The sequence below is a fragment of the Methylobacterium sp. J-078 genome (assembly GCF_022829285.1).
GTDB lineage: Bacteria > Pseudomonadota > Alphaproteobacteria > Rhizobiales > Beijerinckiaceae > Methylobacterium.
The window spans coordinates 1-56,587 of the sequence record NZ_JAKSYI010000055.1 but is presented as its reverse complement, the minus strand read 5'-3'; the positions used below and the strand labels follow the sequence as shown (position 1 = coordinate 56,587).

Genomic DNA, 56,587 nt, shown 5'->3' with positions numbered 1-56,587 from the left:
CAGGCAAACCGGCCGGGGAACGCACGAGTCCGGTCGCCCCGGCCCGCGCGTCGGCCCCTCAGGTGCGCCAGGGATGGGCCGGCAGTTCAGTGGCTCCGATGGAGCTGGCGCCTGCCAGGGCCACGGCGTGGTCGTTCTCCACGGTGGAGCCGCTGACGCCGATGGCGCCGGACATCTCGCCGTCCTTGTCCACGATCGGGATGCCGCCCGGGAAGGTGATGAGCCCGTCGTTCGAATGCTCGATGCCGTAGAGCGGGCCGCCGGGCTGCGAGAGCTGGCCGATCTGCCCCGTGGTCATCCCGAAGAAGACGGAGGTCTTCGCCTTCTTGTGCGCGATGTCGATGGAGCCGACCCAGGCGCCGTCCATCCGGTAGAAGGCCTTGAGGTTGCCGCCGGAATCCACGACGGCGATGCACATCTGCGTGTCGAGTTCCACGGCCTTGGCGCGGGCGGCCTCGATGGCCTTGTGTGCGTCTTCGATGGTCACGTGCATGGTGGCTCTCCCTGGATACCCGGTGGGGTCTCGTGTCGTGCGGCCGGTTTCCGGCGATGCCGCCGGGGGCCGTTCGGCGGACGGTTCGTGGCGTGACCCGGTCTCGGGTTGCGCCGCGTGCCGCGCACCAAACAAAAGGGCCGCCCCCTCAGGGGCGGCCGAGTTACGGGTCCTGGCTAGGGGTCAGGCCGGCGATCGGCCGAACCCTCAGCTGGCGGACATCGCGTTGGCCTTCTCGATCAGCGCCTCGGCCATGCGGATCGAGGCGATGTCGATGAGGCGGCCGTCGAGGGAGACGGCGCCGCGGCCGGCCTTGGCGGCCTCTTCCATGGCCTCGAGGATGCGGCGGGCCTTGGTGACCTCGGCCTCGGAGGGGGTGAAGACCTCGTTGGCGAGATCGATCTGGCTCGGGTGGATCGCCCACTTGCCCTCGAAGCCCAGGGCCGCGCAGCGGCGGGCGGCGGAGGTGTAGCCGTCCGGATCGGAGAAGTCGCCGAAGGGGCCGTCGATCGGGCGCAGGCCGTAGGCGCGGCAGGCGATCAGCATGCGGTTCTGGGCGAACAGCCAGGGGTCCTGCCAATGGGTCTCGCGGTTGCCGGCCTCGTCCTTGTCGGTGAGCACCGAGAAGTCCTTGTTCACGCCGCCGATGACGGTGGAGCGGGCGCGGGTCGAGGCGGCGTAGTCGGCCACACCGAAGGACATGGCCTCCAGGCGCTTCGAGGAGGTGGCGATCGCCTCCACGTTGGCCATGCCCAGGGCCGTCTCGATCAGCACCTCGAATCCGATCTTCTTCTCGCGCTTCTTGGCCTGCTCGATCTGGGTGGTGAGCACGTCGATGGCGTAGACGTCGGCGGGCACGCCGACCTTGGGGATCAGGATCATGTCGAGGCGCGGGCAGGCCTCAACGATATCGACGACGTCGCGGTACATGTAGTGGGTGTCGAGACCGTTGATGCGGATCATCATGGTCTTGGTGCCCCAATCCAGGTCGTTGAGCGCCTGGATGATGTTCTTGCGTGCCTGCTCCTTGTCGTCCGGGGCCACCGCGTCCTCGAGGTCGAGGAAGATCACGTCGGCCTTGGAGCTGGCGGACTTCTCCATGAAGGTCGGGTTGGAGCCCGGGACGGCGAGTTCCGAACGGTGGAGGCGCGGGGTCGCCTGCTGGATCAGGGTGAAGCTCATTGGGTATCCTTCCTAAGGCAAGTGTTCTGGACGTTCATGAGACCCGAGAGTCGGGCCACCATATCGATGGAGGCGCCGGGGCGCGCCGGCCCATGGACCGCGACGCGCCTCCGACAACCTGACAAGTTCGTCATCCGGTCGCGCCGAAGCCGACCGCAATGCAGTTGATCGAGAGCAGCAGGGCGGATTTCACCGCCTCGCGCTGGTCCTCGTCCTGCTCGGAGCGGAAGCGGCGCAGCAGCTCCACCTGCTCGCGGCTGACCTGGTTGATGGTCGGGAGCCGTCCGTTCAGGCGGTCCCGGAACAGGGGGAAGCGCTCGGCGAGTTCGCTGCCGCCGCTGACCCGCAGGGCCATCTCGCGGGTCAGCGCATACTCGGCCTCGATCAGCGGGAAGATGCTGTTGCGGGCCCCCTCGTCGGGCACGAGACTCGCGTAATCGCGGGCGATCTCAAGATCGACCATGAGCAGCGTCTTCTCGACCTCGTCGAGGATCAGGCGGAAGGGCTTCGATTCGGAAAAGAGCCGCTTCAGCTGCGCCTCGCCCTGCGCGCCGCGGACGTCGAGGAAGCTCTTGAGGCCCGAACCGACGCCGTACCAGCCCGTGATGACGTGCCTGTTCTGGGACCAGGCGAAGACCCAGGGAATCGCCCGGAGGTCGGAGAGCGAGCGGGCGCCGAAGCGGCGGGCCGGGCGCGAGCCGATGTTGAGGAGGGCGATCTCGTCCAGCGGGCTCGCGGCGCCGAAATAGGTCACGAGATCGGGGTGCTGGATCAGGTTGACGTAGGCCGCCCGCGAGGCGCCGCTGAGCGCCTCCAGGCAATCGTCGAACTCGCTGCGGGGGGTACCGCCGGCCTCACGCTCCGACTTCAGGGCGTGCTGGAACACGGACGAGGCCAGGAGCTCCATCTGGTACGCGGCGGTGCCCCGGTTGGCGTACTTGAACGAGACGACCTCGCCCTGCTCCGTGGTGCGGAAGCGCCCGTTGATCGAGCCCGGCGGCTGGGCCGCGATGGCCCGGGCCGTGGGGGCGCCGCCACGGCTCACCGAGCCGCCGCGCCCGTGGAAGAAGGCGATCGGCACGCCGGCGGCCTTGCCGAGCTGGGTCAGCTTGTCCTGAGCCTTGTAGAGTTCCCAGTTCGAAGCGACGAAGCCGCCGTCCTTGTTCGAATCCGAGTAGCCGATCATCACCTCCTGGACGCCGCCCTGCCAGCGGGTGGAGCGGCGCACGACGGGGATCGAGAACAGCTCCTTCATGATGGCGGGGGCGGCGCGCAGATCGTCGATGGTCTCGAACAGCGGCACGATGGGCAGGCAGCAGATCTCGGTGCCGGTGGCATCGAGGAAGTTGCCGGCCTCCTTGGCGAGCAGGTAGGCGCCCAGGATGTCCTGCACGGAGCGGGTCATCGACAGAATAAAGGCGCCGAAGGCCTCGCGGTCGAGCTGCGCGCGCATCTCGCCGACCAGCGCGAAGGTCTCCAGGGTCTCGCGGGCGTCGTCGGGCAGGTTCTCGAAGCTGCGCTCGCCCTGGCGGGGCTTGGCCAGCTCGGCGAGCAGCCAAGCCTTCCACTCCGGCGAATCGATATCCGGCGGCGTCCGGTTCTGCCCGTTGGCCTGCTGCCACAGAGCCTGCAGGGTCTTGGTGGTGCGGGTGGTGTTTTCGCGAAGATCCAGCCGGACCGTGGAGAAGCGGAAGATCTCCGCCATGCGCCGCACCGGTCGCACGAGATCGACGGCGAGCGACGGGCACTTCGCGTCGGCCAGGCCCTGCTCCAGGGTGCGCAGATCGTTGATCAGGCCGTCGGCGCTCGGATAGTCCGGCCCCGTCGAGCGCTGGCCCTTGTTGCGCAGGATGGTCGCTTCGAGCTTGCGCAGGACGCAGGTGAGGAATTGGCGATAGGCCTCGCCGGGGTTGCGGCTGGCGATGGCGCGGCCGTCGCCGCTCTCGGCGAGCATCTGCGCCAGCGCGGCCTTGAAGGTTTCCGGCACCGGCAGCGAGCGCTCGGTCAGCGAGAGCGTGCGGCCGAGTGCGGTGACGCCGTCGCGGTAGCGCCGGAGGGAGGCGAGCGCGTTGCGCTGCAGGGTGGCGCGGGTGACCGAGGAGGTTACGTAGGGGTTGCCGTCGCGGTCGCCGCCGATCCACGAGCCGAACTGGAAGAATGGCGGCACCTCGAACTTCTCGTCCGGGTAGTATTGCGCCAAGCTCTCCTCCAGGGAGTAGAGCACCTCGGGCAGCATCTCGAACAGGGTCTCGTCGAAGAAGTGCAAGCCCCAGGCGACCTCGCGCTCGACGGTGGCCTTCTCCAGATGGAGTTCGCCCGTCATCCAGACGAGCTCGATCTGGTCGCGCAGCTCGTTCATCAGGCCGTTGCGCTCGCGCTCGGTCCAGCGCGGCAGTTCGAGTTCGCGCAGCACGAGATAGATGCGGCGGAACTTCTCCAGCACGGTGACGCGCTTGCCCTCGGTGGGGTGCGCGGTGATCGTCGGGCGGATGCGCAGGTCCTTGAGGAGCGCGTGGATCTCCGGGGCCTTGATGCCGCTCGCGGCCGCCTCGGACAGGACGGCGCTGAAGCTGCCGCCCAAGGCCTCGCGGCCCTTGGTACGCTCGACCTGACGGCGCCGGCGCATGGCCGCGTTCTGCTCGGCGATGGAGAGGAGCTGAAACCAGATGCCCTGCACCTGGAGGGCGCGCGCGAGGAGCTCGGGCGAGAATTCGGAGATGTTGGCGCGCCCGTGCAGCACGTCCTCGAGCTCGGGCTCGTGCCGGCGGGCCACGGCGAGCAGGGCGTGGAACAGGATGTCGAGGGCTTCCTTCGACGAGGTGCCCGTGATCACGGGCGGCGCGAAGGTGTGGTCGACGGCTCCGACCGGGGCGTGCAGGGTATCCGTCATGGGGCCACCTTGAGGAAAGTTCTTCGCCGACTGACCGCGACGGAAGCGGGCGATGGGAAGGCGGTGACGTGTGCGATCGAGTGTTGAGCGTTGGGCGCGTTCCCCCTCCCTTCTGCGGGAGAGGGTGGCGCGCGAAGCGGGTCGGGTGAGGGGGCGACCGGTCCGGAGGTGGCGCTCCCCTCTTGCGGGACGTCGTCTCGGCCCGCCTGCTCCGCAGGCACCCTCCCCCGCGAAGGGGGAAGGGTCCTGGAGGTCAGGCCGCCAGCTTGCGCATGACCTGAGCCACTGTCGTGCCGAACTCGCCGGGGCTCGGGGCCACGGTCAGCCCGTAGGAGCGCATGATCTCGGCCTTCTCGGCGGCCGAGTCGCCGGTTGCCGAGATGATCGCGCCGGCATGGCCCATGCGGCGCCCCTTCGGGGCGGTGAGGCCGGCGACGAAGCCGACCACGGGCTTCGTCATGTGCTCCTTGATCCAGGCGGAGGCCTCCGCCTCCTGGGGACCGCCGATCTCGCCGATCATCAGCACGGCCTTGGTGTCCGGGTCCTGCTCGAACAGGGCGAGGTGGTCGAGGAAGGAGGAGCCGTTGATCGGGTCGCCGCCGATGCCCACCGAGGTGGTGATGCCGATGCCTTCGGCCTTCATCTGCGCGGCGGCCTCGTAGCCCAGCGTGCCGGAGCGCGAGATCACGCCGACATTGCCCTGCAGGTAGATGTGGCCCGGCATGATGCCGAGCATCGACTTTCCGGGCGAGATGATGCCGGCGCAGTTCGGGCCCACCACCATGGTGCGCTTATCCTTGGGGTAGCGGCGCAGATACCGCTTCACCCGCATCATGTCCTGGGCCGGGATGCCGTCGGTGATCGAGCAGATCAGGCTGAGCCCCGCATCGGCCCCTTCCATGATCGCGTCGGCCGCGAAGGGCGGGGCCACGAAGGTGATGGAGGTGGTCGCACCCGTGGCCTCCACGGCCTCCTTGACGGTGTTGAACACCGGCACGCCGAGATGCGTCTTGCCGCCCTTGCCCGGGGTGACGCCGGCGACCACGTTGGAGCCGTACGCCATCATTTCCTGGGCGTGGAAGGTGCCCTTGTCGCCCGTGATGCCCTGGATCAGGATCGGGGTCTTCTCGTCGATCAGGATGCTCATCGCGTGTCCTCCCCGGTTCAGCGGTTACGTTTGGCGTCGTCGCAGGCCTTCACGGCCTTGGCGGCGGCATCCGACAGGCTGTCGGCGGTGATGAGGTCGAGGCCGCTCTCGGCCAGGATCTTCTGACCTGCCTCGACATTCGTGCCGGCGAGCCGGACGATGAGCGGCACGTCGATCTTCACCTCGCGCGCCGCCTGGATCACGCCCTGGGCGACCCAATCGCAGCGGTTGATGCCTGCGAAGATGTTGACGAGGATCGCCTTGACGTTGCGGTCCGAGAGCACGAGCCGGAAGGCCGTGGCCACCCGGTCCGGCGAGGCGCCGCCGCCGACATCCAGGAAGTTCGCGGGCTCGCCGCCGGCGTGCTTGATCATGTCCATGGTGGCCATGGCCAAGCCGGCGCCGTTGACGATGCAGCCGATCTCGCCTTCGAGGCCGATATAGGAGAGGTTGTGCTCGGCGGCCTGGGCCTCGCGCGGGTCGCCCTGCGAGGGGTCGTGCATGTCGGCGATGTTGCGGCGCCGGAACATGGCGTTGTCGTCGAAGGACATCTTGGCGTCGAGCGCCAGCACCCGGTCGTCCTTGGTGACGACGAGGGGGTTGATCTCCAGCATGGTGCCGTCGCAATCGCGGAACGCCCGGTAGGCGTTCATGATCGTCTTCACGGCGGCCGAGACCTGCTTGATGTTCAGGCCGAGCTGGAACGCGATCTCGCGGGCCTGGAACTGCTGCAGGCCCACCGCCGGCTCGACGACCACCTGGATCAGGGCCTCGGGCTCGTTGGCGGCGATCTCCTCAATGTCCATGCCGCCGCGCTGGGAGGCGATGACGCGGACCCGCTCGGCCTTCCGGTCGAGGACGTAGCCGAGGTAGAGTTCGCGCTCGAACGGGTCGGCGGTCTCGACGTAGATGCGCTGGACGGGCTTGCCCTCGGGTCCGGTCTGGACCGTCACCAGGCGCTTGCCGAGGAGCTCCTTGGCGGCGTCGCGGACCTCGTTGTAGGTCCGGCAGAGCTTGATTCCGCCGGCCTTGCCGCGGGCGCCCGCGTGGATCTGGGCCTTCACCGCCCAGAACGAGCCGCCGAGCTCGGTGGCGGCATAGACCGCCTGATCGGCACTGAAGGCGACGGCGCCCTTCGGAACGGCGACGCCGAAACCGGCAAGCAGCTCCTTGGCCTGGTACTCGTGCACGTCCATGCGCGTTCTCCTCGACGTTTCTTCCCTTGGAAGGACTCTCTCGTAAATTTCACTTCACGGAAAGTCCCTGAGCATTTATATTTTTTTACATTGTGTTTCACTCTGCCTTGAAGGCGGTGAAACTGTATTCAGTTTGTACAAGAGCTGCTCCGATGGCGTCGGAAGCAGCTCTTGGTATATCAGATCACGCGATTCGACCTCGTGCGACGTCGTCTTCGAGGCGAAGGCTCAGTTCACTTTGGCCTTCACCACCTCGTAGATGGATTCGTTGAGCGGTCCGGCCGAGCCCAACAGGGTCTCGAGTTCGCTCAGGCGCGCCTCCGCGAAGGCGCGATCGTCGAGGCCCTTGGCGTTGACGTAGACGTTCAGCGCCGCGCTACGCAGGCCCGCATGGGCGGAGAGCACCGCCACGCCGGCATCCGAGATGACGTTGAGATTGCCCTTGTCGGCGACGGTCTGAGCGAGATCAATGACCTTGCGGCAGGCCCGGCAGCAGGCGAGCGGCACGTCGGTGGCGACCTTCAGGGCCGCCTGGATCGTTTCGGCCCGCACGGCCTTCTCGTCGTCCGTGCCCTTGGGCAGCCCGTAGGCCCCCATCACGGCGTCGAAGGCCTCGACGTCGTCGGCGATCATGCCGGTGAGCTCGGCGCGCAGGGCCTCGGACTGCCCGAGGATCTCCTTCAGCTCCGCCTCGACCTCGACGTACTTCTTCTTCCCGATGGTGAGGTTGCACACCATGCTGAGGAGGGCGGCGCCCATGGCGCCCGAGATGGCGGCCGCCCCGCCCCCGCCGGGGGTGGGGGCCGAGCTCGCCAGACCGTCGAGGAAGGTCTGGATGGTCTCGTTCGCGGCGTTCTCTTTGGCAGCCATGGCGGTCAGGCCATCTTCTTGGCGAGGGCGTAGATGTTCTCCGCGTCCAGCACCTGCTCGGTGTTGTCGAAGAGCTGGCCCACGCAGGCCCGGTGCAGCTTGAGCTTCAGGCCGCCGATGCCGAGGGCGCCGAAGACCTTCTTGCCGTGCCGGTCCTTGCCCTTGTCCATGGCCTCGATGCCGCCGAAGCCGAGCGGCGGCTGGGCGTTGTAGTCGGCGACGAACTCGATGCTGGCCTCGTCCTTCCAGGCGTCCTCTGGCAGGAGTTCGAGGCCGATGGCGCCGGCCGAGAAGACGATGTTCTGGCCCTTGACGATCGCCGCGCGGGAGGCAGCGTCGGGCGTCTCGGCGGCCTTGATGCTCACCTTGAAGCGCTTGTTGATCTGGTCCGCCGCAGCCTGCGCCTTGTCGAGGGAGCGTCCGCAGAGCGTCACCTCGGCGCCTTCCTGCGCGAGGAGTGCCGCCGAGCGCATGCCGACCGGGCCGGTGCCGGCCAGGACCACGGCCTTCTTGCCGGTCAGCGACCCGGCCGCCTTCTGGACCAGGGCGACGCCGGCGGCGGCGGTGGTGTTCGAGCCGTTCGAATCGAGCATGATCGAGACGCGGAACGGGCCGAAGAAGCGCTTCTTGACCGCCTCGAACACCGCCTCACCGGCCGCCATGCTGCCGCCGCCCACGAAGATCGCCGTGGACTTCTTCTCGGAGCCACCGCGGGTGTAGATCGTGCCGTCGACCAGGGCCCCGACATTGTCCGGGGTGACGTTGCCGTAGCCGGTGATGTGGTCCGCGCCGCCATCGTAGCCCACGACCACGTCGAACACGCTCGGGACGGTGTCGGTGTCGAATTGGAACAGCAGTTTTTTCATTTTTATGATCCCTGTCGGTCCCGCGCTCGGCGCGGCTGGCGTTTGGTTTTGATCGCCGATCGGCGCCTCGCCAATTCGGCTGTGTTCAGGAACGCGGCCCCCCTCCCCCTTGTGGGGAAGGTCAGGGGCGATTGGGTGACCCTGCCGCTTCGGAGGCCGGCGGAACCACCCCCACCCTCGATCCCTCCCCGCGAGGGGGGAGGGAGGAAACTCACACCACGTTCTGCGGCTTACCGGCGACGAAGGCCTCGACGTTGTCGACGAGCTGGTCGGCCAGGATCTGCATGGCTTCCTTGCTGGCCCAGGCCACGTGCGGCGTGACGATGAGGTTGGGCAGGTCAAGCTCGCAGAGGATGTTGCCGTTCTTCGGGGGCTCGGTCATCACCACGTCGAAACCGGCGCCGCCGATGGTGCCGGCCTTGAGGGCCTCGGCCAGGGCCTCCTCGTCAACGAGGCCGCCGCGCGCGGTATTGATGAGGAGCGCGTGCTTCTTCATCTTCGCGAGCTGTTCACGCCCGATCATGTTGCGGGTCTCGGGCGTCAGCGGCGCGTGCAGCGTGATGACGTCGGATTCGCGCAGGATCGTCTCGAAGTCGACGAGGCCCTCCTGGGGGAAGACGTCGTAGGCGATGACCGTCATGCCGAGCGCTTCGGCGCGCTTCGCGATGGACTTGCCGAGTGCCCCGTAGCCGACGATGCCGAGCGTCGAGCCCGCGATGTCGTGGATCGGGTAGTCGAAGTAGCAGAACTGGGTCGACTTCGCCCAATCGCCCCGGCGCACCGAATTCGCGTACGGAACGATGGCCCGGCGCAGGGCGAACATCAGGCCGATCACGTGCTCCGGCACGGTGTTGAAGGCGTAGCCGCGAATGTTGACGACGGTGATGCCCTGCGCCTTGGCGGCCTCCTTGTCGACCACGTCGGTGCCGGTGGCGGCCACCGCGATCAGCTTGAGGTCGGGGAGCTGCTTCAGGGTCTCGGCCCGCATCGGGACCTTGTTGATCAGCGCGATCTCGGCGCCTTTCAGGCGCTCGACGATCTCCTCCGGCGTCCAGGTCGACTCGTACTCGACGTAGTCGTGCGGAAAGTTGAATTCACGGACCTTGGCGTCCAGGGACTCGCGGTCGAGGAACACGATCTTCTTCGTCATGGAATCCTCTGGCCGATCCGGCCGGGTCACGGGTAGGGTCGATGGCGTGATACCGGGGCGGGCGCCCCACCCCGGTATCACAGGACAGGATGGGTGCTGTCAGGCCTTGGCGAGCGGGTTCTCGCGCAGGTAGCTCGACGCGGCGGCGACGCCGGAGCCCGGCTGCACCTTCACACCGTGGTCGAGCATCGCCATCTCGGCGCCCGCGATGGCACCCAGCAGCGACAGCTCGTTCATGTCACCGACGTGACCGATGCGGAAGACCTTGCCGGCGACTTGGCTCAGGCCCGCGCCGAGCGCCAGATTGTAGCGCACGTAAGCGTGCTTGATGATCGCGGCGGCGTCGACACCCTCGGGCACCAGGATGGCCGTGACCGTGTCGGAGTTCCACTTGGGCTCCTTGGCGCAGGTCTTCAGGCCCCAGGCGGCCACGGCCTGGCGGGTCGCCTCGCCGAGCACGTGGTGGCGGTGGTAGACGTTCTCGAGGCCTTCCTCGTTGAGGCAGGCCAGGGCCTCGCGCAGGCCGTAGAGGAGCGGCAGCGGCGGGGTGTAGGGGAAGTAACCGGCCGGGTTCTGCTTCTGGTGGTCGGCCCAGTCGAAGTAGACATGCGCGAGGCGGTCGTTCTGGCCCGACGAGGTGTCGGCGGCCTTGAGGGCCTTCTGGCTCACGCAGATCACGCCGAGGCCGGCGGGGAGCATCAGGCCCTTCTGCGAGCCCGCGATGGCGCAATCGACCTTCCACTCGTCCATCTTGAAGGGCAGCGAGCCGATCGACGAGACGCCGTCCACGAACAGCAGGGCCGGGTGACCGGCCGCGTCGATGGCCTTGCGCACGGCGCCGACATCGCTGGTGACGCCGGTGGCGGTCTCGTTATGGACCACCATAACGGCCTTGATCTCGTGGTTCTTGTCGGCGCGCAGGGCCTCGCCGATCCGCTCCGGGTTGGCACCCGTGCCCCACTCCTCGTCCTGCACCACGACCTCGAGGCCGAGGCGCTGGGCCATGTCGATCCAGAGATGGCTAAACTGGCCGAAGCGGGCGGCCAGCACCTTGTCGCCGCGCGACAGGGTGTTCGACAGGGCGGATTCCCAGATGCCGGTGCCGGAGGCCGGGAACAGGAAGATGGTGCCCTCGGTCGAGCCGTAGACCGCCTTCGTGTCCTGGAACAGCGGCTTGGTCAGGGCGGGGAAGTCCACCGAACGGTGATCCTCGGACTGGACCGTCATCGCGCGCATCACGCGATCCGGGATATTCGTCGGGCCCGGAACGAACAGGTGGTTCCGGCCGGGACGTCGCGTTGCCGCCATGGTGTTTTCTCCGTTTCTCACGTTGCGCCCGCACGGGCTCGCCGTGCGGCGCCAAGGATGCGCCGATGGTTGATGCGGCCCCCGCGGGCGGCCCCGGATCGGTCCGGATGCCCCGCGTGGCCGCTCGTCAGGTGAATCGTGGGACGATCTCGTTCGCGCCGTCCGGTGTTCGGGCGGGGGCCGGACGGAAACCCGCCGACGCCGAAGGACAACCTTCGACGCGCCTGCCCGCGCGCGGCACCGAATACCTCAAGCCACTTCTCCATGGGCCGGGGCGCGCGCTCGACACGCGCTCACCGCTGGGCCGTTTCAGCGTCGTCGTCCCCGGGGACGGCACCCTTAGTTCGCCTCGATGGGCTCCGGTCGTGCGTTGGCGAACGCGGACCGGTGGGGCACCTTGAGCGGGACTATGCCCCCCTTCAGCCCGAAAGGAAAACCCGAAATACTTGATCACAAATCAAAATTTTTTTCGTGGACGAGGGGCTTACGTCGCGGCGCGGCACGCCGGGCGCGGACCGGGCCGGCGTCATCAAACTGATACGGGAATCCGGTTTGGCTCGCCGGCATCGGAGGCTGTCCCGGAGGCGAGCGTGGGCGAAGAGACCGAGACGACCCGCGTCCGGACACTGTTCCTGTCCGACATGCATCTGGGCACCAAGGGTTGCCAGGCCGACCTGTTGCTCGAATTCCTGCGCGATTACGATGCGGACGAGATCTACCTCGTCGGCGACATCATCGACGGCTGGCAGCTCAAGTCCGGCTGGTACTGGCCCCAGAGCCACAACGATGTCGTTCAGAAGCTGATGCGCAAGGTGCGCAAGGGCTCGACGCTGGTCTACGTGCCGGGCAACCACGACGAGTTCCTGCGCGACTACATCGGCATGACATTCGGCGGCATCGAGATCGCCGACCAGCGCCTGCACGAGGCGGCCGACGGCAAGCGCTACCTCGTCATCCACGGCGACCAGTTCGACATGGTGGTGCGCCACGCCAAGTGGCTCGCCTATCTGGGCGACGGGGCCTACACCTTCGCGCTCTTCATCAACACCTACGTCAACACCGCGCGCCGCCGCCTCGGCCTCGCCTACTGGTCGCTCTCGGCCTGGGCCAAGCTCAAGGTGAAGAACGCGGTCAACTTCATCGGCAAGTTCGAGGAACTGCTCAGCGCCGAGGCCAAGCGCGTCGGGGCCGACGGGGTCATCTGCGGCCACATCCACCACGCGGCCAACCGGCAGATCGACGGGCTGACCTACCTGAACACCGGCGACTGGGTCGAATCCTGCACGGCCATCGTCGAGCATTACGACGGCACCATGGAGGTGCTGCACTATCCGAGCCTGCTACGCGCCCGCCTGCAAACCGCCGTGGTCGAGCGCCCGAGGCCGGACGGCGCCCGGGCCGTCGCGTGAGGCTGCTCATCGCCACGGATGCGTGGGCCCCCCAGGTCAACGGCGTCGTCCGCTCCCTGGAGAACATGGCGGCGGCCGGGGCCGCCTACGGCTTCGATCCGGTCTTCCTGACCCACCAGGACTTCGCCTCCCTGCCGCTGCCGGGCTACCCTGAGATCCGCCTCGCCTACGCCACCAAGCGGCACGTGGCGCGCCTGTGGGACACCTTGCGCCCGACCCACGTCCACATCGCCACGGAGGGCACGGTGGGCTACGCGACCCGGCGCTACTGCCTCGCCCATCGCCGGCCCTTCACCACGAGCTACCATACCCGGTTCCCCGAATACGTCTCGGCCCGGGCCCCCGTGCCCGAGGCCTGGAGCTACGCCTGGCTGCGCCGGTTCCACGGCGCCTCGAACGGCACCATGGTGTCCACGCCCTCCCTGGAGCGCGACCTCGCCGGGCGCGGCTTCACGAAGCTGATGCGCTGGACGCGGGGTGTCGACACCGAGCTGTTCCGGCCGCAGGCGTCGGAGCCGGCGGATTTCGCAGGCCTGCCGCGGCCGATCTTCCTGTCCGTGGGCCGGCTCGCGGTGGAGAAGAACCTGGACGCCTTCCTGCGCCTCGACCTGCCGGGCACCAAGGTGGTGGTCGGCGACGGGCCGGACCGACCCCGCCTCGCGGCCATCGACCCCCGGGCGCGCTTCCTCGGGACCCGGACGGGGGCCGACCTCGCCGCCCTCTACGCCGGGGCCGACGCCTTCGTGTTCCCGAGCCTGACCGACACGTTCGGCATCGTGCTGCTGGAAGCCCTGGCCTGCGGGGTGCCGGTGGCGGCCTTTCCCGTCACCGGCCCCCTCGACGTGATCGGCGACACCGGCGCCGGGGTGCTGGGGCACGACCTCGAGGCGGCGGCCCTCGCGGCCCTGACGATCCCCCGTGCGCGCTGCCGCGCCGAAGCCCTGCGCTACACCTGGGCCGAGAGCGCGCGCCAGTTCTACGACAACATCGCGCTGGCCCACGGCACCGCCCCCGTGCGGGCCCGGGCTCCCGGCGCGGCCCCCCGCAGTGTCGTGGGGATCGGCTGAGGCGTGGACCGTTCGGCGGGACCGGGCTAGGGAGGCGCACACCGCCCTCCCCTCGGAACCCGCCCGATGCCCCCGTTCGACCCGCGCCTGGCGGCGACCTACCCGGCGGTGATCGGCTGCGACGAGGTCGGGCGTGGGGCACTCTGCGGGCCCGTCGTCGTCGCGGCGGTCTGGTTCGACCCGGTCGCGTTCCCGCCCGACCTGCTCGCCCGCCTCGACGACAGCAAGCGCCTGAAGGCGGCCGAGCGGGCCGCGCTGACGCCCCTGATCCGGGACCACGCCCGCGTCGCCGTGGCGGCGGGCTCGCGCGCCCTCGTCGACCGGCTCAACGTGCGGGGCGCGACCCTCGACGCCATGCGGCGCGCCGTGCTGGCCCTCGGCCTCGCCGAACCCGTCCGGGTCGACGGGCGCGACCCGGTGCCGGGCCTCGCCCAGCCCTGCCGCGCGGTGATCGGCGGCGACCGGTTGGTGCCACAGATCGCCGCCGCCTCCATCGTGGCCAAGACACTGCGCGACGGGCTGATGCATCGTCTCGCCGGGCGCTACCCGGATTACGGCTGGGCCAGCAATGTCGGCTACGGCACGCGCGCGCACCTCGCCGGTCTGGCGGAGCGCGGGCGCTCGCCCCATCACCGCCTCAGCTTCACCCGCGCCTACGCCCTCAGAACAGGCTCAGCTGATCCGTCGGAACCCTGAACAGGTCGGTGCGCAGGCGCCGGCGCGTCTCGGGGTAGCCGAGGCGCCGCCGGGCGAGGCGCATGCGCTGGGCGATCAGGTCCGCGTAGGCGCCGGTACCGGTCATGCGGGTGCCGAAGGCCGCGTCGTAGGCCTTTCCGCCCCGGGCCGCCCGGACCAGCGACATGACGTGTGCTCGCCGGCCCGGCTCGTGCTCGGCGAACCAGTCGTCCACCAGGGCGTCGAGTTCGAGGGGCAGGCGCAGGAGGACGTGGCTCGCCTCCACCGCGCCGTGTGCGCGGGCGCGGGCCAGGATCGCCTCGATCTCGTGGTCGTTGAGCGAGGGGATGACCGGCGCCGCGATCACCATCACGGGAATGCCGGCCGCGCTGAGGCGGCCGATGGCGTCGAGGCGCCGCTCGGGATGCGGCGCCCGCGGCTCCAGCCGGCGCGCCAGCACCGGGTCGAGGGTCGTCACCGAGATCGCCACCTTTACCAGACCGTCCCGCGCGAGATCGGTGAGGAGGTCGAGGTCGCGCACGACGAGGTTCGACTTCGTCACGATCCCGACCGGGTGGCGGAAGCGCGCCAGAACCTCCAGCACCGCGCGGGTGACGCGATGCTCGCGCTCGATCGGCTGGTAGGGGTCGGTGGCGGTGCCGAGCGCGATGGTGGCCGGACTGTAGCCCGGCGCCGACAATTCCCGCGCGAGGAGCGCGCCGGCATTCACCTTCCGGAACAGCTTCGTCTCGAAATCGAGGCCCGGCGAGAGGCCCACATAGGCGTGGTTCGGCCGGGCGAAGCAGTAGACGCAGCCATGCTCGCAGCCCCGGTAGGGGTTGATCGAACGATCGAACGAGATGTCGGGCGAGGTGTTGCGGGTGATGAGCGTGCGGGCCTGCTCCGGCCGCACCTCGGTGCGCAGCGGCGCCGGCGCGTCGTCCCCGGGCCAGCCGTCGTCGAAGGCTTCCCGCCGTGCGGCCTCGTAGCGCCCGCTCGGATTGGCCGTGGCGCCCCGCCCCCGCCGTCCCGCGCCAAGGGGCGTCGTCTCGGCGAGGCGTCGTGCCGGTTCCGGCTCGAACGGGGCTGGGCGGGTCGCGTCTGGGGGCATCGGGCTATTCGTTCCGGGAAGGCGAACATAACATGAACACGGCATCGCCGGACTGCGGATATTTCAGGCAGATCGGCCGGCGCGCCGCATTTCCACCCCCCTGCCGGGGATGCGTCGCCATGCGACGGCTTTGCGCGACGCAAAAATGCGGTATGCGCGCGCATGCTCTCGGCTCTCATCTCCGTGGCCCGGCCCAACGACCCCGATGCCGTCGACCAGCTCGCCGATACCCTCGGCGCGCTGGTGGCGGGCGTCGCGGCGGGGCTCGTGGGCGATGCGGTGATCATCGTGCCGGCCCCCAACCCGACTATCGAGACCGTGGCGGAGGCGACCGGCGCCAAGGTGGTGCTGCGCGGGCGCGGCGCCTCGCCCTGGTCGGCGGGCGCCAGGGCCGCGCGGCGGGACTGGGTGCTCTGCCTGGAGGCCGGTGACGTTCCGGCCGAGGGCTGGATCCGCCTCCTCGACCGCTTCATCGGCACCGCCCGGCCGGAGGTTTCGCTGGCCCGCCTGCGCCGCCCCCATACCGGGCTGCCCGCGCGCATGGCCGCCCGGGGCGAGCGCGTCATCGGCGCGACCGCCCCGCGCCCCGGCGACCTCGTGCGGCGCGAGCGCCTGCTGGCCGGGCCAAAATTCAGCGGCCGCCTCAAGGCTCGGCCACTCGCGGCGCGCCTCGACCGGGCATGAAAAACCCGCCCCGGCAGAACCGGGACGGGCGACGACGTGCGACGCGGCGCGATGAGGTCAGTCGCAGCTCTCCTTCGTGACCGTCTTGCGGTCGCCGACGTCGTTTTCCTTGGTCACCGTCTTCGAGGAGCAGCCGTCGCTGGTCTCGCGGCGCTCGACCGTGCGGGTCTCGCTGGCCGGACGGTCGACGACGACGGTCTCTGGCGCCTCGCGGCGGATGACGGTCGTCTCGGCCTGTACGGCCGAAGCACCGAACAGCGTGGCCAGGGTCAGGGCGGCGATGATGGGGTTGCGCATGGACATCTCCCTCCAGGAAATCTGGAGCCCCAACGGCGCTCCGCCGGAATCCGTTCCGCAACATCCTGGCTCGAACTGCCGAATGCTCCCGCCTCGTGGCGCATCGGCCCGCGATGACTTGGCGGTCCCGGCGGCGACGTCAGGCCAGGGCAGTCGCGATAACGCTCGCCAGCGGGGTCGTCGGGCGCCCGATGAGGGTGCGCAGAGCGTGCCCGTCGTCGAACAGGGCGCCCTGCGCAGCGCCCGCGTCGGAATCCGCGAGCAGGCTCGCCACTCCGTCGGGAAGGCCGGCGGTGAGGAGAGCCGCCCGGTACTCCGGCGCCGGCAGGTCCTGATAGCGGATTGGCCGACCCGAGGCCTGCGCGGCCGCTGCGGCGAACGCATCTAGAGTGTAGGCCTCGTCCCCCGCCAGTTCGTAGACGCGCCCGCCCGCTGCCTCGGCGGTGAGCACGGCGGCGGCGGCCTCCGCGTAATCGGCGCGCGCGGCGCTGGCGATCCGCCCCGCGCCGGCACTGCCGAGCATGACCCCGTGCGCGAGGGCCGCCGGCAGGGAAGCCGTGTAGTTCTCCGTGTACCACCCGTTACGCAGGATCACGGCCGGCACCCCGGATTCCGCCAGGATCGCCTCGGTGGCGCGGTGCTCGCCGGCGAGCCCCAGGGGCGAGGTGTCCGCGCGCAGCAGGCTGGTATAGGCGATGAGCCCGATTCCGGCCCGGCCGGCCGCCGCGACGACGTTGCGGTGCTGGGGCACGCGCTGGCCGACCTCGCTGGAGGAGATCAGCAGCAGGCGGTCGACGCCCTCAAAGGCCTCCGCCAGGGTCTCGGGACGCGCGTAATCAGCGATCCGCACCGTGACGCCCTGGGTACGTAGGTCCTGCGCGGCCTGGGACTCGGCGTTCCTGACACCGGCGACGATCCAGGATGCCGGCACCCGGCGCAGGAGCGCCGCGACGACGAGGCGCCCGAGCTGGCCGCTCGCGCCGGTGATGAAAACTTTAGGGGAAAGGGTCTGGGACATGTCGCTGTGCCTCATGGTTCTCGATCCACACGAGGTCTATAAAAGAGACCGACAGGCCCCGTAAGGCGGCAGGTTTTCGATCCCTGGTTACCGGCAAGGAACCCGCCATGCGCGATGACGCAGACAGCCGGGATGGTCCAGACCTCGCTGAACGCTTCGCGGCCTGGCAGGATCTCGGTCTCGATCCGCATCGCTGCCCGGTCCGCGACGTGCTGAGTCACGTCGGCGACAAGTGGACCACGCTGATCATCGCGGCGCTCGCCGGCGGCCCGCGCCGGTTCGGGGCCATCCACCGGGTGATCCCGGACATCTCCAAGCGGATGCTGACGCAGACGCTGCGCGACCTGGAGCGCGACGGCCTCGCGACGCGGCGCGTCTTTCCCACGAGCCCACCGAGCGTCGAGTACGCCCTGACGCCGCTGGGGCCGATCGCTCCTCGGTCCGCTCACCGCCCTGGTCGCCTGGGCGGAACGGAACCACGCCGCCATCGACGCGGCCCGGACGCGATTCCGGGCCGAGACCTGAGACGGCTTCCGGCTGATCGCTTCGGTCGTCCTGGTCGAAACGGGCTCCCTCTCCCGTCTGGGAGAGCGAGCACGTCGCGCGCACGCAGACCGAAGCCACCAACACGAAACGGTATGCGCCCCAAAGGACGCCGGTTCAGCCCTCGATGCGGGAGAAGTCCGCGACCGCTCGGGTCGCCGCCCGCAGGGCGTTGAGTAGGGCGAGCCGGTTCTGGCGTAGGGCCGGGTCCTCGGCGTTCACCGTCACGTGCTCGAAGAACGCATCGACGGGGGCGCGCAGGGTCGACAGCGCCTGCATGGCGCCGGCGAAGTCCTCGCGTTCGACCGCCGCCGAGGCCGCCGCGCGGGCGGTGACGAGGGCGTCCGAGAGGTCGCGCTCCTCGGGCTGCCCCTCGGCGGCGAGGGCCGCATCGGGCGCGGCGTCGTAGGCGCGGCCGTCCTTCTTCTCTTCGATGCGCAGGATGTTGGCCGCGCGCTTGTAGCCGGCGAGCAGATTCCGGCCGTCGTCGGTCTCGAGGAACGTGCCCAGCGCCTCGACCCGGCGGACCACCATCAGCAGGTCGTCCTGCCCCGGCAGGGCGAAGACGGCGTCGATGAGGTCGTGGCGGGCGCCCTTGTCGCGCAGGTAGACCTTGAGGCGGTCGGCGAAGAAGGCGAGGAGGCTCGCGGCGTCGCCGTCATTCGCCGTGGCGTCGCCCGCCGCCTCGTCGTCCACGGCACCGTAGTTCCGCAAGCCGTCTGCCGCCGCCTGATAGCCGTCCCGCAGGAGGGACAGCTTGACCGTGTTCTCGATGAGCAGGCGGATCACGCCGAGCGCCGCCCGACGGAGGGCGTAAGGGTCCTTGCTGCCGGTGGGCTTCTCGTCGATGGACCAGAAGCCCACGAGGGTGTCGAACTTGTCGGCGAGGGCCACCGCGACGGCGACCCGGTCGGTGGGTACCCGGTCGGAAGGGCCGACCGGCTTGTAGTGCTCCTCGACCGCCGCCGCGACGCTCTCCGGCTCGCCCTGGAGGCCCGCGTATTTGCGTCCCATCAGCCCCTGAAGCTCGGGGAACTCGCCGACCATCTCGGTGACGAGGTCTGCCTTGGCGAGGGTCGCGGCGCGCTCGGCCAGATCCGGGTCGGCGCCGACCAGCGGCGCGAGTTCGCGGGCGAGCGCCGCGATGCGCTGCACGCGCTGCCCCTGCGTGCCGAGTTTCTCGTGGAACACGATGGCGTCGAGCTTCGGCAGGCGCTCCTCCAGGCGGGTCGCCTTGTCGGTCTCCCAGAAGAACTTGGCGTCGGACAGCCGCGCCCGCACCACGCGCTCGTTGCCGGCGGTGATGGCCGCGCCGCCGTCGCTGGCGATCAGGTTCGAGGTCAGGATGAAGGCCGGCGCCAGGGTTTCGGTGCCGGCATGGCGCAGCACGAAGCACTTCTGGTTGGCCCGGATGGTGGCGCGGATCGCTTCGGCCGGGATGTCCAGGAAGGCGTCGTCGAAGGAGCCCAGCAGTACCACCGGCCACTCGACGAGGCCGGCGACCTCCTCGAGCAGCCCGTCATCCTCCACGAGTTCGAGGCCGCGCGCGAAGGCGAGATCCCGGGCGTCGTGCAGGATGATGTCTTTGCGCCGCTCCACGTCGAGCACGACCTTCGCGCGCTCCAGGGCCTGGACGTAATCGTCGAAGCGCCGGACCTCGATGGGGTCGGGCGCCAGGAAGCGGTGTCCGTAGGTGGTGGTGCCGGCCATGATGCCGTCGACCGCGAACGGCACCACGTCCGGCGTCTCGGTCTCCGGTCCGAAGGTGGCGACGATGGATTGCAGCGGGCGCACCCAGCGCAAAGCGCCCGGCTGGGCCGAGGCCGCGCCCCAGCGCATCGATTTCGGCCATGGGAAGGCACGGATGATCTGCGGCAGGATCTCGGCGAGCACGTCGAGGGTCGGGCGGCCGGGCCGCTCGATCACCGCCACGTAGAACTCGCCCTTCTTCGGGTCCGTGACGATGGTGGCCTCGTCGAGGCTCGCCAGCCCCGCGCTCTTCAGGAAGCCCTGGACCGCGCCCTCCGGCGCCCCGACGCGGGGGCCTTTGCGCTCCTCGCGCACGTCCTGGCCCCGCGGCGGCAGGCCGGCCACGTGCAGCGCCAGCCGGCGCGGCGTCGCGAAGGCCTTGGCACCCTCGTAGAGGAAGCCGCGCTCCACCAGGGCGTCGGTGACGAGCTTGCGCAGATCGTCGGCCGCGCGCCGCTGCATGCGGGCGGGGATCTCTTCGGAGCGCAGTTCGAGGAGGAGGTCGGGCATGGCGGGAGCGTCCGGAGAGGAATGTACGAGGAGGCGGTGCGCGTTCGGGGCGGGGGCCGGTCAGGCCGCCCCACCGCCCGCGGTCCGCAGGTAGGCCGCCCCGCAGGCCTTCGCGAGTTCCCGCACCCGCAGGATGTAGCTCTGACGCTCGGTCACCGAGATGACGCCTCGGGCGTCGAGCAGATTGAAGACGTGGCTCGCCTTGATGCACTGGTCGTAGGCCGGCTGGGCCATCCGGTGCCGGCCGGTCTCGTCCGCCGGGGCGCCGGCATCGAGGTAGGTCCGGCAGGCCTTCTCGGCGTCGGTGAACTGGCGGAACAGCATCGCGGTGTCGGCCGCCTCGAAGTTGTGGCGCGAGTATTCCTGCTCGGACTGGAGGAAGACGTCGCCGTAGGTGACGCGCTCCGCGCCCGTGCCGCCGTTGAAGCTCAGGTCGTAGACGTTCTCGACGCCCTGGACGTACATCGCCAGGCGCTCCAGGCCGTAGGTGAGCTCGCCCGCGACAGGCGCGCACTCGAAGCCCGCGACCTGCTGAAAGTAGGTGAACTGGCTCACCTCCATGCCGTCGCACCAGCATTCCCAACCCAGGCCCCAGGCGCCGAGGGTCGGGCTCTCCCAATCGTCCTCCACGAAGCGGATGTCGTGCAGCGCCAGGTCGACGCCGATGGCGGCGAGGGAGGCGAGGTAGAGCTCCTGGAGGTTCGGCGGGTTCGGCTTCAGGATGACCTGGAACTGGTAATAGTGCTGCAGCCGGTTCGGGTTCTCGCCGTAGCGGCCGTCCTTGGGGCGGCGGGAGGGCTGCACGTAGGCGGCCTTCCAGGGCTTGGGGCCGAGCGCCCGCAGGGTGGTGGCCGGGTGGAAGGTGCCGGCGCCGACTTCCATGTCGTAGGGCTGCAGAATCACGCAGCCCTGGGCCGCCCAGAAGCGCTGCAGAGTGAGGATCAGGCCCTGGAACGAGGTTTGGGGCGCGAGATCCACGGCGCTCGCGATCGGGGTGTCGCTCGACATGGGGCTTCCGGTCCGTGAAGGGGCGGCCAGCGTTTAAGAGGCCGGTCCCAGGTGTCAAGCGAGGCGCGTGCGCTGCAGTTGGCCGACGGCGTCCGACGGATATCACCGTCGTCGAACGTCCGGTGAGGGCCGGACGGAACGACCGGATCGTAGGGATCACCGGGAAGCCGATCGCCGGGACGCCCGGATCGGATGCTGCCGGACAGTGCCCACGAAGGACTTAGGACGCACCGCGCTGGTGCGTTGCGGAGTCGTTACTGCTGAAGCGAAAAATCGAATGGCGGAGAGGGGGGGATTCGAACCCCCGATGCCCTTGCAGGCATGCCGCATTTCGAGTGCGGTGCATTCAACCGCTCTGCCACCTCTCCGCGAAGGCGCCTCGATGAGACGGAGGCTCCGTAACACGAGTTCTCTTGCCGCGACAAGCGCACAAACACCAGAAAGCTTGGCGGCCTCGCGTCCCGGAACGACGGCAGCCCGTGCTGCGGCTTCGGAGGAGACAGGCAATGGGCGTCTCAGGGTGAGGCCGGATCACCGGCCGCGGACCCATGCCGGCGGTCCGCGCGCCAAGCGCAACCCGGCACATCCGACGAGACCATGCGCGGCAGATGCGACCATCCCCGCAACGACGAACCGGCGGCATCACCATGCAGGACTTAAACCCTGTGGCGAGTGGAACGCGCGGGCGAAGGCATCGCGGCTTAGGCCGTCTTCGACGACATCCCCACTACCCTCGGCACCACGCATCCTCCTTTTGCCTGTCCGCGGCGGGTGGTCGGCCATGCGGGATACGTCTCAAACGAAAAGGGAGGCGCCCTGCGGCGCCTCCCTTCGAGAGATCCGTTGATGGTCGGTGGACTTCAGCGCTGCCCGGCGTGGTCGCCGTCGCGCAACGTGCCGGTCGGCTCCTGCACGTGAGCCTCGAGGAACCAGAGTTGCTTGTCGACGCCCCGTGAGACCTCGGTGAGGAGGTCGGCCGTCCCGGCATCCCCGGCCTCGTCGGTCTCGTCGATGTTCTGGCGGACGGCGTTGGCATAGACGCCGTAGCGGTCGATCAGCGCCGCGAGGTGGTCTGCGATCGCATAGGCGTCGAGGGGGTAGGGCTTCAGCTGCGAGGCGGAGGCCACCGCCTGCGCGGTGCCGCGGGCCGTGCCGCCGAGCTGGGTGATGCGCTCCGCGACCTTGTCGTTGTAGTCGTCCAACTCCGTGCGGAAGCCGTCGAGCATCTCGTGGATGCCGATGAACTGGGGACCCTTGAGGTTCCAGTGCGCCTGCTTGACGTCGAGCGCGAGATCGATGCCGTCGGACAGACGGGCGTTCAACACGTCGATCGAGACCTTCTTGGCGTTCGACTTCGTTCCGTTCTGTGTCTCGTGGAGACGCTGGTTACCGGCCTGAGCCTTGGAATCAGCCATTCGTGTCGTCCTCCGGTTTCGACGAAGCGGCAGCCGGCCTTCCAACCCCTCGGCGGATGCGGTGCGCGACTTCGATGTCTATGAACCTGGTCTCGGGCTGGCGGCGGCGTACGTCGTCTGCCCGAGCGCTCAGGCATAGAACGGCGTCGTCGGGTGTGTGTTCCTATCCATGCGGATCACACATGGCACCTGCCTGTGGCACGCGCGGTCGGGGCGAACAGACGCGCACCGCATGCCGACTGCACCGGCAGTTCCCAAGTTTCCGACGACCACCTACCGTATTGGTGAGAGAAGCGTAAATCCGAATGTCAATGGATCGCGGATGGCGCCGAGCGAATTTTAAGACCTGCGTGGCTAGATCGCCCGAACGGTGACCCGGAGCGGTGCCCGGACATGCAGGGCCGACGCCTCGGCTCTCTGTCCGAGCGGTCTCGGTACGCGTTGATCTGGGCAAGGCATGGTCCGTTCAGGACGACCCTCGACATGTTGCGATGACAGAGACAGCTTCGATGCCGCTCCGCCTCTCGGAAGATTCTCTGATGAGGGAAGACGCCGGGTCGCGCGACGCTTTCCGATCCGGCGCGGACTCCGTCTCGGTACGGGACGGCACCGTGGCGCCCCTGCGCATCCTCGTGGTGCACAACCGCTATCAGGTCCGCGGCGGCGAGGACGCAGTGGTGGAGCAGGAAGTGGCGAGCCTGCGCCGGGCGGGCCAGAGCGTCGAGACCCTGTTCCTGGACAATGACGGCATCCGCACGGCCGCCGACAAGCTGAGGGCCGCCTGGGAGGCGGCCTACGCCCCGCGCGGAATCGCCGCCGTGCTCGATGCCGTGCGGGCCTTTCGACCCGACGTGGTGCACGCCCACAACGTCTTCCCCAGGATCTCGCCCGGCATGCACGCCGCCGTGCGGGCCACGGGCACCGCGACGGTGCAGACGCTCCACAATTTTCGCGTCACCTGTGCGAACGGCATCCTGATGCGCGATGCGCGCCCCTGCGAGGATTGCGTGGGCGGCTCGCCCTACCAGGCCGTCCGCCACGCCTGCTACCGGGGCTCGCGCCTCGGTTCCCTGGCGGTGGCGCGGATGATCGACGTGCATCGCCGCGCCGGCACCTGGACCCGGGACGTCGATCGCTTCATCGCGCTGACCGATTTCGCACGCTCCCGCTTCGTCGCGGCCGGGCTTCCCGGGGATCGGATCCGGATCAAGCCCAACGGCCTCGCCGATCCGGGCGCGGGGCCGGACGGCCCGCGCGCCGGCATCCTGTATGTCGGGCGGCTCGGACCGGAGAAGGGCGTGGCCCCCCTGGTGGAGGCCGCAGGCCGGACGCGTGCGCCGCTCACCATCATCGGCGACGGCCCCCTGGTGGACCTCGTACGCGGGGTGCCGAACCTGACCTATCTCGGACCCCGAGACCGAGAGGGCGTTCGCGCGGCGATGCGCGCGGCCCAGGCCGTGGTCGTGCCCTCGCTCTGCTACGAGGGCCTGCCCATGGTGATCGCGGAAGCGTTCAGCGTCGGCACGCCCGTCATCGTGTCGCGGATCGGCGCGCTGCCCGATCTCGTGGGCGAAGGCGTGACCGGCCTGCATGCCGCGCCCGGCGACCCGGACGCCCTCGCGCGCGCCTTCGACCGGATCATCGATGCACCGGAGGAGGCCCGCGCCATGGGCCGCGCGGGTCGCGGTGTCTACGAGCGCGAGTGGACCGAAGCCTCCGTCACCGCCCGTGCCCTTCCGATCTACCGCGAGGCGATCGCCGCCCGTGCCAGCAGCCACCAGCGAGAGGCGCCATGATCCTGTCCGCATCCGAACCCTTTCCGCAGACGACAGGGCGCCATGCCTGGGGGCACGATCCCGAGGTCGCGCACTACGCCCTCGGCGGCGTTCCGGTCTCGGTCACTGACATGACCGGCCTGGTGGATGCGATGCGGCGGCGGCTCCGACGCGGACCCGGTACACCCGGCACCTTCGTGGTCTTCCGCGATGCGCACGGGATCGTACGGGCTCAGGACGATCCCGACGTGATGGCGGCCCACCACGCCGCGCTTCTGGTCTGCGCGGACGGGCGCCCCCTCGCCTGGATCGGGCGCCTGCGCGGACACGCGAGGATCGCCCAGGTTCCGGGCATCGAATCCGTGGAGACCGTGTGCCGGGCCGGCCTCGCGGAGGGCTGGAGGCACTTCTTCCTGGGAGGTGGACCGGGGGTCGCCGAGGCGCTGGCCCACGAGATGGCGCGGCGCGCGCCGGGCCTGGCGATCGCCGGGCACGAGACCCTGCCCTACCGCCCCCTCACCGAGCCGGAGTCCGAGGCCCTGCACCAGCGCATCCGCGGGGCGGGCACGCAGGTCCTGTGGATCGGTCTGAGCACGCCCAAGCAGGAACTGTTCATGCACCGCCACGCGCCGTTCCTGCCCAGCACGATCGCCATGGGCGTCGGCGCGGCCTTCGACGTGAACCTGAACACGATTCCGCGGGCGCCGGCCGCCATGACGCGGCTCGGCCTCGAATGGCTGTATCGGCTGATCCGGGAGCCGCGCCGCCTGGGCCGACGCTACGCCACCGTGGTCCCCCGCTTCCTCGCCATCGTGGCGCGCGATCGCGGGAGTTCCGGCAAGCCGTAGAACACCGATCGGACGCGCATGAGGGGGCCGCCCACGCGAGGGCGCGCCCCCCTTTTTTTCCGTTCGTGTCAGGCCGACGCGGCGGTCGGACGATCGAGACCGGGCCGCAGCCGCCAGACCTGGAACAGGATGACGGCCGTCGAGACGCAGTGACCGAGGATCGCCGCGGCGGCCGCGCCTTCGAGGCCGAAGGTATGGATCAGCGGGTAGATCGCCGTCACGGTGATCACGGCGCTGGTCAGGAAGGCGAAGAAGACGCCTTGGGTGTTGCCCGTCGTGCGCAGGTAGAGGACCCCGATCTCCCGGCACATCGTCACGGGCGGACCCAGCGCCATGATGGCGGCGACGCGTCCGAAGCTCGCGAAGCCCTGGCCCATGAGCCAGCCGAGGATCGATGCCCCGTAGAGGCCGACGATCAGGCAGACGGCGACGATCGGGATTTCCATCAGGACGAGCACGCGCAGGAGATAGCGGGCCAGGGCGGCCCGTCCGCCCGCCTGCAACCGGTTGGTGGCCTGGCGGGGGACGATGTTCTCGAGGCTCATCATCAGAACGAGCAGGGGGCCGAACAGCACCTGCACGGCGCGCAGGGCCGCCGAGGCGTCCTGGTCGATCAGCGATCCCGCCAGGATCGTGACGATCTGCTCGTGGGCCGCCGAGACGAAGATGACGAGGACGAGCCAGCGTCCGAGCACCCAATGGTGACGGCCGACGGTGCGCCGGAGGCTGCCCCGCGTGCGGCTCCTGAGCGCGATGAGAAAGGCCGGGAACGAGGCCAGCATCGCTGACAATCCCCCGCAGGCGAGCAGGATCGGCGTGTCCACCCCGTAAATCAGCCAGACCAGGGCGAGCAGGGCGATGAAGACGAGGTGGCGCGCCAGTTCGTAGGCGAAACCCGCCCGGGACCATCCGCGGGCGAAGGCCAGCCGCTTGGCGTTGTCATGCACGATGTAGCCGGCGGCGTAGACGAGGCTCGCGAGCGGCAGCGCCCAGGCGCCGCTTCCCGTCGGCCGCTCAATGAGGGCGGCGGTATAGATTGCGACCGCGGCGCCGACCAGGAGCGAGACCACGATCGCCGCACGCGCCACGGTGCCGAAATAGTCGGCGGACCGGGTCCGGCGCCCGGCCACGATCATCATCGGTCCGGCGACGAGCTGGTACTGCAGCACGCCGAGGAGCGCGACGCCGGCATGAACCAGGGCGTAGATGCCGAAATCCGCGACGCCGAGCAGGCGGGCCGCCACCACGGAAACGACGAGGCTCATGCCGCTCGACAGGGCCTGCACGCCCGCCGACCAGATCCAGGGGTCCGACCACAGCCGCATGGCCAGGGTGCGCACGATCGTCCCCGGAAAGCCGGACCGGGCCGGGGAGACCATCGACAGATGAATCATTCCGCCCGTCCGAGACTCGCGCCCAGCGCGCCGGATGGCGTCCCGCCGGACCGGTCGGTGACGTAGTCGAAGGACGCCAGGAAGCCGGCGGTCATGGCGTCGATCGAGAAGGTCCGGGTCGCCGCGACCGCGGAAGCGTGGGCGCCTTGCCACGCCGCGCGGTCGTCGAGGTACCGCTCGGCCGCGTCGGCCCAGGCTGCCACGGCGAGCGGGAGGACCTGCCCTGTGCCGCTCGGGCCCACCAGTTCCAGGGCGGATTGCGCGTGCACCGAGGCGATCACGGGCGTGCCGCACTGGATGGCTTCGTTCGCCACGAGCCCCCAGGGATCCCCGCGCGACGGAAACAGGAAGACCTTCGCGGACGCATAGGCCTCGGCCAGAGCCTCCTGGCTCAGGAATCCGTCGAACCGGGCCTCCACGCCAACTGCCCGAAGGCGTTCAGCCAGGGCGTCGCGCAAGGGACCGTCGCCGGCGACACGGACCGTGAGGCGGCGTCCCCGCGCCACGAGGGCGTCGACCACGTCGGCGAAGAACAGGGCGCCCTTGCGATCGTCGTCGAGGTGGCCGCAGAACAGGAGATCGAACGGGCGCGCGTCGAAGTCTGGGGGCGAGCCGACGAAATCCCAGCCGGGGGCGATCGGCGAGAGGAAGGACGCCTCGGGCGCGAGGCCGTAGGCCTGGAGGAGCGCGAGACTGCCCCGGCTCGCCCCGACCCCGGCCGCGCAGAGCGGCACGATGGCGCGCCGCGCAAGGCGGTGGATCCGAGAGTGCCGCCCCGGATCGGTCTCGGGCTGCCCGTCGGTCGAGATGATCACGGGGATGCGGCGCGCGCGGGCGGCTGCGCAGGCCATCATCATCGTCGGCGAGAAATCGCTGAGGACGACCACGTCGTAGCGCGTCCCCAGCAGGGCCGGCACGATGCCCGGATTGAGGTAGATGTGGCTGACGTAGGAGCGGTGCAGGCGCAGGCCCGCCAGGGCCGCGCGGCGGTAGTGCCGGGCCGGCTCGATGATCCAGTGCCGGTCCGGCTCCGTCTCGCTGCAGGCGAAAACCGAGAGGTCGCCGCCCAGGCCCTGACCCATCCGCTCGAAGAGCCGGTGGGTATAGGGGGTGACGATGTTGGTGAGGAGAGCGACTTTCATGGAGATCCGTCGCGTGTGAGAAGATGGCCGGCCCGTCGTTTGAGGGTGGCAATTCGGGAGAGGATCGCGGCGCGGTCGAACGCATCGAGCGCGTGCGGGATGGTTCGATCCGTCGCGAGGATGGGTTCGAGGGCGGCGAGCGTCGGCGCCCGCGCGGCCTCCGGCGCCTCGAGGGTCCGGTTGGCCCCGACCGTCTGCAGGCGCGGATCGGCACCGGCCTCGATCTGCGGCGCGCCACTCGACACGAGAAGATTGTCGCGAAAGACGTTGCGCTTGGCGGCCAGGGGCCGGTCCGACAGAAGGCCAGCCAACAGAGGATAGCGCGTCGACCATGGCGGCCGGGTCGCCAGTACCGAATCGAAGGCCGCGCGCACCGTGTTGGCCGAGCTCGTGATCGGCGGACCCGCCCAGACTTCGCCCCGCCCATCAAGGAAGAACGCGGGCGGGGACCCCACGAAGGTGTTGCCCATCACGGTGTTGTCCCGGCCGCCCCCGATGAAAACCGGCTGGTCGACACGGAGAAACAGGTTGCCGGTGATGCTCAAACCGCTCGCCATGTCATCGAGATAGATTCCTTTCACCTCGAACCCAGGTTCGGGGCGGATGTCGTGAAGAAAATTTCCACTCAGACGCGTGCCCTGAGCGGTGATATCGCGCCCCGTATAGATCGCAGATGCATCCGACGATTCCCTAACGACATCGTAAATCTCATTGCGTGCGATTTCGTGATCGTTGCCCTGGAACAGGATGGCGAGGTGCGGCGCGTGCGCGACGAGGTTACCGGTAACCCGCATGCCGACGCCATCCACCGAGACCGCCGCCTTGTAGGTCCGTCCGAGGCGGCTGAACCGGACGAGGACGCTGTCCTCGACGAAGTTGCCGCCCGGAACGAGGCGCGCCCGGTCGCCGCCAGTGAGGGTGACCCCGCCCTCGCCGGTCTCGGCCACCACGGAGCGCCGAAGGCCCGAGCGGACCGCGTCCGTGATCACGAGACCGCGACCGCCGGTCCAGCGCAGGGTGCAATCCTCCAGGACGACATCGTCGCCCCCCGTCACCACGACGGCGTCGCCGCGCGTGCGCTCCAGGGTGAGCCCCTCGAGGCGGACGTGACTGGCCCCGTCGATCGCGATCAGGCCCGAAGCGACGGAGACCTCGATCGGCCCGGCCGAGTCCTGGCGCGGAATCAGGAGGACGAGGCCACGCTTCGTGTCGCGCCACCATTCGCCCGGTGCGTCGAGCTCCGCCAGGGCGTTCTCGACGTAGAAGCGGTCCTTCGGCCGCAGGGGGTAATGCGGCGTGCCGAGCAGCGCGAGGCGGTTCGCGGCGGGGGGCAGGGCCAGCGCCGGCAGCGTCTCGAAGGACCAGTCCTGGCCGAGATACCCGGCGATCCAGAGGTCGCCCTCGTCGCGCCAGCGGGCCGCGCGCCCTTCCGGGAGGAGGATCGTGGGGTCCGTGGCCTCTGCGCCCTTAGGCGGCTCGTCTGGCAGAGCGAGGTGTGCCCAGCCGGCATTCGGCCAGCGGGCGGGCATCAGCGCGCCCTGCGCGTCGAAGATCTCCAGACCGAGGGGGGGCGACGGCACCGGGTGGATGCGGTGCACGTTGATGCTGGGCTCGTCGGCGGCGGCGCGCGGCAGGCGATAGCTGCGCACGCGGCTGCGCTGCTGCGGATCGACACCGCCCGGCAGGGGTTCATCGACCGGCGCCAGGGGAACGCTGCCGACGATCCGGGTGCTTCCGTCCGCGGCCCCGCGCAGGACCAGGGGCTGACCGGGGAGCCCGCCCAAGCCCTTCTCGATCCGGACCGGCTCCGCGAGACGATGGACCCCGCCGGCGAACGCGATCAGGGCGCCCCCCTCTCCGTCACGCCCCGCCCGTCGCCGTTGCCGAAGGACGTCGAGGGCCTCCTCGAGCGTCGCGACCACGATCTCCCGCCCCGCCGTCGTAGCGGAGCGGCTCACGCCGGGATCGACCCGAATCTGGAATCCGGGCATGCGCGAGTCGGTCGCGCCCTTCGCGTCACGGGCGAACTGGAGCGCCGCGCCTGCGAGCAGGCCGATCGCAACCAGACAGGCCGGCCGAACCCGATGCCGGCGAAGGGCATCGCGGCCAGGGGTCGAAGTGCTAGCCTGAGGCAGCGTCATGAGCTTCATTCTCGAAGGCGCGCGGACGGTCCGAATGGATGACGAGCCGCATGTTCGATGACCGCAATGCAGGCGGAATGCCGGACCCTGTCGCCACAAGATGGCACGGTCATGTTCGGGATTGAGCCAAGAATGGACCACGCAAACGTCAATATAACGGATTTCGAGACAGATAGGTTTCTGTCGGTGAACAAGAATATATTGGTAACCATATGCCATTTTTCGAAGGCCACGCGAGCGTTCCTTTACCCTCTCGGTCTATGGTCGGCCTTGTTCCGGTCCGTCACCCACGGAGGTATCGGCTGTGGACGACGTCGGACCGGTCCGAGGCGCATCGTGGCCCGTCCCGTTCCGGGTTCCTGGTTGCTTATCGACGGAGCGCTCGATCGCGATGCAGATCCTCCACGGCACGGTGTGGACAGAGGCAGAGGCCCAGCGCGACCGGCCTCCCGCGATCCACGCCCATTCTTCCATGTCTGACCCGTCCCCTGCTTACGCGACGTCGGCCTCGGCAATGACGCCGCCGGCCGGCCTGTCCGACCGGGTCAAGCGCCTGATCCTGCGCGGGATCATGGATCGTGTCCGGCCCCTGGCCTACGAGCGGACCGCCGACACGGTCCGTTGCCTGACCTTCCACTACCTGTTCCCGCAGGAGCGCGAGCACGCGACCCGCCTCTTCGCGGCCCTGAAGCGCGAGGGCGACTTCATCACCACGGCGGAGCTGGCTTCGCTCCTCGACGGATCGTCGCGCCGGCGGGGACGCCTGTTCCACCTCTCCGTCGACGACGGTTTCGAGAACATCGCGAGCCAGGCGCATCCCGTCCTGCGCGGAGCCGGCATCCCCTACGCCCTGATGGTCTGCCCCGCATTCATCGAGAAGCCGGCCGGTGCCTGCGAGGCGTTCCGGCGCAACGCCCGCTACGCCAAGCCACTGCCGCTCGCCGACTGGGAAACCCTGGCGCGCCTCGCACGCGAGAACGTCGAGATCGGCGCGCACACCCTGACGCACCGCGAGGTCTCGCGCCTGCCCGAAGACGAACTCGACGCCGAGATCGCGGGCTGCCGCGCGGCGGTCGAGGCACGGCTGCCGGGGGAATGCACCAGCTTCGCCTGGCCGTTCGGACGCACCACCGCGATGAGCGAGCGGGCCCTCGCACGGGCTACCGCCAGCGGATACCGCGCCATCTTCTCGAGCGTGCGCGGGTCTCTCCAGGCCGGCGAGGGTATGCCCCGCTACCTGCCGCGCCACCATTTCGAGCCGGGCTGGCCAATCAGCACGGTCGTCTACTACGCCACCCGTGCCGAGCCGCGGTTCGTGCCGCCGGCCCTCGCCGCCTAATGCCGACACGATGGCCGCAAATGTCCAGGACCGCGTTCGCGACCGGGCCGAAGCTCGGGACGGGAAGACCGGAAAGATCGAGATGAGTGGGTCCCTCGCCATGGCACGATCCGCCCCGGACGCGACGCCGTCGCCGGTCGAGCGCCCGCTCGGCCCGTCGGGCCGCCGGGTCCTGACCGCAGCGGACTATGTCGCCGCCGATGGGGCCTTGCGCCTCCGGACCGACGAGGCGTCGCGATACGCCGATGCGGCGCCCTGCACGCTCTTCACCCAACCGGCCTGGCTGCGCGCCTACGAGGCCGGCGCGCTCCTCATCGTCGAGGCGCAGCCCGGGCGGGACGCGCCGCGCCTCGTCTTCACCCGTGCGAAGGGTGGCCTGATCCATCAGGGACGCCTTGCCCGCATCGACGAGACGATGGTCTCGACACTGGCGGACCGGCTCATGGCGAAGGCCGGCGCGGGCTTCGTCGTCTTCGAGGATGTCGAACTCGCCACCCCCCTCCCCCGGGGACCGCGGCGGTTCGTGTTCCATTACCAGAACAACTGGCGCCTGCCCCTGTCGGACAGCGCGGCGCAGGTACCGCCCAAGGTCGTCGCCAACACCAAGCGCTGTCTGCGCAACCTCGCGCGCGACAACCCGGGCGTGGCGATCCGCTTCGAGGCCGGCCCGCAGCGGAGCGTTCTCGACGCGATCACCGCGTTCGGCCGCATCCGGATCGAGGGGCAGGGCCGGCGCTACGGCATCGACGACAGCGAGACCGTGCGCCTCACGGCGGTGGCGTCCAAGGTCGGACATGCCTCGATCCTGACGATGGGCGATACGATCCTGGCCGCCGACCTCATCTGCCTTTCGGGGGATCAGGCCTATTTCCTGACCCATGGGTACGATCCCGGCTATCCGACGAGCAGCCTGGGCAAGATCACGCTCATCAACTCGATCGAGGCCTGCCGGGCGCGGGGAATCGTGGATTTCAACCTGATGTGGGGAGACATGCCCTACAAAGCTCAGGTCGGCGCCACCTGCATCCCGCTCCAGACGGTGGTGACGCGCCGTTCTCGGCTCGGACTCATCAGGCCGGGCCAACTGGCGACCGTGCTTCACTTCGCCCGGCTCGACCTCAAGCGGCGCCTCCGGCCAGCGATCCATCGGCTCCGAGCCAGGATCGCCGAGCGTCGGGCTGCGGCGGTCCGGGGCAGCGGACGATGAGATACCCCATCCCCGAGGATCGCTTCGCCGCGAGGGGCCGGAACGCGGCTGAGTCCCTGGCTCACGCCATGCAGACCGGAGGAAACGGCGCGGATCCCGCCGGGCGACCGCCCAGATTTCGGAACAAATGCGTTCCAAAGCGGGACACGACCTCGGCGCAGATGCCGGAATACGGGATGACGGGTTCGGGGAGGCCAGGCCGGTGCAGCTGATGAAGAGCGTTGAAGTCGCCGACCTCTCCCGCGTCCTGATGGCACGCCCGGATCCGGCGCACGCCGTCGAGCCCGTGCCGGTGGCCGGTGCCGCCAAGACCATCACCCTCCGGCACCTCGGCGCCATCCTGCGCCGCCGGATCGGCTGGCTGATCCTGACCGTCCTCCTCGCCCTCGGCATCGGCCTCGCCGTCGTCGCCACGAGCACGCCGCGCTTCGTCGCGACCGCGCAGATCATCATCGATCCGCGCGGCCTGAAGGTCCTCGACACCGAGGTGCAGCCGTCGGCCCAATCCGCCGACGCCGTGACGAACCTCGTCGAGAGCGAGATGCGGGTGCTGAAGGCGACCGACCTGCTGGAACACGTGGTGGACAAGCTCCGCCTCACCGAGGACCCGGAATTCAACGGTACCAAATCCTCGCTCGTCGGCGACGCCATCGGCGCGGTGAAGGGCGTCTTCACCGCTTTCCTCGGCACTCGTGAGAAGGCGGCGCCGGACCTAAAGGCCCGCGCCGTCGCGGTCCTCAGCGACCGTCTCGCCATCCGCCGGATCGAGCGCAGCTTCGTCGTCGAGATCACGATGACGAGCGCGGATGCCCGCAAGAGCGCCCTCGTGGCGAACACGGTGGTCGACAGCTACATCACGGAAAGCGCCGAGGCGCAGGCCGATCTGGCGCGCAATTCCAGCGCGTCGATCGATGGGAACATCAAGCAGATGCAAGCCCGCGTCCGCGCGGCCGAGGACGCGGTCGAGGCATTCAAGGTCTCGAACAAGCTCGTCAATGCGGGCGGGCGCCTCCTGAGCGACCAGCAACTCGCCGAACTCAACTCCCAGCTCGGCCGCGCCCGCACGCAGGTGGCGGAAGCTCAGGCGCGCGTCGACGGCTTGTCGAAGATCAATCGCGGCCAGGGCAGCCTGGAAAGCCTGGATTCCTCCACGATCACGGCTCTCCGGGTGCAGATGGCCGAGGTCAAGCGGCGCTATGCCAGCCTCGAGAACAAGCTCGGGCCTCGGCACCCCGACCTCGTGGATCTGCGCCGCGAGGTGCAGGAAGCGCAGACGAGCATCAACCAGGAGATCGATCGCCTCGCCCAGGCGGCCCGCAGCGACCTCGCCCGAGCCCGCGAGACGGAGCGGCTCTACACCCGCGAGATCGAGGCCCAGAGCCGGACGGCGAATTCGGCGAGCAACGCCTTCGTCCAGTTGCGGGAACTGGAGCGCAAGGCCGAGGCCAGCCGGTCGGTCTACAATTCCGCCCTGGTCAGGAGCCGGCAGTTGCAGGAGCAGGCGCTGCTGAACTCCACCAATATCCGGAAGGTCGCCCCCGCCGTAGCGCCGGAGCGGTCCTCGAACCCGCCCGCCTCCCTGATCCTGGCTCTCGCCGCGATGGCGGGTCTGATCGTCGGCGCGGGCGGCCTCACGGCTCTCGACCTGATGGCGGGCAAGGTCGGCTCCCGGAACGACCTCGAACAGGCCTCGCGGCTGCGCATCCTCGGGTCCGTTCCGGTGGCGACAAGGGCGGTCCATCCCGGAAGCGCCAACCTCTACCGCACGGATGCCCGGCCGTGGCTCGAGCTGATCGACCGGCTCGGCGTCGGGCGCCCTGGCGGACCACGCTCGATCGGCGTGTCGTCCACGGAGGCCAACGACATGTCCGGCCTCGTGGCGCTGGATCTGGCACGGGCCGCGGCCAGCATCGGCGCGAAGGTGCTCCTCATCGATGCCGCCATCGGCGCCCGCGGCCTGACCGCCTTCCTCGGGCTCGACGCGGCCGTCGGGCTCGGGGCCTGCAGCGCGGGACGGATCAGCATCGAGGAGGCCGTCTGGCCGATCCGCGAGGATGGTATCGGATTCCTGCCCGCCGACGCGACCGCGGCCAACGACCTGCGACGCATCGGCGGCCCGGGCCTTTCCGGCCTCGTGCGCCAGGCGCTCGTCGACTACGCCCTCGTGGTTCTGGATTTCGGGTCGGCGCCCGGTGAATCCCTCGCCCTCGTCGCCGCTGCGGCCGATGCCGGCCTGCTCGTGGTGGAGAACGAGCGCGGCCGCAAGGCGAATGTCCAGGAAGCGGTCGGCCTCTGCGAAGCGGCGAGGCTCTCCCTCTCCGGCATGGTCCTGGCACGGACGGTGAGCCCGACGGGGACGCGCGCGTGAACGCCGTGACCGCCTCGCTGCAGAGCGGAGCCCTCCCCGTGCCGGGCCGCGCGGCGGATCGCTGGCGCGTCGCCCGCATGGCCTTCGCGATCCTCGCGATGTTCCTCGCGTCGACCGCGTTCTACAACTTCTCGTTCCAGCCCCGCGCCCCCAAGGAAGCCGGCCTCGTGGGCAACGACGATTCCCGCGCGGACATCGTCAACATGCTCGGCTGGATCCTCCTCTACGCGATTTCGGGGCTCGTGGTGCTGCGCAGCCTCTGGCGGCAGGGCCTGGAACCGCGCTTCGCGCTCCTCATTCCGTTCGCCCTCTACGTCCTCGCCTCGGCGACCTGGGCCTACCAGCCCGCCCAGGCCTTCGTCTTCTGCGTGATGCTGGTCGCCAACATCGTCATCGCCGACGCCCTCGCGACGCAGGTGCATCCGGACGTCCTGCTCGGCGCCCTGGCGCGGGTGGTGGTTCCGTGCATCGCCTTCTCCCTCGTCCTCCTCGCGATCATCCCCGAGCTGGTCACGACCGAGCCGGATCGGCCGGGACTGCTCACGGCGGGCGAGTTCAGCGGCGTCTTCAGCCACAAGATCCACATGGGCATCAACGCCGCCTCGGCATTCCTGGTGCTGCTCTTCCAGCCGCGCTCGTTCTCGAAATCCCCGGTCTGGCGCTGGATCGGCCTCGCGCTCTGCGCGATTGCCCTCGTCCTGGCCAACTCGGCCTCCGCCATCCTCGCCCTGGCGGTCTCGGTGGCAATGATCACGACGGCGCGCGCCGCACCGCGCCTGCGCGGAGCCGTGTTCTTCGTCGTCGGGATGGCAACGCTGCTGATCTCCGTCCTGCTGCCGCACATCGATGTGGGCGCGGTCACCGAACTGTTCGGGCGCTCCTCAAACCTCACGGGGCGCGGCGACTTCTGGGCCCTCGCTCCGGGCTACATCGCCAAGCATCCCTGGATCGGCTACGGCTACGGTGGCTTCTTCCAGCGCGATCCCTACTCGCAGGTGTGGGACCTGTGGTCCTACTTCGAGTTCTTCTTCACGCCGAACTTCCACAACAGCGCCCTCGATGTGCTCATCGTGCTCGGCTACCTCGGTCTTGCGGCCTACATCGTCATTCTGATCATGGGCCTGAGGGTCAGCGCCAACCGGTCGCTCGGATCGTCGGCGGACATCCTCGGCTGCATCCTGATCCTGTTCACGGCCTCCTCCGCGACCGACTTCCAGTTCATGCGGCACAACTGCCTCGCCACGATCCTGCTCTTCTACGCCTTCCTGGTCGGCGGCCGGGTCTACGGACCGCGTCGGGCGGCGGATGGTCCACGCGTCGGAGCCTGAGATGCCAAGCCGCTACGGGTTCTACGGGCTGCTCTACCTCGACGCGGCAACCAGCGGCGGCGTCAACCTCGCGCGGCGGGCCGACGCGATCGACACCTACCTGCGCTGCGCTGCGACCTGCCACGCCTCCTTCGCGGCCCAGGACGAAGCGTTCTCGCTGATTACCAACGATGCCGCCCTCGTCCGGGCCCGGCTCGACGCACTCGGGTGCGGGACGATCGGGGTGGTGGAAATCCCGTTCCAGGCCGTGGTTCCCCCCGGAACGCCCTTCTACGCGGCGCACTTCAAGCTCGACGTTCTCAGGGCCTTCGCCCGCGGCGATCTCGAAGCCCATGTCGGGCTCGTGGACATCGACTGCGTTCTGCAGCGCCCGCTCGCCCTCTCCGACGCCCTCTCGGTCTACGAGATCTCCGAGCAGATCTACCCGGCCTACGGGATCGCCCGCGTCCGGGCGGACCTCGAGCGCATCGCAGGAATCGCGGTGGAGCGACCGCTTTGGTTCGGCGGCGAGTTCATCGCAGGTCCGAGCGAACGGTTTCGGACGCTCACGCAGGCCATCGACGCCTGCCTCCCGCGCTACGTCGGTGCCCTCGACGCCCTGCACCACGTGGGTGACGAGATGGTGGTCACGGCCGCGATCCACCGAGCCATGGCGGACGGCCTCGCCGTGGACGACCTCGGCAGCGGCAATCCGGAGCGCGGCGCGCAGATCGTGCGCTGGTGGTCGAGCCGGACTTACCACCGGCAGGTTTCCTTCACCGACGCCGCGACCTGCGCGATCCTGCACCTGCCGTCCGACAAGGGCTTCCTCGCCGCCCAGGTCGGCAAGGCCCCGGACCCGGGCCGCTTCCTGCGCGACTACGAGGCGATGTTCCGCCGCAAGCGCCGCGGCCTGCGGGTGCAGCGGCTGCTCGACCGCATGCTGCGCCGCCCCGACCGTCGCGTCGCGGAGATCTGACGGGACGGTACGCCCTCTGTACGATCAGCCGTGATCGGTCTCGACGAGAAAGCGTTCGAAGTACGCGATAGTCTTGCCCAGGCCCTCGCTGAGGGAAACGGTCGGTTCCCACGCGAGGAGCGCCCTGGCCTTGGCGATATCGGGCCGGCGCTGGCGCGGGTCGTCGGGGGGAAGCGGCCGGTGGACGATGCGCGAGCGTGAGCCGGTCAGCGCGATCACGAGGTCTGCGAGTTGGCGGATCGAGAACTCGCCCGGATTGCCGAGGTTGATCGGCCCCGTGACCTCGGGGCCGGTCGCCATCAGACGCAGGAAGCCCTCGATGAGATCGTCGACGTAGCAGAAGGCGCGCGTCTGCGATCCGTCGCCGTAGAGCGTGATGTCGGCGTTGCGCAGGGCCTGCAGCACGATGTTCGAGACGACGCGCCCGTCATTGGGATGCATGCGCGGCCCGTAGGTGTTGAAGATCCGCGCCACCTTGATCGGGATGTGGTGCTGTCGGTGATAGTCGAAGAACAGCGTCTCGGCGCAGCGCTTGCCCTCGTCGTAGCAGGAGCGGTAGCCGATCGGGTTCACCCGGCCCCAGTATTCCTCCGGCTGGGGATGGATTTCGGGGTCGCCGTAGACCTCGCTCGTGGACGCCTGGAAGATCTTCACCTTGAGGCGTTTTGCTAGCCCCAGCATGTTGATCGCGCCGATGACGCTGGTCTTGGCGGTCTGCACGGGGTCGAACTGGTAATGCACCGGCGAGGCCGGACAGGCGAGATTGTAGATCTCGTCGACCTCGACGTAGAGCGGGAAGGTCACGTCGTGACGCATGAACTCGAAGCGCGCGTCGCCCAGCAGCCGGGCGATGTTCCGGCGGCTTCCGGTGAAGAGGTTGTCGACGCACAGCACCTCGTGCCCCTGCTCCAGCAGGCGCTCGCAGAGGTGGGAGCCGAGGAAGCCGGCGCCACCCGTGACGAGGATCTTCTTGGTGTCGCCGTAACGCATGTCGGATGTCGGCCTAATCGCGTCGGATGATCGGCCGGTCGCGATCGGGATCGGCGTCCACCGGCACGGCGCGGGACTGGCCGATGCCGGTGTAGCGGAAGCCCCGGCGGCGTACGTCCTCGGCGGTGTAGACGTTGCGCAGGTCGACCATGACGGGTGCTGCCATGAGGGTTGCGAGGCGGGCGAAGTCGAGGGCGCGGAAGGCGTTCCACTCGGTGACGATGACCACGGCGTCGGCGCCGTGCGCGCAGTCGTAGGCGTCGCTGGCGTAGGTCACGTCGGACAGGAGGGGCTGCGCCGCCTCCATGCCCTCCGGGTCGTAGGCCCGGATCCGCGCGCCCCCGTCCTGCAGGCCGGTGATGATCGAGAGGGCGGGCGCGTCGCGCATGTCGTCGGTGTTGGGCTTGAACGTCAGGCCCAGGATCGCGATCGTCTTGCCCCGCACCGAGCCCCCGCAGGCCAGGATCACCTTGCGGGCCATGGCGCGCTTGCGCTGGTCGTTGACCGAGACCACCGTCTCCACGAGCCGCACCGGGGTGCCCGCATCCTGGGCCGTCTTGACGAGCGCCAGGGTGTCCTTGGGAAAGCACGAGCCGCCGTAGCCCGGGCCCGCGTGCAGGAACTTGGCGCCGATGCGGTTGTCGAGACCGATGCCGCGGGCGACCTGCTGGACGTTGGCGCCCACCTGCTCGCACAGGTCCGCCATCTCGTTGATGAAGGTGATCTTGGTGGCCAGGAACGCGTTGGCGGCGTACTTGGTCAGCTCGGCCGTGCGCCGGTCGGTGTAGAGGATCGGCGCGGCGTTGAGGTAGAGCGGGCGGTAGACCTCGCCCATCACCGCCGCCCCGCGTGGGTCCTCGGCGCCGATGACGATGCGGTCGGGCCGCTTGAAGTCCTCGATGGCCGCGCCCTCGCGCAGGAACTCGGGGTTGGACACCACCGCCACCTCCGCCCCCGGGTTGGTCTCGCGGATGATGCGCTCGACCTCGTCGCCGGTGCCCACCGGCACGGTAGACTTGGTGACCACCACGGTGAAGCCGGTCAGGGCCGCGGCGATCTCGCGGGCGGCGGCAAAGACGTAAGTGAGGTCGGCAAAGCCGTCGCCGCGGCGCGAGGGCGTGCCCACCGCGATGAACACCGCCTCGGCCTCCGCCACCGCCGGGGCCAGATCGGTGGCGAAGCTCAGCCGCTCCTGGCGCACGTTCTCCGCCACCAGGGCGTCGAGCCCCGGCTCGTAGATCGGCATGCGCCCGGCCTGCAGCGCCGCGATCTTTTCCGGATCCTTGTCGACGCACACCACGCTGTGCCCGAAACCCGCCAGACACGTCCCGGAGACGAGACCCACGTAGCCCGCGCCAACCATCGCAATCCGCATGACGACCCTTTCCGGGCCGGGGCGTGCGCCCGACCCCACGTCCTCGCACCCACGGGAATCGGCCGCCCCGGATGCCAGGTTCCCTTAGGACGTTTGGCGGGGTTGTGCCACGGCATCCCAGCAGTCTCGCCGAATCGCGACGTTGCAACGACACCGGCAATGCTTTGCCAACGACGGATTTACTCAGGGCATTCGTCGCGCGCGTCCGGAACAGACCTTGACTGGATCGCCCGGAGCATCCCCGACATCGGACTTATCCCCTGTCGGCTTTCAGAGCCGACCCGGCATGTGACCCAGTCGATGTCGCGCGCTCGGCGGGGCGGGTGACCGAAGCGTGATCTCGATCCCGCAGGTGGCGGGAGCCGGTGCGGAGGTACGCACCCGGTGACATCGCCACCCCTATCGACCGGCGCCTGCCACATGATCCCAGACATGCGTCGGGCCGCCACGCGAGCCGAAGGTTCGCGCAGCGGCCCGAAAAGCCGACAGCTTCGCTCGAGGGCGGGTGTTCGTCACACCGTCGGGTAAGAGAACACGCCGACCGAGGCGTGGAAGGGGACGTGCTCGCGGGCGCGACGCTGGCGGGCCTTCTCAAGGAGCTTGGCGCTTAGGCGGTCGCCGCCGATATCGGCGAACTGCCGGTCGGTGAGCTCGGAGATTTCGCGCACGGAGGCGTTCTCGCGCAGGGAGGCAGCGAAATGCTGAAGGATGGACTGGACCATGGTGTGAACTCCGGATCTGGGGTGCGGCCAGGCTCTGCGGCCCGGCGCCATGACCCGGATGTAGGCTCTGCTGCGCTGCACCAGGAGCGCCGATCGAAAGGGGCTGCCATGCAGTTTGAGCATGAAATGAGCATATCTGCTGAAGACTTATGCAGAGCTCCACTAAGATATTGAGAATAAATGCGAAAATTGGCTACAACGTCAGGCCGACGTTATGCTTCTGGATAGCGGAACGGCAGAACGCCGCCCCCTCGTGTGCGTCGCAGCACGTCGAATCCGGGCGGCGTTTCCGATTGCGACACCTTTGCGTGCTTCGCGCCCCCCGAGCGGCCCTACTCGGCGGCGTTCTCGTAGATGGCGGTATCGGCGGCATCGCCCAGGAAACCGCCCGACTGGCGTGTCCAGAGCCGAGCATAGAGGCCACCGCCGGCGATCAGTTCGGCATGGGTGCCCTCCTCGATGACCCGGCCGGCATCGAGGACGATCAGGCGGTCGAGGGCCGCGATGGTCGAGAGGCGATGCGCGATGGCCAGCACCGTCTTGCCCTCCATCAGGGTGTCGAGGCTCTCCTGGATCGCGGCCTCCACTTGGCTGTCGAGGGCCGAGGTCGCCTCGTCCAGGATGAGGATCGGCGCGTCCTTGAGGATGACCCGCGCGATGGCGATGCGCTGGCGCTGGCCGCCTGAGAGCTTCACGCCGCGCTCGCCGACCTGGGCGTCGTAGCCGGTGCGCCCCTTGTGGTCGACGAGGTCGCGGATGAACGTGTCGGCCTGTGCGAGGCGGGCGGCGCGCTCGACGTCGGCGATGGTGGCGTCGGGGCGGCCATACGCGATGTTGTCGCGGATCGAGCGATGCAGCAGCGAGGTGTCCTGGGTCACCATCGCGATGGCACTGCGCAGCGACCCCTGCGTGACCCCGGCGATGTCCTGGCCATCCACGAGGATGCGGCCGCTCTCCAGGTCGTGCAGGCGCAGCAGCAGTGCGGTGATCGTGGTCTTGCCGGCGCCGCTCACGCCGACGAGACCGACCTTCTCGCCAGCGCGGATGTGGAGGTTCAGGCCCTCGATGATCGAGGTATCGTCGCGGCCGTAGTGGAAGCCGACGTTCTCGAAGCGGATGTCGCCGCCCGAGATCGCCAGTGTCCCGGCATCGGCCCGGTCGGTAATGGCGTGCGGACGGGCGATCGTCTGCATGCTCTCCTGGATGACGCCGACATTCTCGAAGATGCCCCGCACGGTCTGCATCACCCAGCCCGACATCGCCATGAGGCGCAGGACCAGGGCGAGGCCGGCCGAGGCCTCGCCTGTGGTCATCCCGCCGCGCTGCCACAGGATCACGCAGACGCTGGCGGTGGACAGGATCAGCAGGCTGTTGAGGAGGCCGAGCAGGGTGGTTGTGCTGCTCACCAGCCGGAACTGATGGAGATAGGCTTTCGTATGCACATCCACGGCATCGCGCACCGCCGCGCGCTCCTCGCGGTCGCGGGCGAAGAGCTTGACCGTGAGAATATTCGTGTAGCTGTCGACGATCCGCCCGATCAGGGCCGAGCGGGTGTCGGCGGTCAGCAGCGACCGGAACCGGGCGCGCGGCACGAACCAGCGCGTCAGGGCGGCATAGGCCGCGATCCAGACCACCACCGGCAGGGCGAGCCAGAGGGAGATCGAGCCGAACAAGCCGACCGCCGTAACCGCATAGATCGCGACGTAGAGCAGGGTGTCGATGAACACCACGGCGAGTTCGCGCACCGCCGGGCCGACCTGCACGACCCTGTTGGCGAGGCGCCCGGCGAAATCCGCCTGGAAGTACGAGAGAGAGTGGCCGAGGGTGTAGAGGTGCGTGCGCCAGCGGATCTGGTTCGTCGCCTGCGGCACGATCAGCTGGTTCGACAGGATCTCGTGCAGCCAGATCGTGATGGGCCGCACCACCAGCAGAAGGCCGGCCGCCAGCATCAGGCCGGTGCCGTGCTCCTGCCACAGGGTGGCGCGGTCGGCCTTGTTCAGGAGATCGATGAACCAGCCCATGAGCAGGTAGAGCGAGGCCTCCACCGACCCGGCCAAGATCGCCACAACGAACAGGATCGCGAGCGCGCCGCGGATCGGCCGCAGATAGAAGCCCGCGAAGCCGAGAACGGATTTCGGCGGCATGCGGCCGTCGTCGAACGGCGCGAAGGTGTCGATCCGGCGCTCGAGCCAATCGAGAAACATGAGAACATCCGGTTGCTGCAGCGTCCCTTAGCTATGCCGTCTTGACCGTCCGCCAACCGGGGGGCGATGCCGCACGGAACCGCCCGCCCCCGTCCTGAGACGCCGCTGATGCTCCATCTCGCCCTCTACCAGCCCGACATTCCGCAGAACACCGGCACCCTACTGCGCATGGCCGCCTGCCTCGGGGCCGCCGTCGAGATCATCGAGCCGGCGGGCTTCGACGTCTCCGACCGGCACCTGCGCCGCTCCGGGCTCGACTACCTCGACCGGGTCGCTGTCACGCGCCACCGCTCGTGGGACGCCTTCGCGGCCTGGCGGCGGGCGCAGAACATCCGCCTCGTCCTCGCCACCACGCAGGCCGCCCTGCCCTACACGGCGTTCGCCTATCGCGACGGCGACTGTCTGCTGATGGGTCGGGAATCGGCCGGCGTGCCCGATGCCGTTCACGCCGCGGCGGATGCCCGGGTGGTGGTGCCGATCCGCCCCGACCTGCGCTCACTCAACGTCGCGGTCTGCGCCGCCATGATCCTGGGTGAGGCCCTGCGCCAGATCGACGGCTTCCCGGCTCCAAATTGAACGTCGTGCAAAATCGCACTTGAACACCGTTCAAATTATGCGACAACCGGGCGGTGGACGACAGCCACCGACCCGGAGCCCATCATGCTCAGACTGTTTCGCACCCTCGCCCGCGGCGCCGCCGCCCGCGCCGAAGAGGACCTCTTCGACCGCAACGCCCTCCTGATCCTCGACCAGCAGATCCGGGAGACCCGCGCCGCCCTGGAGCGCAGCCGCCAGGCGCTGGCCGCCTCGGTGGCCGGCGACCGCGCTGAGGAGCGTCGCCTCGCCGAGGTCGAAGCCCGCGCCGCCGACCTCGAGACCCGCGCCGTGGCGGCGCTCCAGGCCAACCGCGAAGACCTCGCGGCGCAGGCGGCCGAGGCGATCGCCGAACTGGAGGCCGAGCGCGACGCCATCCGCACCGCGCGGAGCCGCTTCGCCACTGAGCTAGCCCGAATCCGCGCCAAGGTCGCCGACGCCACCCGGCGTCAGGCGGAACTGGAGCGGGGCCGTCGCCTCGCCGCCGCGGCCGAGACGGCCCGGCGCCTGCGGGTGAGCGCGGACCCGCAGGACCGGGCGACCCTGAAGGAGGCCGAGGCGACGCTCGCCCGCCTGCGCAGCCTCCAGGCCGCGGCCGACGACACCGAGGCGGCCCTGCGCGAGGCCGAGCCCGGCGCCGACATCGCCGAGCGGATGGAGCGCGCCGGCTTCGGCCCGAGCAGCCGCCCGGCCCCCTCCGTGATCCTCGACCGCCTGCGCGCCCGGGCCGAGGCGGCAGAGTCGTCGGCCATCTGACCGTCCCGTATCACCCCTCATCCAAGGAGCACGACCATGACCAATGAGACCACGCAGCATTCCGGCGCCTGGGTCGCCTTCACCTACGCGTCGTTCCTCGGCTCCGCCGCGATGGTGGGCCTCGGCATCCTGTTCATGCCCATCGACATCTGGATCAAAGGATATCTGGCCATGGGCACGATCATGCTCGTGCAATCCTGCATCACCGCCACCAAGACCATCCGCGACGTCCACGAGGGCCGGCGCATGGTGAATCGGATCGAGGACGCCAAGACCGAGCGGCTGCTGATGTCCGTGAAGGATTGAGGGCGCCCCGACGAATTGACGGCCGGCCGGCGGGATGGGACATCCCCCGGCATGACCATGCCCGAATCCTCCGTTCCCCCGCTGCCCGAGGCCGAGCGCGACGCCTTCAAGGCCGAGGCGACGGCGTGGTTCACCACACTGCGCGACCGGATCGTCGCCGCCCTCGAGACCTTGGAGGCGGAGGCGACGGGGCCCTTCCATCCCGACGCCCCGACCGCGCCGGGACGTTTCGAAAAAACGCCCTGGCAGCGCACCGACCACACCGGCGCCCCCGGCGGCGGCGGTACCATGGCGATGATCAAGGGCCGGGTCTTCGAGAAGGCCGGCGTCCACGTCTCGGCCGTGCACGGCGAGTTCGCTCCCGAGTTCCGCGCCCAGATGCCGGGCGCTGCCGAGGACCCACGCTTCTTCGCCACCGGGATCTCGCTGATCGCCCATCCCTGGAACCCCAACGTGCCGACCGTGCACATGAACACCCGCTTCGTGGTGACCACGAAGACCTGGTTCGGCGGCGGTGCCGACCTGACGCCGGTGCTCGACCGGCGCCGCACGCAGGACGATCCGGATTCGCTCGCCTTCCACGCGGCGATGCGGGAGGCCTGCGACGCCCACGCCCCGGCCGCCGACTATGCCCGCTACAAGGCCTGGTGCGAGGAGTACTTCCACCTCAAGCACCGCAACGAGCCGCGCGGCATCGGCGGCATCTTCTACGACTATCACTGGACCGGCGACCCTCAGGCCGACCTCGCCTTCACCCGCGACGTCGGGGGCGCCTTCCTCAAGGCCTATCCGGCCATCGTGCGCGCCAACCTGGCGACGTCCTGGACCGAGGCCGACCGGCTGGAGCAGCAGGTCCGGCGCGGGCGCTACGTCGAGTTCAACCTGCTCTACGACCGCGGCACGATCTTCGGCCTGAAGACCGGCGGCAACGTCGCCTCGATTCTCTCGTCGCTGCCCCCGACGGTGCGCTGGCCGTGAGCGGCCCGGCCGCCCCTCCGGCGGACATCACCGAGACTAACCGCGCGGTGGCGCGGATGCTGGCGGGCGCCTTCGGCGGCCGCCCCTCCGTCGCCCGGCACGCCGACGAGACCGGGCGCAGCCACGTCGACATTCTCACCTGCCGCGACGCGCCCCGTCCCGGCCTCATCGCCTGCGCGACGGTGACGCTGGCCAACCACCCCCTCTACCAGGACGGCGTGGAGTTCCCCGGGCGCTGCGAGATCCTAGGCGTGAGTACCGACCCGGATGTGGCGCGCATGCTGGCGGCCTGCGCCTTCCAGGTCATCGACGGACGCTGGTTCCTGGCTCCCGGCATCGTCTTTCCCGGCCTGCTCACCGGCCTCTCGGCGAGCCTCGCCCACGTCCTGTTCGTGCCGCCGGTCCTGTTCGAGGCGCGCCTTCAGACGCTGGCGACGCCCGACGCGGCCCTGGCCTTCCTCCAGGCCGTGCCGATCTCGCAGGCCGAGTACGCCTTCGCGGAAGAGTCCGGCGGCGACGCCCTTGAGGACCTGTTCGCGACGCGCGGCACCGACCTATTCGACCTCCAGCGCCCCTCGGTGCTCTGATGGCCGAAGGCAAGACCGGTCTTCCGACCCGCTTCGCGCCCCAGCAGGACGCGGCCCTGAAGGCGATTTCCGACTGGCGCAAGTCCGGCGGCGCCCAGGTCTTCCGCCTGTTCGGCTATGCCGGCACCGGCAAGACCACCCTCGCGCGGCGCATCGCCGACGACGTCGAGGGTACGGTGGTGTTCGGCGCCTTCACGGGCAAGGCCGCCTCGGTGATGCGCCAGAAGGGCTGCCACGACGCCGCGACGATCCACAGCCTGATCTACCGCACCAAGGAGACCGAGGAGGGCGGCCCGGCTTTCACCCTGAACCGGACCGGGCCGGTCTCGAAGGCCGAGCTCATCGTCATCGACGAGTGCTCGATGGTCGATTCGGATCTGGGCAACGACCTCCTGTCCTTCGACCGGCCGGTTCTGGTGCTCGGCGACCCGGCGCAGCTGCCGCCGGTGCGCGGGGGCGGCTTCTTCACCGAGGCCGAGCCCGACGTGATGCTCACCGACGTCCACCGGCAGGCCGCCGACGACCCCATCGTCCGGATGGCGATGACGGTGCGCGAGGGCGGGCGCCTGTCGATCGGCGAGTACGGCGAGAGTCGCATCGTCTCGCGGCGCGCCATCGACCCGGCCGTGGTGCTCCAGGCCGATCAGGTGCTGGTGGGCATGAACAAGACCCGGCGGCTCTACAACAACCGCCTGCGTGAGCTCGCCGGCCACACCGACCCGATGCCGGCGGTGGGCGAGAAGCTGGTCTGCCTGCGCAACGACCGGACCAAGGGCCTGCTCAACGGCTCCACCTGGACAGTGCACGCCCAGCGCTCCTCGCCGCGCGCCGACACGGTGCGCCTCGACGTGGTGCCGGAGGACGACCCGGCCCTGCGCCGCCGTCCTGTGGACATCAAGGTGCTCAAGGCGGTGATGTCGGGCTCCGAAGAGGAGATCCCGGCCTTCCTCAAGCGCGAGACCGACGAGTTCACGTACGGCTACGCGCTGACCGTCCACAAGGCGCAGGGCTCGCAATGGGACGACGTCGTGCTGTTCGACGAGTCGTTCGCCTTCCGCGAGCACCGGGCACGCTGGCTCTATACCGGCCTGACCCGGGCGGCGAAGCGGATCACCGTCGTCGTGTAGGGCGACTTGCCTGGTGCAGGGCGCGACTTGCACGGCTCGGCCTCGTCGGGGACAACAGGTGCGAACGCGAGGGGGGATTCTGCATGGCCTTGACCGGACGCTGCCGCTGCGGCGCAATCCACTACGCGGCCGAGGGTGAGCCGAGCCACAGCGCCCTGTGCCACTGCGCCGATTGCCGGCGGTCCACGGGCGCGCCGGTCGTCGGCTTCGCGCTCTTCCCGAACGACCGGATCACGATCACCGGCACGCCCACGGCCTATGAATCCTCGCCCGGCGTCATCCGCGAGTTCTGCGGGACCTGCGGCACCAACCTGTTCTACCGCAACGAGGCGGTGTTCCCCGACCAGGTCGACTTTCACACGGCGACCCTGGACGATCCCGACGCGCTGCCCCCGTCGATCCGCATTCAGGTCGCGGACGCCCCCGCATGGTTCGGCCGGTTCGACGCGCTGCCGGCCTTTCCGCGCTATCCCGAATAGGCCACGACCCCGGCGACGCTTGGAGCGGACCCAGCGAGCGACTACGTGAGCGGGGTTCAGAACCGAACCGGAGCCTGTCTTGTCCCATTCCGAAGCGAGCGGTCCGCCGCAGATGCACGCCACGACGATCCTGATGGTCCGCAAGGGCGGCCGGGTGGTGATCGGCGGCGACGGGCAGGTCAGCCTCGGCCAGACCATCGTCAAGGGCAATGCCCGCAAGGTCCGGCGCCTCGCCAAGGGCTCGGTGATCGGCGGCTTCGCGGGCGCCACGGCCGATGCCTTCACGCTCTTCGAGCGGCTGGAGGCCAAGCTCGAGCAGTATCCGGGGCAGCTGACCCGGGCCTGCGTCGAGCTGACCAAGGACTGGCGCACCGACCGCTACCTGCGCCGCCTGGAGGCGATGATGCTGGTGGCCGACAAAGAGGTCAGCCTGCTGCTCTCCGGCGCGGGCGACGTGCTGGAGCCGGAGAGCGGTGTGATGGCGATCGGCTCGGGCGGGAACTACGCCCTGTCCGCCGCCCGCGCGCTGGAAGATAGCGAACACGATGCGGAAGAGATCGTTCGCCGCGCCATGCGGATCGCGGCCGAAATCTGCGTCTACACGAATGACAGTCTCGTGATCGAAACGCTGGAGACGTCCGAAATTTAGCGAAGGGCTCGGCCGTTAACCGAAGTTTCCGAGACACTGCTTACCAGCTTGTATCAAAGCTCCGAGCAGGGTCTCGAACATGACGATCAAGGCGAAGATACTGATGTTCGTCCTGGCTTGCGGGGCGATCACCCTGCTGGTCGCCGGCGTCGGAATCAGCACCCTCTCGGCCTTCAACGACGCGATGGTCGAGTCCCGGCATGCGGCCCGCCGGGCCCTCGACGCGGCCAACGTCAACCGTCTCGTCAGCAACGTCGTGCTCGAATCCCGCGGCGTCTACGCCGCCAAGGACACGGCCGACGCACAGAAATACGCCGACCGGATGCGCCAGAACCTCACGGCGATGAACGACCTCCTCGCCGCCCTGGGCCGGCGCGTGCCCGAGGCGGAGCGCGCGCAGTTCGAGCGGGTCGTACAGGGGGCCGCCACCTTCACCAGCCTGCGCCAGGAGATCGCCCGGGCCGGGACCGCGGTCGCCCCGAAGGCGGCGGCGGATCTCGGCTTCAACGAGGCCAACCGGGCCAACCGGCAGGCCTTCCAGGATTCTATCGACACCCTGGTCGCTGGCGAGCAAGCGCAGGTCGCCGCCATCGACGCGGCCACCGACGCCCTCTACGCCAGCCGCCGGACCCTGCTGATCGCCCTCGCGGTGGGCGGCACCCTCGCGGGCCTCGGGCTCGGGCTCGTCGTCGCCCACCGCCAGATCGCCGCGCCCCTCGCCCGCGTCACCGCCGCGATCCGGCGCCTGTCCGAGGGCCAGCTCGACCTGCCGGCCGTGAAGCCCGGCCGGGACGAGATCGGCGCGATCTGGGCCAGCATGCAGGTCTTCGCCCATTCGATGCGGGAGAGCGCGACCCTGCGGGCGACCCAGGACGAGGCCGCCGGCCTCGCCTCCAGCCGGCGCCGCTCCGAGCGGACCGAACTCGCCGACCGCTTCCAGGGCAGCGTCGGCGCCCTCGTGGGCGACCTCTCGGGCGCCGCCGCCGCCATGGAGGAGACCGCCCGGGCGATGTCCGCCCAAGCCGATCGCACCAACCGGCAATCGGCCGCGGTGATGCGCGCCGCCGAGGAGACGGCGCAGAACGTCCAGGCGGTGGCCGCCGCCACCGAGGAACTCGCCGCCACCGCCAACGAGATCGGCCAGCAGGTCGGCCAAACCTCGGCCGCCGCGGCCGAGGCCGTCGAGAGCAGCCGGCAGACCAATGCCCGCGTCGAGGCCCTTGCGGCGGGCGCTGCCCGCATCGGCGACGTCGTCGCCCTGATCTCGAACATCGCCGCCCAGACCAACCTGCTCGCGCTGAACGCCACCATCGAGGCGGCGCGGGCCGGCGAGGCCGGCCGCGGCTTCGCGGTCGTCGCCTCCGAGGTGAAGACCCTGGCGGCTCAGACCGCCAAGGCCACGGATGAGATCACGGCGCAGATCGGCATGATCCAGGCGGCCACCCGGGAGACCGTGGAGTCCATCCGCGCGATCGGCTCCACCATCGGCAGCGTGCACAGCATCGCCCTCGGGGTCGCGGCCGCGGTGGAGGAGCAGCAGGTCGCGACCCAAGAGATCGCCCGCAGCGTCAGCGACGCCGCCCGCGGCACCCACGACGTCACCGAGACCATGGCCGAAGTCCAGGGCGCGGCGGTGGAAGTCGGGGCCGGGGCCGCGCAGGTTTTGGCCTCGGCGGCGGAACTCGCCCGGCGCTCCAGCGCCCTCGACGGCGAAGTCACGCACTTCGTCGGCTCGATCCGGGCCGCCTGAGGCGCCGCGACGTCTGGAAAGGGCGACGCGGCGCGCTTAAGTCGGGGGCGTGCGCCAGTCAGCCCCCTCTCCCGCCCGACGCGGCCTCGCTCCTGTACGGAAGGGGGCGACTCGCCGCGAGGTCCCGTCGTGATCCCCGCCGACCGCCCGGCGGGGCCAAGCGCTGCGCGCGGGCGCGACGGCACCGGTCCGACAATCCTCTTCACCTCCGGGGTCCTTGGCGTGGCGCCCGCCGCCCGCCGCAGCCCCTTTCGCGCGCTGATCCTGCGCGCCCTCCCCCGCCCCCTGGTAGCCCGGCTGCCGCATCCGATCGGAGCGTGATGACCACCTTCTCCCCCCGCGAGATCGTCTCGGAACTCGATCGCTTCATCGTCGGGCAGGCCGACGCCAAGCGCGCCGTCGCCATCGCGCTGCGCAACCGCTGGCGCCGGCAGCAGCTCACCGGCCCCCTGCGGGAGGAGGTCGCCCCGAAGAACATCCTCATGATCGGACCGACGGGCTGCGGAAAGACCGAGATCGCCCGTCGCCTCGCGCGCCTCGCCGGCGCGCCCTTCCTCAAGATCGAGGCCACCAAGTTCACGGAAGTCGGCTATGTGGGCCGTGATGTGGAGCAGATCGTGCGCGACCTCGTCGAGGTCGGCATCGGCCTCAAGCGCGACGAGAAGCGCCGCTCGGTGAAAGCCAAGGCCGAGGCGGCGGCGGAGGGCCGCATCCTCGACGCCCTGGTCGGTCCGACCGCGAGCCAGGCCACCCGGGACAGCTTCCGCAAAAAGCTGCGCGCGAGCGAACTCGACGACAAGGAGGTCGAGATCGAGCTCGCCGGTGGCGCCCCGGGCGGTCTACCGATGTTCGAGATTCCCGGCATGCCGGGCGCCTCCATGGGTGCGGTCAATCTCGGCGACATGCTCGGCAAGGCGCTGGGCGGGCAGAAGGGCAAGCCGCGCCGGATGACGGTGAAGGACGCCTACGCACCCCTGCTGGCCGAGGAATCCGACAAGCTCGTCGATGCCGAATCCCTGACCCAGGAGGCGATCCGCGAGGTCGAGGACAACGGCATCGTCTTCCTGGACGAGATCGACAAGATCTGCGCCCGCGAGGGCCGTTCCTCGGCGGACGTCTCCCGCGAGGGCGTGCAGCGCGACCTCCTGCCCCTGATCGAGGGCACGACGGTGGCGACGAAGCACGGGCCGGTGAAGACCGACCACATCCTGTTCATCGCCAGCGGCGCCTTCCACGTCTCGAAGCCCTCCGACCTGCTACCGGAGCTGCAGGGCCGCCTGCCGATCCGCGTCGAGCTGCAGCCGCTCACCGTCGAGGATTTCCGCCAGATCCTGACCTCGACGGAGGCGAGCCTCCTGAAGCAGACCGTGGCGCTGATGCAGACCGAGGGCGTCACCCTCGAATTCAGCGAGGATGCGGTGGACGCCCTCGCCCGGGTCGCCGTCGACGTGAACAACTCGGTGGAGAACATCGGCGCCCGCCGGCTGCAGACCGTCCTGGAGCGCGTCATCGACGAGATCTCGTTCACGGCCACCGACCGCTCCGGCGAGACGGTGCCGATCGACGCCGCCTATGTGCGCTCTCGCGTGGAGAGTCTGGCGGCCAACGCGGATCTAAGCCGGTTCATTCTCTGACCGTACGGTGCCGGGATCATGGGCCTTCGGCCTTCGATCCGGGCGCGGGGTATCAGCCCTCCCAGACCTGCCCGGGCCGCATCGCCACGAACCGCTCCGGCGCAATCCCCTGTTCGGCACAGGCGTGCGCCAGGGCTTCCACCGGCTCCTCGATGCCTTCGTCGGTGAGCTGGAAGGTGCCCCAGTGGTGGCCGAGCATCTGGTCTGCCCCGAGCATCAGTCCGGCCTCCACCGCCTCGGCCGGGTTCATGTGCTGGTCCTTCATGAACCAGCGCGGCTCGTAGGCGCCGATCGGCAGCGTGGCGAGGCGCGGCGGCCCGAAGCGCGCGCGGGCCTCACGGAAGGTCGATCCGTCGCGCAGCCCCGTGTCGCCCGAATGGTAGTGCACGCCCACCGGCGTGGTGAGGACGAAGGAGCACCAGAGCGCCATGCGCCGGTCGTTGAGCCCGCGGGCCGACCAGTGATGGGCGGGCGTGACGTGGACGGTGAGGCCGCCGCCGAGGTCCAGCGACTCGCCCCAGTCACGAGTCTCGACATGCATCGTATCGTCATAGGCACGCAGGACCGTCTCGTTGCCCAGCGGCGCGAGGATCAGCGGCTGATGAGCCTGCCAGATCCGCGCCACCGCCGGCCCGTCGAGATGATCGTAGTGGTTGTGGGTGATGAGCACCACGTCGATCGGAGGCAGGTCGGCGAAGGCGATCCCCGGCGGGTTGACGCGCTTCGGGCCCGCGAACCGCACCGGGCTCGCCCGGTGGGCATAGACCGGATCGACCAGGATGTTGCGACCGGCGACCTGAAACAGGTAGCTCGCATGCCCGATCAGGGTGACGCGCAGGCCCGCGACGCGTTCCGGTGGCCGGTCGGGGGCATAGGGACTCGGGTGGAAGGCCGGCCAGTCCTGGCGCAAGGGGCTGTCCACCCCGCGCCGGGAGCGCCAGCGGGCGATGTCGCCCAGGGTCTTGTCCGGCGGCTGGCCCGGGCTGTGGAAGCGGACCCCGTCGAAATGGTCGCTGCGCGGCCCGCGATAATAGGGGTTGCGCCCGCGCTTGTGGGCGGCATAGCCGACCCCGCCGAGCGTCATCACGGTGGCGGCGCTCAACGCCTTGATCAGACTGTGCCGTTTCATGGACCCGAGATGGCGGCTGCGGCGCGCCGATCAAGCGCCGCGGCCGCGCATCGTAGTCGGAAGAGACGCCGCAGGGCCGTCACGAGCGCCAGCGCAGCTCCTGCCGGGCAAGGGGATTTTCGAAGGGACGCCCTTCGCGGGCGGCCTGCAGCGCCTCGCGCTTGAGCCGGAAATACCATTGCGAGGGCAGATCGCCCTGGCCGAACAGCACCATGGTGGGCTTGCGGTCGAGGCCGGCCTGAGCGTGCTGGAGCACCTGCTGGTCCTGAGTGAGGAACTGACGCATCAGCGGGCGTGCCAGCGGCTTGAGGAGGTTCAGCGCCGGCATGTTCCAGTAGAGGGCGTTGGTGAGCATGGTCCGGTTCTGGGTCAGCGGCGTCGCGAAGGTGTAGTTCGCCACTCGCTTCGTCCCGGCCTCGATCCGCTCGAGGCGCACGCCGGGCAGGCGGAACTCGATCTCCACGGCGGGCACTCCGCCCAGCAGCCGGTAGACCGGCGAACTCGTCGTGGTGGCGTGGCTCGTCATGGTGAAGCCGTGCGGGGTCGGCGTGAAGGTCTTCACCTTCTCGCGCAACTCCTTCGAGGGCCGGAACCACCAGGAATCGTGGACGAAGGCGACGTGGCCGGGATCGACGAGGCTCAGGGTCGTCAGGTCGAAGGACGCCTCGACCACGAGTTCGACCACGAGGGAACCGGCCGCCGTGAAGCCGAGCTCCGGCAGCGCCGCCGGGGGCGAACCGGTTTCCACTCCGAGATAGGGATTGACCCAGGCGAAGCCCGCGCTCTCGCGAATGGGGAAGCGCTGCACGGCGATGCGCGAGAAATCGGCCGTGTCGGAGGCCGACAGGGTCGGCACGTCGCGGCAGCGCCCATCGGTGCCGAAGCGCCAGCCATGGAACGGGCACGTGAGTTCACCGCCGTCGAAGCGGCCCTTCGACAGGGCCATGCCGCGGTGCGGACAGCGGTCGCGCAGGGCGAAGGGCGCGCCGGAGGCCTCGCGGCCGAGGACGATCTGCTCGCCGTTGAGTTCGACGGTGCGCAGCGTGCCCGTCTTCAGGGCGTCGGAGCGGCCGACGCAGTACCACGCGTCCGCGAGCGGCTGGCGCATGGCGTCCGGGTCGAGTGCTGCCTCGTCGGGCGCCGGCATCCGCAGGGCTGTGGACATGGGGAGGGACGGGTCCGTGGCCTTTGGGCGGAACGCGCGATCGCGTCGCGGCGCCCCGCAGGGGAAGGCCCGATGCTTTAGACCTCCGGCGGGGCCGAGGCCAGTCGGACGCCTGGCCCACCTCACCCCGCCGGAGGGGAGCGTCGGATGGGCGCGGGCGCGGGCCTTTTCAAATCGGATGGGGCTGACTAGCTTCTGTTCACCCGCAACGAACGAAAGGAGGTGATCCAGTGTCTCATTGTCATCAGCCGCTCATCCCGGCCTCCCGGACCTGGACCGTCGCCTCCGGCGCAGCCTTCTAGCGCTCGACGCGATCGTATCAGTTTCGGCCGGACATCAAGCGGTTCGGCAATGGAAAGGCCGCCCCTCACGGGGCGGCCTTTCGATGTTTCGGGCGACCCGTTCGGGCGGCGTCAGACCGTGCTGCGCTTCTGAAAGATCGGCTGGGCGAGGGCCTCGGCCCGGGCGGCCCAGAGATCGCGCTCGCTGCGGATCTCGGAGAGCTTCGCGGTCTCGCCCGCGACTTGGGCACGCAGGTCCCGGATGTCCTGCTCGAACGCGGCCTGCCGCGCCAGGAGGCCATCCCGTTCGGCCCGGATGTCTTCGAGTTCCTTGAGCTCGTCCTCGACATGAGCGCGCAGGCCGCGCAGTTCGCGAGCAATGACGCCTTGAAGAGCGTCATAGCGGTCGTGCTCCACCTTGAGCTTGGCCTTGAGCATGATGTTCTCGGCCATGAGGTCGGAGACATCCGAGGAAGTCGAGTCCGCGGCGGCCGGACCCGGTACGACCACCCGCGGAACCCATGTGTTGGCGGCCTCGGCACCGCGCGCCTCGCCGGACGTCTCCGTGGATCGCGCGGTTTCGCGGTGCTGCGAAGCGGCCGTCGGCTGAGCCTCAGACGCGGTCGGCGCGGTCACCGCCTTCATCGCCGCCAGCCAGTCGCGCAGCGGACCTGGCTGCGGTCTGGTGGCCTGATCCTGGTGCGCGTAGTGACGGGCTGCTTCCGACATCGGTTGGTCCTCGACTCTGAGAAGCATCCGACCAAAACATGCTTAATGAACCGTAAAGGATGCCGATCCGAAAGTGCGCCGCAGATGCTTCCTCGGCGAATGGAACGCGGCTTTGTCCTGATCATCCCAGGCGAGGCCGCCTCGTCCTCGCCGCGCCCCCTCCCCTGACGAGACGTGATCCATGATGCGTGACGCTCCCGAGGCCATCGAGGCACCCTACCTGTCCGGCCTGTCCGGAATTCGGCACGCCTACTTCACCCGGCGTGGCGGTGTGTCCGAGGGGATCTACGGCTCCCTCAACGGAGGGCTCGGCTCGCACGATGCCCCCGCACACGTGGCCGAGAACCGGCGGCGCATGGCAGCGCACCTCGCCGTCGGCGACGACCGTCTCGTAAGTCTCTACCAGATCCACTCGTCCGAGGTGGTGGTGCTCGACGGACCCATCCCCGTTGCGGAGCGCCCGAAGGCGGACGGCATGGTGACCCGGGTTCCCGGACTGGCGCTCGGCATCGCCACCGCCGATTGCGGCCCGATCCTGTTCGCGGATGCACGCAACGGCGTGGTCGGCGCCGCCCATGCGGGTTGGAAGGGCGCCCTGACCGGCGTGATCGAGGCGACCGTCGCGGCGATGGAGGGGCTGGGAGCACGGCGCGCCGACATCGTCGCGGTCCTCGGCCCGACCATCGCCCAGCCGGCTTACGAGGTCGGACCGGATTTCATCGCCCGCTTCCGCGCGGAAGCGGCGGGCTTCGAGCGCTTCCTCGGTGCTGGCGCACGCGACGGGCATGCCCAGTTCGACCTGCCCGGTTTCATCCTGGCGCGCCTCGAGGAGGCCGGCATCGCGAGCGGAACCGCGCTCAGACGCTGCACCTATTCGGAGCCGGAGCTATTCTACAGCTACCGGCGCACGACCCACCGCGGTGAGGCCGATTACGGCCGCCTCATCTCGGCGATCAGCCTCGTCGGCTGACGCGTCCAGCCCCCTGCGACAATCTGTCAGGAAAAATCGTGTTCGTGGCGCGAACCTTGGCCATTCAGGCGCGTTCTCGTGGCAAGTAGCCGAAAAGGCGCTGCGCGTATCGCCACAAAGGGGCCGTGTTCCATGCGGCTGGCGTGATCGCAGAGCAACAGCTTCTTGCTGTCGGCTCACTTAAAGACGGGGAACTGCAGCGGACGCGACCAGCAATAGGTCGGACGTTGCCTGACAGTCAGAGGACCAGATCATGAAATCCTTCCTTCGCAGCGCCACCACGCTCGCCGGCATCGCTCTCGCCGGCTCCGCCTTCGCCGCCGACCTTCCGCGCCGCGCGGCTCCCCCGGTGTTCGTGCCGGTGCCGGTGTTCACCTGGACCGGCTTCTACGCCGGTATCAACGCCGGCTACGGCTTCGGCACGGGCAACGACAACAACCGCACGACCACCGTGCTGGCCACCGCGCCCGTCTTCGCCCCCGGCGCCGTCGGCGCGGCCGTGTTCAACAACCGCAACAACAACGAAGGCTTCGTTGGCGGTGGTCAGATCGGCTACAACTACCAGTTCACCCCGGGCTCCGGTGTCGTGATCGGTGTCGAGGCCGACGCTCAGTACGTCGACTTCGGTTCGCAGCGGAACAACGCCTCCATCATCGGCGCGAACGTCAACAACCTGACCTTCGTCAACCCGAACGGCCTGTCGGGCCTCGACTACTTCGGCACCGTGCGCGGCCGCCTCGGCTACGCCTTCGACCGCACTCTGGTGTACGGCACCGGCGGCTTCGCCTACGGCGGCGGCGGTGGATCCGATTTCGGCCTGCCCAACAGCAGCCGCAACGCCTTCCGCACCGGCTGGGCCGCTGGCGGCGGCATCGAGTACGCCCTGCCGACCGACTCGTTCCTGAACTTCTTCAAGTCCTCGGCCGTGACCCTCAAGGTCGAAGGCCTGTACGTGAACCTCGACCGCGACAACGCCAACAACGGCGTGTTCGCCTACTCGCCCGCCACCGGCGCGACCTACTCGGTCAACACCCCCGGCGTGGTCACCACCGGCTACAACAACCGCCGCTCCGA

Annotated in this window: 48 protein-coding genes, 1 tRNA gene and 1 pseudogene; 24 read left to right on the top strand and 26 right to left on the bottom strand. The window is 69.5% G+C overall.

The window, feature by feature from the left end:
• Positions 1-58 precede the first annotated feature (58 nt).
• The 9 genes from MKK58_RS06610 to MKK58_RS06570 all read right to left on the bottom strand — a co-directional run bounded on the left by MKK58_RS06610 (position 59) and on the right by MKK58_RS06570 (position 11,102).
• Entirely contained in the window at positions 59-493 is a 435-nt protein-coding gene (locus tag MKK58_RS06610; RefSeq protein ID WP_243911310.1) for a GlcG/HbpS family heme-binding protein, read from the bottom strand.
• A 207-nt stretch (positions 494-700) separates the two neighbouring features.
• On the bottom strand, positions 701-1,675 hold the full coding sequence (locus tag MKK58_RS06605) for an HpcH/HpaI aldolase/citrate lyase family protein (protein WP_238279725.1): 975 nt from the start codon (positions 1,673-1,675) through the stop codon (positions 701-703).
• A gap of 130 nt (positions 1,676-1,805) precedes the next feature.
• Positions 1,806-4,565 carry a phosphoenolpyruvate carboxylase gene (locus MKK58_RS06600; protein ID WP_243911309.1) on the bottom strand — a complete coding sequence of 920 codons (2,760 nt, stop codon included), beginning with the start codon at positions 4,563-4,565 and terminating at the stop codon, positions 1,806-1,808.
• A gap of 253 nt (positions 4,566-4,818) precedes the next feature.
• Positions 4,819-5,712: a succinate--CoA ligase subunit alpha gene (gene sucD / locus MKK58_RS06595; RefSeq protein ID WP_243911308.1), complete on the bottom strand. Its 894-nt coding sequence runs from the start codon at positions 5,710-5,712 to the stop codon at positions 4,819-4,821.
• A 17-nt stretch (positions 5,713-5,729) separates the two neighbouring features.
• The gene (locus tag MKK58_RS06590; protein ID WP_243911307.1) at positions 5,730-6,908 is read right to left on the bottom strand and encodes a malate--CoA ligase subunit beta; all 1,179 of its coding nucleotides are present in this window, start codon (positions 6,906-6,908) and stop codon (positions 5,730-5,732) included.
• 228 nt (positions 6,909-7,136) lie between these two features.
• Positions 7,137-7,778 carry a methenyltetrahydrofolate cyclohydrolase gene (gene fchA / locus MKK58_RS06585; protein ID WP_243911306.1) on the bottom strand — a complete coding sequence of 214 codons (642 nt, stop codon included), beginning with the start codon at positions 7,776-7,778 and terminating at the stop codon, positions 7,137-7,139.
• A gap of 5 nt (positions 7,779-7,783) precedes the next feature.
• Positions 7,784-8,644 (bottom strand): NADP-dependent methylenetetrahydromethanopterin/methylenetetrahydrofolate dehydrogenase, encoded by an 861-nt coding sequence (locus MKK58_RS06580; RefSeq protein WP_243911305.1) that lies wholly within the window; start codon positions 8,642-8,644, stop codon positions 7,784-7,786.
• A gap of 211 nt (positions 8,645-8,855) precedes the next feature.
• Positions 8,856-9,794: a D-2-hydroxyacid dehydrogenase gene (locus MKK58_RS06575; RefSeq protein ID WP_243911304.1), complete on the bottom strand. Its 939-nt coding sequence runs from the start codon at positions 9,792-9,794 to the stop codon at positions 8,856-8,858.
• Positions 9,795-9,893: 99 nt separating this feature from the next.
• Positions 9,894-11,102: an aminotransferase class V-fold PLP-dependent enzyme gene (locus MKK58_RS06570; protein WP_243911303.1), complete on the bottom strand. Its 1,209-nt coding sequence runs from the start codon at positions 11,100-11,102 to the stop codon at positions 9,894-9,896.
• A gap of 590 nt (positions 11,103-11,692) precedes the next feature.
• Between MKK58_RS06570 and MKK58_RS06565 the strand changes: the two genes are divergently transcribed.
• The 3 genes from MKK58_RS06565 to MKK58_RS06555 all read left to right on the top strand — a co-directional run bounded on the left by MKK58_RS06565 (position 11,693) and on the right by MKK58_RS06555 (position 14,274).
• The gene (locus MKK58_RS06565; RefSeq protein WP_243911302.1) at positions 11,693-12,511 is read left to right on the top strand and encodes a UDP-2,3-diacylglucosamine diphosphatase; all 819 of its coding nucleotides are present in this window, start codon (positions 11,693-11,695) and stop codon (positions 12,509-12,511) included.
• Positions 12,508-13,578 (top strand): glycosyltransferase family 4 protein, encoded by a 1,071-nt coding sequence (locus tag MKK58_RS06560; RefSeq protein WP_243911301.1) that lies wholly within the window; start codon positions 12,508-12,510, stop codon positions 13,576-13,578. The genes MKK58_RS06565 and MKK58_RS06560 overlap by 4 nt, the downstream gene beginning before the upstream one ends.
• A 66-nt stretch (positions 13,579-13,644) precedes the next feature.
• A complete protein-coding gene (locus MKK58_RS06555) occupies positions 13,645-14,274 on the top strand; it encodes a ribonuclease HII (RefSeq protein ID WP_243911300.1) in 630 nt (209 codons plus the stop codon).
• Here MKK58_RS06555 and MKK58_RS06550 read toward each other — a convergent pair.
• Positions 14,240-15,364 (bottom strand): PA0069 family radical SAM protein, encoded by a 1,125-nt coding sequence (locus MKK58_RS06550; protein WP_243911299.1) that lies wholly within the window; start codon positions 15,362-15,364, stop codon positions 14,240-14,242. The genes MKK58_RS06555 and MKK58_RS06550 overlap by 35 nt on opposite strands.
• A gap of 162 nt (positions 15,365-15,526) precedes the next feature.
• Here MKK58_RS06550 and MKK58_RS06545 point away from each other — a divergent pair, with 162 nt between their 5' ends.
• On the top strand, positions 15,527-16,048 hold the full coding sequence (locus MKK58_RS06545; protein ID WP_243911298.1) for a hypothetical protein: 522 nt from the start codon (positions 15,527-15,529) through the stop codon (positions 16,046-16,048).
• Between the two features lie 57 nt (positions 16,049-16,105).
• On the opposite strand, the gene MKK58_RS06540 is transcribed toward MKK58_RS06545, so the two are convergent.
• Together MKK58_RS06540 and MKK58_RS06535 are read right to left on the bottom strand one after the other, a co-directional pair.
• Complete coding sequence (locus tag MKK58_RS06540; RefSeq protein ID WP_238282816.1) at positions 16,106-16,345, bottom strand: hypothetical protein; 240 nt, start codon at positions 16,343-16,345, stop codon at positions 16,106-16,108.
• Positions 16,346-16,484: 139 nt separating this feature from the next.
• Entirely contained in the window at positions 16,485-17,363 is an 879-nt protein-coding gene (locus MKK58_RS06535) for an SDR family oxidoreductase (protein WP_243911297.1), read from the bottom strand.
• A 107-nt stretch (positions 17,364-17,470) separates the two neighbouring features.
• Here MKK58_RS06535 and MKK58_RS06530 point away from each other — a divergent pair.
• Positions 17,471-17,888, top strand: a pseudogene (locus tag MKK58_RS06530) (winged helix-turn-helix transcriptional regulator).
• A gap of 135 nt (positions 17,889-18,023) precedes the next feature.
• On the opposite strand, the gene glyS reads toward MKK58_RS06530, so the two are convergent.
• The 4 genes from glyS to dps form a co-directional block, all read right to left on the bottom strand.
• Complete coding sequence (glyS, locus tag MKK58_RS06525) at positions 18,024-20,117, bottom strand: glycine--tRNA ligase subunit beta (RefSeq protein WP_409565209.1); 2,094 nt, start codon at positions 20,115-20,117, stop codon at positions 18,024-18,026.
• A 108-nt stretch (positions 20,118-20,225) separates the two neighbouring features.
• Positions 20,226-21,173 (bottom strand): glycine--tRNA ligase subunit alpha, encoded by a 948-nt coding sequence (locus MKK58_RS06520; protein ID WP_243911295.1) that lies wholly within the window; start codon positions 21,171-21,173, stop codon positions 20,226-20,228.
• Positions 21,174-21,451: 278 nt separating this feature from the next.
• Positions 21,452-21,541: transfer RNA gene (locus MKK58_RS06515), tRNA-Ser, on the bottom strand.
• Between the two features lie 492 nt (positions 21,542-22,033).
• Positions 22,034-22,588, bottom strand: coding sequence for a DNA starvation/stationary phase protection protein Dps (dps, locus tag MKK58_RS06510; protein WP_238281582.1), 555 nt, complete (start codon positions 22,586-22,588; stop codon positions 22,034-22,036).
• Between the two features lie 539 nt (positions 22,589-23,127).
• Here dps and MKK58_RS06505 point away from each other — a divergent pair.
• Entirely contained in the window at positions 23,128-24,384 is a 1,257-nt protein-coding gene (locus MKK58_RS06505) for a glycosyltransferase family 4 protein (RefSeq protein ID WP_243911294.1), read from the top strand.
• Positions 24,381-25,211: a WecB/TagA/CpsF family glycosyltransferase gene (locus MKK58_RS06500; RefSeq protein WP_243911293.1), complete on the top strand. Its 831-nt coding sequence runs from the start codon at positions 24,381-24,383 to the stop codon at positions 25,209-25,211. The genes MKK58_RS06505 and MKK58_RS06500 overlap by 4 nt, the downstream gene beginning before the upstream one ends.
• A 68-nt stretch (positions 25,212-25,279) precedes the next feature.
• Here MKK58_RS06500 and MKK58_RS06495 read toward each other — a convergent pair whose 3' ends face one another.
• The 3 genes from MKK58_RS06495 to MKK58_RS06485 are packed head-to-tail and all read right to left on the bottom strand — an operon-like array spanning position 25,280 to position 29,738.
• Positions 25,280-26,605, bottom strand: a complete 1,326-nt coding sequence (locus tag MKK58_RS06495; protein ID WP_243911292.1) for a lipopolysaccharide biosynthesis protein — start codon at positions 26,603-26,605, stop codon at positions 25,280-25,282.
• A complete protein-coding gene (locus tag MKK58_RS06490) occupies positions 26,602-27,747 on the bottom strand; it encodes a glycosyltransferase family 4 protein (RefSeq protein ID WP_243911291.1) in 1,146 nt (381 codons plus the stop codon). The genes MKK58_RS06495 and MKK58_RS06490 overlap by 4 nt, the downstream gene beginning before the upstream one ends.
• Positions 27,744-29,738 (bottom strand): right-handed parallel beta-helix repeat-containing protein, encoded by a 1,995-nt coding sequence (locus tag MKK58_RS06485; RefSeq protein ID WP_243911290.1) that lies wholly within the window; start codon positions 29,736-29,738, stop codon positions 27,744-27,746. Before MKK58_RS06485 ends, MKK58_RS06490 begins: the two co-directional genes overlap by 4 nt.
• Before the next feature lie 664 nt (positions 29,739-30,402).
• On the opposite strand from MKK58_RS06485, the gene MKK58_RS06480 reads away from it, so the two are divergent.
• The 5 genes from MKK58_RS06480 (at position 30,403) to MKK58_RS06460 (ending at position 37,088) form a co-directional block, all read left to right on the top strand.
• Positions 30,403-31,227 (top strand): polysaccharide deacetylase family protein, encoded by an 825-nt coding sequence (locus tag MKK58_RS06480; RefSeq protein ID WP_243911289.1) that lies wholly within the window; start codon positions 30,403-30,405, stop codon positions 31,225-31,227.
• An 82-nt stretch (positions 31,228-31,309) separates the two neighbouring features.
• The gene (locus MKK58_RS06475; protein ID WP_243911288.1) at positions 31,310-32,434 is read left to right on the top strand and encodes a GNAT family N-acetyltransferase; all 1,125 of its coding nucleotides are present in this window, start codon (positions 31,310-31,312) and stop codon (positions 32,432-32,434) included.
• A 211-nt stretch (positions 32,435-32,645) separates the two neighbouring features.
• A complete protein-coding gene (locus tag MKK58_RS06470; protein WP_243911287.1) occupies positions 32,646-34,802 on the top strand; it encodes a GumC family protein in 2,157 nt (718 codons plus the stop codon).
• Positions 34,799-36,130: an O-antigen ligase family protein gene (locus MKK58_RS26965; RefSeq protein ID WP_243911286.1), complete on the top strand. Its 1,332-nt coding sequence runs from the start codon at positions 34,799-34,801 to the stop codon at positions 36,128-36,130. Before MKK58_RS06470 ends, MKK58_RS26965 begins: the two co-directional genes overlap by 4 nt.
• A gap of 1 nt (position 36,131) precedes the next feature.
• Positions 36,132-37,088, top strand: coding sequence for a hypothetical protein (locus tag MKK58_RS06460; RefSeq protein ID WP_243911285.1), 957 nt, complete (start codon positions 36,132-36,134; stop codon positions 37,086-37,088).
• Positions 37,089-37,112: 24 nt separating this feature from the next.
• Here the strand turns inward: MKK58_RS06460 and MKK58_RS06455 are convergent, their stop codons facing one another.
• From MKK58_RS06455 to MKK58_RS06440, 4 genes are all read right to left on the bottom strand, one after another.
• A complete protein-coding gene (locus tag MKK58_RS06455) occupies positions 37,113-38,078 on the bottom strand; it encodes a UDP-glucuronic acid decarboxylase family protein (RefSeq protein ID WP_243911284.1) in 966 nt (321 codons plus the stop codon).
• A gap of 13 nt (positions 38,079-38,091) precedes the next feature.
• Entirely contained in the window at positions 38,092-39,453 is a 1,362-nt protein-coding gene (locus MKK58_RS06450) for a UDP-glucose dehydrogenase family protein (protein WP_243911283.1), read from the bottom strand.
• A 512-nt stretch (positions 39,454-39,965) separates the two neighbouring features.
• Positions 39,966-40,175 carry a hypothetical protein gene (locus MKK58_RS06445; protein WP_243911282.1) on the bottom strand — a complete coding sequence of 70 codons (210 nt, stop codon included), beginning with the start codon at positions 40,173-40,175 and terminating at the stop codon, positions 39,966-39,968.
• Positions 40,176-40,507: 332 nt separating this feature from the next.
• Positions 40,508-42,379: an ABC transporter ATP-binding protein gene (locus tag MKK58_RS06440; RefSeq protein ID WP_243911281.1), complete on the bottom strand. Its 1,872-nt coding sequence runs from the start codon at positions 42,377-42,379 to the stop codon at positions 40,508-40,510.
• Positions 42,380-42,487: 108 nt separating this feature from the next.
• Between MKK58_RS06440 and MKK58_RS06435 the strand changes: the two genes are divergently transcribed.
• From MKK58_RS06435 to hslU, 10 genes are all read left to right on the top strand, one after another.
• A complete protein-coding gene (locus MKK58_RS06435; RefSeq protein WP_243911280.1) occupies positions 42,488-42,955 on the top strand; it encodes a tRNA (cytidine(34)-2'-O)-methyltransferase in 468 nt (155 codons plus the stop codon).
• Between the two features lie 84 nt (positions 42,956-43,039).
• Positions 43,040-43,729, top strand: a complete 690-nt coding sequence (locus MKK58_RS06430) for a PspA/IM30 family protein (protein WP_243911279.1) — start codon at positions 43,040-43,042, stop codon at positions 43,727-43,729.
• Positions 43,730-43,765: 36 nt separating this feature from the next.
• Entirely contained in the window at positions 43,766-44,035 is a 270-nt protein-coding gene (locus MKK58_RS06425) for a YiaA/YiaB family inner membrane protein (protein WP_055948388.1), read from the top strand.
• Positions 44,036-44,086: 51 nt separating this feature from the next.
• On the top strand, positions 44,087-45,013 hold the full coding sequence (gene hemF, locus MKK58_RS06420; protein WP_409565200.1) for an oxygen-dependent coproporphyrinogen oxidase: 927 nt from the start codon (positions 44,087-44,089) through the stop codon (positions 45,011-45,013).
• Positions 45,010-45,600: a suppressor of fused domain protein gene (locus tag MKK58_RS06415; protein ID WP_243911278.1), complete on the top strand. Its 591-nt coding sequence runs from the start codon at positions 45,010-45,012 to the stop codon at positions 45,598-45,600. The genes hemF and MKK58_RS06415 overlap by 4 nt, the downstream gene beginning before the upstream one ends.
• Positions 45,600-46,727 carry an ATP-dependent RecD-like DNA helicase gene (locus MKK58_RS06410; protein ID WP_243911277.1) on the top strand — a complete coding sequence of 376 codons (1,128 nt, stop codon included), beginning with the start codon at positions 45,600-45,602 and terminating at the stop codon, positions 46,725-46,727. The genes MKK58_RS06415 and MKK58_RS06410 overlap by 1 nt, the downstream gene beginning before the upstream one ends.
• Before the next feature lie 83 nt (positions 46,728-46,810).
• Positions 46,811-47,206 (top strand): GFA family protein, encoded by a 396-nt coding sequence (locus MKK58_RS06405; protein ID WP_243911276.1) that lies wholly within the window; start codon positions 46,811-46,813, stop codon positions 47,204-47,206.
• A 112-nt stretch (positions 47,207-47,318) separates the two neighbouring features.
• Entirely contained in the window at positions 47,319-47,855 is a 537-nt protein-coding gene (gene hslV / locus MKK58_RS06400; RefSeq protein WP_243911482.1) for an ATP-dependent protease subunit HslV, read from the top strand.
• A 79-nt stretch (positions 47,856-47,934) separates the two neighbouring features.
• The gene (locus MKK58_RS06395) at positions 47,935-49,605 is read left to right on the top strand and encodes a methyl-accepting chemotaxis protein (protein ID WP_243911275.1); all 1,671 of its coding nucleotides are present in this window, start codon (positions 47,935-47,937) and stop codon (positions 49,603-49,605) included.
• Positions 49,606-49,925: 320 nt separating this feature from the next.
• Positions 49,926-51,239 (top strand): ATP-dependent protease ATPase subunit HslU, encoded by a 1,314-nt coding sequence (gene hslU, locus MKK58_RS06390; RefSeq protein ID WP_243911274.1) that lies wholly within the window; start codon positions 49,926-49,928, stop codon positions 51,237-51,239.
• A 52-nt stretch (positions 51,240-51,291) separates the two neighbouring features.
• Here the strand turns inward: hslU and MKK58_RS06385 are convergent, their stop codons facing one another.
• The 3 genes from MKK58_RS06385 to MKK58_RS06375 form a co-directional block, all read right to left on the bottom strand.
• The gene (locus tag MKK58_RS06385; protein WP_243911273.1) at positions 51,292-52,368 is read right to left on the bottom strand and encodes an MBL fold metallo-hydrolase; all 1,077 of its coding nucleotides are present in this window, start codon (positions 52,366-52,368) and stop codon (positions 51,292-51,294) included.
• A 79-nt stretch (positions 52,369-52,447) separates the two neighbouring features.
• The gene (locus MKK58_RS06380; RefSeq protein WP_243911272.1) at positions 52,448-53,533 is read right to left on the bottom strand and encodes a Rieske 2Fe-2S domain-containing protein; all 1,086 of its coding nucleotides are present in this window, start codon (positions 53,531-53,533) and stop codon (positions 52,448-52,450) included.
• A 413-nt stretch (positions 53,534-53,946) separates the two neighbouring features.
• Positions 53,947-54,543 carry a hypothetical protein gene (locus MKK58_RS06375; RefSeq protein WP_243911271.1) on the bottom strand — a complete coding sequence of 199 codons (597 nt, stop codon included), beginning with the start codon at positions 54,541-54,543 and terminating at the stop codon, positions 53,947-53,949.
• Positions 54,544-54,724: 181 nt separating this feature from the next.
• Here MKK58_RS06375 and pgeF point away from each other — a divergent pair, with 181 nt between their 5' ends.
• Positions 54,725-55,513: a peptidoglycan editing factor PgeF gene (gene pgeF, locus MKK58_RS06370; protein ID WP_243911270.1), complete on the top strand. Its 789-nt coding sequence runs from the start codon at positions 54,725-54,727 to the stop codon at positions 55,511-55,513.
• 253 nt (positions 55,514-55,766) lie between these two features.
• Positions 55,767-56,587 (top strand): outer membrane protein (locus MKK58_RS06365; protein WP_243911269.1); only part of this gene is annotated, 821 nt, incomplete at its 3' end.

Excerpts from the sequence above, each read along its gene's own strand:
- MKK58_RS06430 (WP_243911279.1), top strand. The coding sequence starts at position 43,040 with ATGCTCAGACTGTTTCGCACCCTCGCCCGCGGCGCCGCCGCCCGCGCC.
- MKK58_RS06395 (WP_243911275.1), top strand. The coding sequence starts at position 47,935 with ATGACGATCAAGGCGAAGATACTGATGTTCGTCCTGGCTTGCGGGGCG.
- hemF (WP_409565200.1), top strand. The coding sequence starts at position 44,087 with ATGACCATGCCCGAATCCTCCGTTCCCCCGCTGCCCGAGGCCGAGCGC.
- MKK58_RS06550 (WP_243911299.1), bottom strand. The coding sequence starts at position 15,364 with ATGCCCCCAGACGCGACCCGCCCAGCCCCGTTCGAGCCGGAACCGGCA.
- MKK58_RS06375 (WP_243911271.1), bottom strand. The coding sequence starts at position 54,543 with ATGTCGGAAGCAGCCCGTCACTACGCGCACCAGGATCAGGCCACCAGA.
- MKK58_RS06555 (WP_243911300.1), top strand. The coding sequence starts at position 13,645 with ATGCCCCCGTTCGACCCGCGCCTGGCGGCGACCTACCCGGCGGTGATC.
- MKK58_RS06610 (WP_243911310.1), bottom strand. The coding sequence starts at position 493 with ATGCACGTGACCATCGAAGACGCACACAAGGCCATCGAGGCCGCCCGC.
- MKK58_RS06535 (WP_243911297.1), bottom strand. The coding sequence starts at position 17,363 with ATGTCCCAGACCCTTTCCCCTAAAGTTTTCATCACCGGCGCGAGCGGC.
- MKK58_RS06480 (WP_243911289.1), top strand. The coding sequence starts at position 30,403 with ATGACGCCGCCGGCCGGCCTGTCCGACCGGGTCAAGCGCCTGATCCTG.
- sucD (WP_243911308.1), bottom strand. The coding sequence starts at position 5,712 with ATGAGCATCCTGATCGACGAGAAGACCCCGATCCTGATCCAGGGCATC.
- MKK58_RS06605 (WP_238279725.1), bottom strand. The coding sequence starts at position 1,675 with ATGAGCTTCACCCTGATCCAGCAGGCGACCCCGCGCCTCCACCGTTCG.
- MKK58_RS06500 (WP_243911293.1), top strand. The coding sequence starts at position 24,381 with ATGATCCTGTCCGCATCCGAACCCTTTCCGCAGACGACAGGGCGCCAT.
- MKK58_RS06410 (WP_243911277.1), top strand. The coding sequence starts at position 45,600 with ATGGCCGAAGGCAAGACCGGTCTTCCGACCCGCTTCGCGCCCCAGCAG.
- MKK58_RS06445 (WP_243911282.1), bottom strand. The coding sequence starts at position 40,175 with ATGGTCCAGTCCATCCTTCAGCATTTCGCTGCCTCCCTGCGCGAGAAC.
- MKK58_RS06545 (WP_243911298.1), top strand. The coding sequence starts at position 15,527 with ATGCTCTCGGCTCTCATCTCCGTGGCCCGGCCCAACGACCCCGATGCC.
- MKK58_RS06495 (WP_243911292.1), bottom strand. The coding sequence starts at position 26,605 with ATGATTCATCTGTCGATGGTCTCCCCGGCCCGGTCCGGCTTTCCGGGG.
- MKK58_RS06505 (WP_243911294.1), top strand. The coding sequence starts at position 23,128 with ATGAGGGAAGACGCCGGGTCGCGCGACGCTTTCCGATCCGGCGCGGAC.
- MKK58_RS06575 (WP_243911304.1), bottom strand. The coding sequence starts at position 9,794 with ATGACGAAGAAGATCGTGTTCCTCGACCGCGAGTCCCTGGACGCCAAG.
- dps (WP_238281582.1), bottom strand. The coding sequence starts at position 22,588 with ATGGCTGATTCCAAGGCTCAGGCCGGTAACCAGCGTCTCCACGAGACA.
- MKK58_RS06485 (WP_243911290.1), bottom strand. The coding sequence starts at position 29,738 with ATGCCCGGATTCCAGATTCGGGTCGATCCCGGCGTGAGCCGCTCCGCT.
- MKK58_RS06470 (WP_243911287.1), top strand. The coding sequence starts at position 32,646 with ATGAAGAGCGTTGAAGTCGCCGACCTCTCCCGCGTCCTGATGGCACGC.
- hslU (WP_243911274.1), top strand. The coding sequence starts at position 49,926 with ATGACCACCTTCTCCCCCCGCGAGATCGTCTCGGAACTCGATCGCTTC.
- MKK58_RS06590 (WP_243911307.1), bottom strand. The coding sequence starts at position 6,908 with ATGGACGTGCACGAGTACCAGGCCAAGGAGCTGCTTGCCGGTTTCGGC.
- glyS (WP_409565209.1), bottom strand. The coding sequence starts at position 20,117 with ATGCAGCGGCGCGCGGCCGACGATCTGCGCAAGCTCGTCACCGACGCC.
- MKK58_RS06425 (WP_055948388.1), top strand. The coding sequence starts at position 43,766 with ATGACCAATGAGACCACGCAGCATTCCGGCGCCTGGGTCGCCTTCACC.
- MKK58_RS06385 (WP_243911273.1), bottom strand. The coding sequence starts at position 52,368 with ATGAAACGGCACAGTCTGATCAAGGCGTTGAGCGCCGCCACCGTGATG.
- MKK58_RS06435 (WP_243911280.1), top strand. The coding sequence starts at position 42,488 with ATGCTCCATCTCGCCCTCTACCAGCCCGACATTCCGCAGAACACCGGC.
- MKK58_RS06490 (WP_243911291.1), bottom strand. The coding sequence starts at position 27,747 with ATGAAAGTCGCTCTCCTCACCAACATCGTCACCCCCTATACCCACCGG.
- MKK58_RS06600 (WP_243911309.1), bottom strand. The coding sequence starts at position 4,565 with ATGACGGATACCCTGCACGCCCCGGTCGGAGCCGTCGACCACACCTTC.
- MKK58_RS06475 (WP_243911288.1), top strand. The coding sequence starts at position 31,310 with ATGAGTGGGTCCCTCGCCATGGCACGATCCGCCCCGGACGCGACGCCG.
- MKK58_RS06520 (WP_243911295.1), bottom strand. The coding sequence starts at position 21,173 with ATGTCGAGCGACACCCCGATCGCGAGCGCCGTGGATCTCGCGCCCCAA.
- MKK58_RS06460 (WP_243911285.1), top strand. The coding sequence starts at position 36,132 with ATGCCAAGCCGCTACGGGTTCTACGGGCTGCTCTACCTCGACGCGGCA.
- hslV (WP_243911482.1), top strand. The coding sequence starts at position 47,319 with ATGCACGCCACGACGATCCTGATGGTCCGCAAGGGCGGCCGGGTGGTG.
- MKK58_RS06570 (WP_243911303.1), bottom strand. The coding sequence starts at position 11,102 with ATGGCGGCAACGCGACGTCCCGGCCGGAACCACCTGTTCGTTCCGGGC.
- MKK58_RS06450 (WP_243911283.1), bottom strand. The coding sequence starts at position 39,453 with ATGCGGATTGCGATGGTTGGCGCGGGCTACGTGGGTCTCGTCTCCGGG.
- MKK58_RS06380 (WP_243911272.1), bottom strand. The coding sequence starts at position 53,533 with ATGTCCACAGCCCTGCGGATGCCGGCGCCCGACGAGGCAGCACTCGAC.
- MKK58_RS06405 (WP_243911276.1), top strand. The coding sequence starts at position 46,811 with ATGGCCTTGACCGGACGCTGCCGCTGCGGCGCAATCCACTACGCGGCC.
- MKK58_RS06540 (WP_238282816.1), bottom strand. The coding sequence starts at position 16,345 with ATGCGCAACCCCATCATCGCCGCCCTGACCCTGGCCACGCTGTTCGGT.
- MKK58_RS06580 (WP_243911305.1), bottom strand. The coding sequence starts at position 8,644 with ATGAAAAAACTGCTGTTCCAATTCGACACCGACACCGTCCCGAGCGTG.
- pgeF (WP_243911270.1), top strand. The coding sequence starts at position 54,725 with ATGATGCGTGACGCTCCCGAGGCCATCGAGGCACCCTACCTGTCCGGC.
- MKK58_RS06440 (WP_243911281.1), bottom strand. The coding sequence starts at position 42,379 with ATGTTTCTCGATTGGCTCGAGCGCCGGATCGACACCTTCGCGCCGTTC.
- MKK58_RS06455 (WP_243911284.1), bottom strand. The coding sequence starts at position 38,078 with ATGCGTTACGGCGACACCAAGAAGATCCTCGTCACGGGTGGCGCCGGC.
- fchA (WP_243911306.1), bottom strand. The coding sequence starts at position 7,778 with ATGGCTGCCAAAGAGAACGCCGCGAACGAGACCATCCAGACCTTCCTC.